Source organism: Advenella sp. EE-W14, from assembly GCF_012923605.1.
Classification (GTDB): domain Bacteria; phylum Pseudomonadota; class Gammaproteobacteria; order Burkholderiales; family Burkholderiaceae_B; genus Advenella; species Advenella alkanexedens.
On sequence record NZ_JAAVNG010000012.1, the window covers coordinates 240,085 to 294,991 of the forward strand.

The 54,907-nt window shown below is 49.6% G+C and carries 44 protein-coding genes, 4 tRNA genes, 1 other RNA gene and 1 pseudogene (1 of these 50 cut by a window edge); 15 read left to right on the top strand and 35 right to left on the bottom strand.

The features are described 5' to 3' along the window. Positions 1 to 1,099 carry the 3' portion of a cardiolipin synthase gene (gene cls / locus HCX92_RS12090; RefSeq protein ID WP_169295216.1) on the top strand. It extends 356 nt beyond the left edge of the window, so the window shows 1,099 of its 1,455 coding nt (coding positions 357-1,455); the start codon falls outside the window, past its left edge; it ends in the stop codon at positions 1,097 to 1,099. Positions 1,100 to 1,123: 24 nt separating this feature from the next. Then, entirely contained in the window at positions 1,124 to 2,326 is a 1,203-nt protein-coding gene (locus HCX92_RS12095) for an MFS transporter (RefSeq protein ID WP_169295217.1), read from the top strand. Between the two features lie 180 nt (positions 2,327 to 2,506). Here HCX92_RS12095 and HCX92_RS12100 read toward each other — a convergent pair whose 3' ends face one another. The 10 genes from HCX92_RS12100 to HCX92_RS12145 form a co-directional block, all read right to left on the bottom strand. Then, the gene (locus HCX92_RS12100; RefSeq protein ID WP_169295218.1) at positions 2,507 to 3,520 is read right to left on the bottom strand and encodes a YadA-like family protein; all 1,014 of its coding nucleotides are present in this window, start codon (positions 3,518 to 3,520) and stop codon (positions 2,507 to 2,509) included. Next, positions 3,505 to 6,501, bottom strand: coding sequence for an ESPR-type extended signal peptide-containing protein (locus HCX92_RS12105; RefSeq protein ID WP_169295219.1), 2,997 nt, complete (start codon positions 6,499 to 6,501; stop codon positions 3,505 to 3,507). The genes HCX92_RS12100 and HCX92_RS12105 overlap by 16 nt, the downstream gene beginning before the upstream one ends. A 386-nt stretch (positions 6,502 to 6,887) precedes the next feature. Next, complete coding sequence (azu, locus tag HCX92_RS12110; protein WP_169295220.1) at positions 6,888 to 7,340, bottom strand: azurin; 453 nt, start codon at positions 7,338 to 7,340, stop codon at positions 6,888 to 6,890. Positions 7,341 to 7,687: 347 nt separating this feature from the next. Continuing rightward, positions 7,688 to 7,772, bottom strand: a tRNA-Leu gene (locus tag HCX92_RS12115). 52 nt (positions 7,773 to 7,824) lie between these two features. Beyond that, positions 7,825 to 8,253, bottom strand: coding sequence for a preprotein translocase subunit SecG (gene secG / locus HCX92_RS12120; RefSeq protein WP_169295221.1), 429 nt, complete (start codon positions 8,251 to 8,253; stop codon positions 7,825 to 7,827). Between the two features lie 21 nt (positions 8,254 to 8,274). Beyond that, entirely contained in the window at positions 8,275 to 9,033 is a 759-nt protein-coding gene (gene tpiA / locus HCX92_RS12125) for a triose-phosphate isomerase (protein WP_169295222.1), read from the bottom strand. 81 nt (positions 9,034 to 9,114) lie between these two features. Further along, a complete protein-coding gene (locus tag HCX92_RS12130) occupies positions 9,115 to 10,098 on the bottom strand; it encodes an NAD(P)H-quinone oxidoreductase (protein ID WP_169295223.1) in 984 nt (327 codons plus the stop codon). A 202-nt stretch (positions 10,099 to 10,300) separates the two neighbouring features. Next, a complete protein-coding gene (locus HCX92_RS12135; RefSeq protein WP_169295224.1) occupies positions 10,301 to 11,725 on the bottom strand; it encodes an aspartate ammonia-lyase in 1,425 nt (474 codons plus the stop codon). A gap of 223 nt (positions 11,726 to 11,948) precedes the next feature. Then, positions 11,949 to 12,038: transfer RNA gene (locus tag HCX92_RS12140), tRNA-Ser, on the bottom strand. An 11-nt stretch (positions 12,039 to 12,049) separates the two neighbouring features. Beyond that, positions 12,050 to 12,137, bottom strand: a tRNA-Leu gene (locus HCX92_RS12145). A 320-nt stretch (positions 12,138 to 12,457) separates the two neighbouring features. On the opposite strand from HCX92_RS12145, the gene HCX92_RS12150 reads away from it, so the two are divergent. The 4 genes from HCX92_RS12150 to HCX92_RS12165 all read left to right on the top strand — a co-directional run bounded on the left by HCX92_RS12150 (position 12,458) and on the right by HCX92_RS12165 (position 14,837). Further along, entirely contained in the window at positions 12,458 to 12,937 is a 480-nt protein-coding gene (locus tag HCX92_RS12150; RefSeq protein ID WP_169295225.1) for a hypothetical protein, read from the top strand. A 36-nt stretch (positions 12,938 to 12,973) separates the two neighbouring features. Then, positions 12,974 to 13,264, top strand: coding sequence for a virulence factor (locus HCX92_RS12155; protein WP_169295226.1), 291 nt, complete (start codon positions 12,974 to 12,976; stop codon positions 13,262 to 13,264). Positions 13,265 to 13,464: 200 nt separating this feature from the next. After that, positions 13,465 to 13,541 (top strand) — tRNA-Pro (locus HCX92_RS12160). 354 nt (positions 13,542 to 13,895) lie between these two features. Continuing rightward, positions 13,896 to 14,837, top strand: a complete 942-nt coding sequence (locus HCX92_RS12165; RefSeq protein ID WP_248290055.1) for a tripartite tricarboxylate transporter substrate binding protein BugD — start codon at positions 13,896 to 13,898, stop codon at positions 14,835 to 14,837. 134 nt (positions 14,838 to 14,971) lie between these two features. Here HCX92_RS12165 and HCX92_RS12170 read toward each other — a convergent pair whose 3' ends face one another. Both HCX92_RS12170 and HCX92_RS12175 read right to left on the bottom strand, forming a co-directional pair. Then, positions 14,972 to 16,540 (bottom strand): bifunctional aminoglycoside phosphotransferase/ATP-binding protein, encoded by a 1,569-nt coding sequence (locus tag HCX92_RS12170; RefSeq protein WP_169295228.1) that lies wholly within the window; start codon positions 16,538 to 16,540, stop codon positions 14,972 to 14,974. Between the two features lie 14 nt (positions 16,541 to 16,554). Then, positions 16,555 to 18,888: a cation-translocating P-type ATPase gene (locus HCX92_RS12175; RefSeq protein ID WP_169295229.1), complete on the bottom strand. Its 2,334-nt coding sequence runs from the start codon at positions 18,886 to 18,888 to the stop codon at positions 16,555 to 16,557. Positions 18,889 to 18,974: 86 nt separating this feature from the next. On the opposite strand from HCX92_RS12175, the gene cadR reads away from it, so the two are divergent. Continuing rightward, positions 18,975 to 19,403 (top strand): Cd(II)/Pb(II)-responsive transcriptional regulator, encoded by a 429-nt coding sequence (cadR, locus tag HCX92_RS12180; protein ID WP_169295230.1) that lies wholly within the window; start codon positions 18,975 to 18,977, stop codon positions 19,401 to 19,403. Between the two features lie 5 nt (positions 19,404 to 19,408). Here the strand turns inward: cadR and pstB are convergent, their stop codons facing one another. Genes pstB through pstC form a run of 3 tightly spaced genes read right to left on the bottom strand, consistent with a single transcriptional unit; the run spans position 19,409 to position 22,086 of the window. Beyond that, positions 19,409 to 20,185 (bottom strand): phosphate ABC transporter ATP-binding protein PstB, encoded by a 777-nt coding sequence (gene pstB, locus HCX92_RS12185; RefSeq protein ID WP_169295231.1) that lies wholly within the window; start codon positions 20,183 to 20,185, stop codon positions 19,409 to 19,411. Positions 20,186 to 20,220: 35 nt separating this feature from the next. Then, on the bottom strand, positions 20,221 to 21,108 hold the full coding sequence (pstA, locus tag HCX92_RS12190; protein ID WP_169295232.1) for a phosphate ABC transporter permease PstA: 888 nt from the start codon (positions 21,106 to 21,108) through the stop codon (positions 20,221 to 20,223). 18 nt (positions 21,109 to 21,126) lie between these two features. Further along, entirely contained in the window at positions 21,127 to 22,086 is a 960-nt protein-coding gene (gene pstC, locus HCX92_RS12195) for a phosphate ABC transporter permease subunit PstC (RefSeq protein ID WP_169295233.1), read from the bottom strand. Between pstC and HCX92_RS12200 the strand changes: the two genes are divergently transcribed. After that, positions 21,971 to 22,219, top strand: a complete 249-nt coding sequence (locus HCX92_RS12200) for a hypothetical protein (protein WP_169295015.1) — start codon at positions 21,971 to 21,973, stop codon at positions 22,217 to 22,219. The two genes, pstC and HCX92_RS12200, sit on opposite strands and share 116 nt — an antisense overlap. Before the next feature lie 24 nt (positions 22,220 to 22,243). Here the strand turns inward: HCX92_RS12200 and pstS are convergent, their stop codons facing one another. Further along, positions 22,244 to 23,290, bottom strand: coding sequence for a phosphate ABC transporter substrate-binding protein PstS (pstS, locus tag HCX92_RS12205; protein WP_169295234.1), 1,047 nt, complete (start codon positions 23,288 to 23,290; stop codon positions 22,244 to 22,246). A 283-nt stretch (positions 23,291 to 23,573) separates the two neighbouring features. Beyond that, entirely contained in the window at positions 23,574 to 25,658 is a 2,085-nt protein-coding gene (gene ppk1 / locus HCX92_RS12210) for a polyphosphate kinase 1 (RefSeq protein ID WP_169295235.1), read from the bottom strand. Positions 25,659 to 25,948: 290 nt separating this feature from the next. Between ppk1 and ppx the strand changes: the two genes are divergently transcribed. Beyond that, entirely contained in the window at positions 25,949 to 27,448 is a 1,500-nt protein-coding gene (ppx, locus tag HCX92_RS12215; protein ID WP_169295236.1) for an exopolyphosphatase, read from the top strand. Between the two features lie 96 nt (positions 27,449 to 27,544). Here the strand turns inward: ppx and HCX92_RS12220 are convergent, their stop codons facing one another. The 5 genes from HCX92_RS12220 to HCX92_RS12240 all read right to left on the bottom strand — a co-directional run bounded on the left by HCX92_RS12220 (position 27,545) and on the right by HCX92_RS12240 (position 33,414). After that, entirely contained in the window at positions 27,545 to 28,309 is a 765-nt protein-coding gene (locus tag HCX92_RS12220; protein WP_169295237.1) for a GNAT family N-acetyltransferase, read from the bottom strand. A gap of 137 nt (positions 28,310 to 28,446) precedes the next feature. After that, positions 28,447 to 29,787 carry a phosphoglucosamine mutase gene (glmM, locus tag HCX92_RS12225; protein WP_169295238.1) on the bottom strand — a complete coding sequence of 447 codons (1,341 nt, stop codon included), beginning with the start codon at positions 29,785 to 29,787 and terminating at the stop codon, positions 28,447 to 28,449. After that, positions 29,784 to 30,632: a dihydropteroate synthase gene (gene folP, locus HCX92_RS12230; protein WP_169295239.1), complete on the bottom strand. Its 849-nt coding sequence runs from the start codon at positions 30,630 to 30,632 to the stop codon at positions 29,784 to 29,786. Before folP ends, glmM begins: the two co-directional genes overlap by 4 nt. An 18-nt stretch (positions 30,633 to 30,650) precedes the next feature. Next, entirely contained in the window at positions 30,651 to 32,552 is a 1,902-nt protein-coding gene (gene ftsH / locus HCX92_RS12235; protein ID WP_169295240.1) for an ATP-dependent zinc metalloprotease FtsH, read from the bottom strand. 202 nt (positions 32,553 to 32,754) lie between these two features. Next, the gene (locus HCX92_RS12240) at positions 32,755 to 33,414 is read right to left on the bottom strand and encodes an RlmE family RNA methyltransferase (RefSeq protein ID WP_169295241.1); all 660 of its coding nucleotides are present in this window, start codon (positions 33,412 to 33,414) and stop codon (positions 32,755 to 32,757) included. A gap of 18 nt (positions 33,415 to 33,432) precedes the next feature. On the opposite strand from HCX92_RS12240, the gene HCX92_RS12245 reads away from it, so the two are divergent. Further along, the gene (locus HCX92_RS12245; RefSeq protein ID WP_169295242.1) at positions 33,433 to 34,008 is read left to right on the top strand and encodes a YhbY family RNA-binding protein; all 576 of its coding nucleotides are present in this window, start codon (positions 33,433 to 33,435) and stop codon (positions 34,006 to 34,008) included. 194 nt (positions 34,009 to 34,202) lie between these two features. Here the strand turns inward: HCX92_RS12245 and greA are convergent, their stop codons facing one another. Then, entirely contained in the window at positions 34,203 to 34,679 is a 477-nt protein-coding gene (gene greA / locus HCX92_RS12250) for a transcription elongation factor GreA (RefSeq protein ID WP_169295243.1), read from the bottom strand. A 239-nt stretch (positions 34,680 to 34,918) separates the two neighbouring features. Then, on the bottom strand, positions 34,919 to 36,238 hold the full coding sequence (locus tag HCX92_RS12255; RefSeq protein ID WP_169295244.1) for a solute carrier family 23 protein: 1,320 nt from the start codon (positions 36,236 to 36,238) through the stop codon (positions 34,919 to 34,921). 244 nt (positions 36,239 to 36,482) lie between these two features. Here HCX92_RS12255 and HCX92_RS12260 point away from each other — a divergent pair. The 4 genes and pseudogenes from HCX92_RS12260 to HCX92_RS12280 all read left to right on the top strand — a co-directional run. After that, a pseudogene (locus HCX92_RS12260) lies at positions 36,483 to 36,692 on the top strand (ABC transporter substrate-binding protein); the annotation flags it as partial. A 209-nt stretch (positions 36,693 to 36,901) separates the two neighbouring features. Then, on the top strand, positions 36,902 to 37,528 hold the full coding sequence (locus tag HCX92_RS12270) for a histidine phosphatase family protein (RefSeq protein WP_169295245.1): 627 nt from the start codon (positions 36,902 to 36,904) through the stop codon (positions 37,526 to 37,528). A 69-nt stretch (positions 37,529 to 37,597) separates the two neighbouring features. Beyond that, positions 37,598 to 38,014, top strand: a complete 417-nt coding sequence (locus HCX92_RS12275; RefSeq protein WP_169295246.1) for a YchJ family protein — start codon at positions 37,598 to 37,600, stop codon at positions 38,012 to 38,014. A gap of 26 nt (positions 38,015 to 38,040) precedes the next feature. Next, the gene (locus tag HCX92_RS12280; protein WP_169295247.1) at positions 38,041 to 38,802 is read left to right on the top strand and encodes an SDR family oxidoreductase; all 762 of its coding nucleotides are present in this window, start codon (positions 38,041 to 38,043) and stop codon (positions 38,800 to 38,802) included. A 121-nt stretch (positions 38,803 to 38,923) separates the two neighbouring features. Here the strand turns inward: HCX92_RS12280 and bfr are convergent, their stop codons facing one another. The 4 genes from bfr to HCX92_RS12300 all read right to left on the bottom strand — a co-directional run bounded on the left by bfr (position 38,924) and on the right by HCX92_RS12300 (position 44,728). After that, entirely contained in the window at positions 38,924 to 39,388 is a 465-nt protein-coding gene (gene bfr, locus HCX92_RS12285) for a bacterioferritin (protein ID WP_169295248.1), read from the bottom strand. 140 nt (positions 39,389 to 39,528) lie between these two features. Next, positions 39,529 to 42,771 (bottom strand): carbamoyl-phosphate synthase large subunit, encoded by a 3,243-nt coding sequence (carB, locus tag HCX92_RS12290; protein ID WP_169295249.1) that lies wholly within the window; start codon positions 42,769 to 42,771, stop codon positions 39,529 to 39,531. Between the two features lie 6 nt (positions 42,772 to 42,777). Then, on the bottom strand, positions 42,778 to 43,935 hold the full coding sequence (carA, locus tag HCX92_RS12295; RefSeq protein ID WP_169295250.1) for a glutamine-hydrolyzing carbamoyl-phosphate synthase small subunit: 1,158 nt from the start codon (positions 43,933 to 43,935) through the stop codon (positions 42,778 to 42,780). Positions 43,936 to 44,050: 115 nt separating this feature from the next. Further along, the gene (locus HCX92_RS12300) at positions 44,051 to 44,728 is read right to left on the bottom strand and encodes a hypothetical protein (RefSeq protein WP_169295251.1); all 678 of its coding nucleotides are present in this window, start codon (positions 44,726 to 44,728) and stop codon (positions 44,051 to 44,053) included. 562 nt (positions 44,729 to 45,290) lie between these two features. Here HCX92_RS12300 and tal point away from each other — a divergent pair. Next, positions 45,291 to 46,247, top strand: coding sequence for a transaldolase (gene tal, locus HCX92_RS12305; protein WP_169295252.1), 957 nt, complete (start codon positions 45,291 to 45,293; stop codon positions 46,245 to 46,247). Positions 46,248 to 46,286: 39 nt separating this feature from the next. On the opposite strand, the gene recR is transcribed toward tal, so the two are convergent. The 7 genes from recR to HCX92_RS12340 form a co-directional block, all read right to left on the bottom strand. Next, positions 46,287 to 46,895, bottom strand: a complete 609-nt coding sequence (gene recR / locus HCX92_RS12310; protein ID WP_169295253.1) for a recombination mediator RecR — start codon at positions 46,893 to 46,895, stop codon at positions 46,287 to 46,289. Further along, a complete protein-coding gene (locus HCX92_RS12315; protein WP_169295254.1) occupies positions 46,895 to 47,221 on the bottom strand; it encodes a YbaB/EbfC family nucleoid-associated protein in 327 nt (108 codons plus the stop codon). The genes recR and HCX92_RS12315 overlap by 1 nt, the downstream gene beginning before the upstream one ends. A gap of 77 nt (positions 47,222 to 47,298) precedes the next feature. After that, positions 47,299 to 49,218: a DNA polymerase III subunit gamma/tau gene (gene dnaX / locus HCX92_RS12320; protein ID WP_169295255.1), complete on the bottom strand. Its 1,920-nt coding sequence runs from the start codon at positions 49,216 to 49,218 to the stop codon at positions 47,299 to 47,301. Between the two features lie 74 nt (positions 49,219 to 49,292). Further along, positions 49,293 to 49,390, bottom strand: an RNA gene (ffs, locus tag HCX92_RS12325) — signal recognition particle sRNA small type. A 72-nt stretch (positions 49,391 to 49,462) separates the two neighbouring features. After that, the gene (locus tag HCX92_RS12330; protein ID WP_169295256.1) at positions 49,463 to 50,095 is read right to left on the bottom strand and encodes a YadA-like family protein; all 633 of its coding nucleotides are present in this window, start codon (positions 50,093 to 50,095) and stop codon (positions 49,463 to 49,465) included. A 157-nt stretch (positions 50,096 to 50,252) separates the two neighbouring features. Then, positions 50,253 to 53,759 (bottom strand): exodeoxyribonuclease V subunit beta, encoded by a 3,507-nt coding sequence (locus HCX92_RS12335; RefSeq protein ID WP_169295273.1) that lies wholly within the window; start codon positions 53,757 to 53,759, stop codon positions 50,253 to 50,255. 4 nt (positions 53,760 to 53,763) lie between these two features. Further along, positions 53,764 to 54,907, bottom strand: a 1,144-nt coding sequence (locus tag HCX92_RS12340; protein ID WP_211182386.1) for a PD-(D/E)XK nuclease family protein, incomplete at its 5' end; no start/stop codon positions are given.

Genomic DNA, 54,907 nt, shown 5'->3' on the forward strand with positions numbered 1-54,907 from the left:
CAATAACGACATTACCCCGCTGCCGGGAGGAGACGAGGCGTATCCAGCCATGATCGCCGCTATTGACAGCGCCACCAAAACCATCGCCATGCAAAGCTATATTTTTGACAATGACGTAATTGGCAAACGCATTGTACAGGCCCTGGTGCGAGCCCACCAAAGAGGCGTCACCGTCAAGGTCTTGATTGATGCCATTGGCGCCAAATACTCCAGGCCATCCATTATTAGTCTGTTCAAAAACACCGGCATTGATGTCGCCCTGTTTGAGGCACATTTCTTTACCTTCAAAATGCCCTATTCCAACTTGCGCTGTCACCGCAAGATCCTGGTCATAGACGGCCAGCTTGCCTTTAGCGGCGGCATGAACATCAGAGAAAGCTTCACCTCTGAAATATGCCAGGGCGCCCCCATGAAAGACGTTCATTTTCAAATACGGGGCCCGCTGGTCTTTCAGCTGTTACTGGTGTTTTTTCATGACTGGTCATTTACCACCCAGGAAAAACTCAAACCCGACCTCTGGATACTTACCCCTGAAACCCTGCCCGAATCGAACATTGCCGCCCGCTGCATCACTTCAGGACCCGATAACGACATTACCAGCACCCATCGACTCATCCAGGCGGCCTGTGCAGTGGCACAAAAACATATTCGCATCCAGTCCCCTTACTTCCTTCCTGACCAGGTCTTGCTGGGCGCCCTGAATACAGCCGCACGCAGAGGCATTCGGGTTGATATATTAATTCCGGGTAACAACAACCTGTACCTGGTTAACTGCGCCATGATGGCCCAGCTCGACCAGGTACTGGACGCGGGTTGCCATGTCTGGCGCAGCAACGGCCCTTTTGACCATTCCAAGCTATTCACGGTAGATGATGGCTGGGCCCTGGTGGGCTCCTCAAACTGGGATGCCCGCAGCCTGCGCCTGAATTTTGAAGTGGATATCGAAGTGTATGACCGGCCCTTCAGCACCCGCATTGGCCAACACATAGACAGGGAGATTGAAAAGGCTATCCCTATAACCCGGGAAACGTTAAAATCAATGAGCTTTATCAAACAGCTCAGAAACAAAATCATCTGGCTGGCCTCCCCCTACCTTTAAATTGAAAATAAAATATCAATAAAAATGAGCACAATCGCTGACAACAAAAAAGCCTGGCTGGTACTTGTACTGACAATTACCATCCAGTCCCTGGGTTCTATGGTTTTGCTGATTCCGCCAGTTTTAATTCCGGTCCTCAGCACCGATCTCGATATTTCCACCAGTAACCTGGGCCTGTATATTGCCTGCGCTTACCTGACCGCCATGACCATGAGCGTTTGTACCGGCATGCTGCTCACCATAACCGGCCCCATCCGCTTAAGCATACTGTGCATTGCCTCTTGTGCCATCGGGATGCTGCTTTTCCTGCTGCTCCCCTCCTTACCCACCCTGCTGCTGATGGGCGCTTTTATTGGTGCCGGCTATGGACCCATTACACCATGCAGCTCGCAAATCCTAATTAAAAACACCCCCAAACACCGGCTTAACCTGATTTTTTCCATCAAGCAAACCGGGGTGCCTTTAGGGGGTGTCCTGGCGGCCTTATTGATACCGGCCCTGCTGGAAGTGATGAGCTGGCATTCAGCCATGCTGGTTATTTTGCTGGCACTCATCGTGTTTGTGTGCATTGCCCTGTTTACCCCCAAAGACTGGGAGCCTGAAAATACGGTGATGACCACTTCCTTCAAGACCGAATTCATCAATGCCCTGAAAACCGTTTTTCGTACTCCCGCTTTACGCACGCTGGCCCTGTCTTCATTTTGCTTTTCCATCTGTCAGCTCACCTTAATGACTTATGCCATTACTTTCCTGAATAAAGAGCTGGGTTTTGCGCTGGTCATTGCCGGCATGCTGCTGTCCTTTTCACAGGTATCCAGCGTCATTGGCCGGATTTTCTGGGGCTGGCTGGCCGACCGTTTCTTTTCTCCGTGGAGCATGCTGGTCTTCCTTGCCCTGGGCATGATTACCGCTTCATTGGCAGTCTACTCCATTACCCCCGATACCAGCACCTTGTTCATTGCCCTGTTTTTTATTTTATACGGTGCCATGGGTATTGGCTGGAATGGCGTTTACCTGACCGAAGTGGCCCGCAAATCACCCGAAGGCAAATCGGGCTCCATCACGGGCGTTACACTTTCCATGACATACCTGGGCGTAGTAGTTGGCCCACCACTAATTGGCCTGATCTCTGAATCCATGGGCAGTTACGCCTATGGCTTTTTATTCCTGCTGATACCGCTTGGCATTGCGCTGTTATTGTTATTGGGTACGCGCAAGGCGTTTTAGGGAAAAACGCGCCAAACCCGCCCTATTTTTTAATCGACAACATTTATCCCAAGCGGAAAAAAACCGGTTCATACTTGAAAAACGCATGAACCGGTTTTTGTTACGGGCTTGCATATTAACAGCAAGCCCTTGGGCATTCCTGGCAAGCCGGATTAAACCACACCCGGCCTTACCAAAGGTTTACCACAAGTAGGTAACGCTGGCACCGCCACCGGCACCGCCACGGCCTGAACCGCTAACCGCACCTTTAAGCAGCCACTTTCCGTTCTCGGAGACGGTAGAAAGACCCACCGCATAGCCGGCCTCACCACGCCATGTACCGCCACCGACTGAGAACGCGCTTTGACCCGGCTGATAAGCCTGACCAAGCGTTGCGACCGCAGTCGCTGCTGCCGCACCGGCATCGGCACGTTTTTCGGCACGACGGATATCACCCTTCAAGGAATTGGTGGCGCCAGCAATCATCTCCTGGGCCTGCTGGACGTTAACGGCATCGGTCGGGCCTTTACCAGCCGCCACCCCACTAATTACACGAGCCTCACCGTTGCTGTTGGCAAAGTTGACTTCCGTACCATCGGTATTGCCACCTACGGAAATAACCCGGCTGCCTGGGTCCTGACGCACCAAACCAACTGACGTGTTGTTATTGATTTGATCCTGCAAACTGGCGACTGAGGTATTCAGACTTGTCAAGGCACCGCCGACATTATCAAAGGTTACCGCTTTTTTGCTGCCATCCTGCTGAATTTCCTGCAGTGCATAAAGCGGATTAACGAATGTGCCATCATCATTGGCTTTTGCTCCACCACCCAACGCACTGGCTGTAAATTGACTGCTGGCTTTCACCTGCTGATTGGTCGCATGCAATTGCTTGCCTGTTACGGCATCTGAACTGGTGGCGGAAAGCTCACCATCAGCAATACCCGTCAGTTTTCTGACTCCGGCAGTACCGGTAAAGTCAACAGACGAACCCGCAACTTCGCTACCTACGGTAATCTTGTCTGCCGCTGAATCAAACTTGACAATACCCGCGGCGCCATTTTTAATATCGGTAATGTCGCCTTCAATCGTAGTAACACGACCGTCCAGATTGGTGATATCACCTTTAATGTTAGTGATATCACCCTCAATCGTGGTAATACGGTTTGTATTGGAAGTAACACGACCGTCCAGGTTAGTCAGCGCACCACCCACATTATCAAATGAGGCACCACCGATGTCATAGACTGGTCCTGTAACGACGCCATTCGTATCAATCGATGCCCCCCCCCCAAAGCTGTCAGCGCATCGGCAACCGCAACATTAGTGGTATTCAATTGATCGCCCGTTACAGCCTCGGAACTGCCTGCCGCCACGTTGCCATTGGCAATACCTGTCAGCTTGCGTACGCCAGCAGTACCGGCAAAATTGACCTCTGTTCCATCAGTGTCACCACCTACCGTAATAACGCGTGTGGTGGCGTTCTGCTTAACAATACCTAGCGTACCATTTGTAATATTGGTGATATCTGTCTGTATATTAGATATATCACCTTTAATCGTCGTGATTTCTGTTGTATTGGAAGCAACACGACCATCAAGATTGGTCAGCGCATCTTCCACACCGGTAACGGTAACTTTGGTTCCACTATCGGTACCATCATCAAGCTCGTACTCTGGTGCGCTCACAGCACCGGTTGTCGGGTCTACCGTTGAACCACCGCCCAATGCATCGGCCACAGATTTGCTGCTGGTAAACAGCTGGTCACCGGTTATGGCATCGGTGCTGCCTGCCGCTACGCTGCCATTGGCAACACCGGTCAGTTTGCGTACGCCATCCGTACCGGTAAAGTCAACAATCGTACCACCTGTCGCCACACCCACCGTAATCGGTGCTGTGCCATTCGCCTGTTGAACCAAACCGGAAGTACCATTCATCAGGTTGGTGATATTAGTGGTATTGCTATCAACACGAGTGTCCAGATTCAGTAACGCATCACCCACACTAGTCTGGGTACCTGCAATGAAATCATAGCCGACGTTGGTCAGGTTACCATCAACATCAACCACCGCATTGCCACCCAATGCAGCAGCCAGGTCAGAAGTGGAACGATACAGCTGGGCCCCATTAATGGCTTCGGTACTGCTTGCACTTACCTCACCATCCTTAAGATTGCTAATGGTTGTGCCACCCGCACCCGCCAGATTAATGGCAGTTTTAGTTGCATCAGTATAGGTTACGGCATTGGCCGTCAAATCACCCAAATCGTTGGTAATATCGGTAATATCGCCTTCTATATTGGTAATACGGCCTGTATTGGACGTTACACGACCATCCAGGTTGCCCAGGGCACCGCCTACGTTATCGAAGCTTGTTGTCACGCCCGTGTTGGTGCCATCATCCAGCACATATGAAGGGGCGGTCACAGTACCGCTGACAGGATCCACCTGTGCACCACCCCCTAGGGCGGCCAGGGTTGAATCAAGATTTGCATTGGTCGCAGCCAGCTCAGTATTGGTGTTAAACAACTGGTTACCGGTTACGGCATCGGTACTGGTTGCAGACAGCTCACCATCTTTCAATCCAGTCAACGTACGCACGCCATCTGTACCGGTAAAGTCAACAACCGTACCGTCAGTTTCACTGCCTACCGTAATGTTGCGTGTGGTGGCATCCTGCTTAACAATACCGGTCTCACCATTAATGATGGAGGTAATATCGCCCTCAATATTGGTAATGCTTGTTTCATTGGCAGCCACACGACCAGCCAGATTACCCAGTGCACCACCCACATTATCAAATGCCGGCAAGGTTGCATCAACGGCATAGCTCGGCGCTGAGATGGTGCCATCGGCATTGACCGCTGCACCACCACCTAAAGCAGTTGCAATAGACTGGTTACCCGCATAAAGCTGAGCCCCATTAATGGCGTCGCTGCTGGTTGCATTCACGGCACCGGCTTGCACATTGGTAATGGTTGTCCCGGTTGCACCACCCAAGGTAACCATGGACTTGTCAGCGCCATCATACTGGACCGCATTATCACTTAATGTGGCAATACTCTGATTGGTTGCATTCAATTGCTTGCCGGTGACCGCATCGGTACTGGTTGCAGACAGCTCACCGTCAGCAATTCCCGTCAATTTACGAGTTTGTGCTGCTATGTTAGTAAAATCTACCACGGTACCCGCGCTATCCTTACCTACCGTAATGGGCGCCAGATTATCAGCCTGCTGAACCAAACCCAGACCTGTTGAGATGGCTAATTGATGTAATTGACCACCGTTAATGGCATCGGTGCTGCCAGCAGCAACAGTACCATCAGCCACGTTAGTGATTTTACGCTCATTTCCAACAGAACCTACAGAAACGGTATTGGCGACTGTGGCAACGGAACCATTGCCCAGCGCTACCGAGTTCGTCGCATTGGCTTGGGCTCCGGCACCAAGGGCTGTTGAGCCTTCGCCTGTGGCTTGTGCGCCAGTACCAAGGGCTGTTGCATTTAAATTGGAAGACAAGGCATCAGCGCCCACTGCAACAGAACCTTCTCCATACGCTTTTGCCGCCTCCCCAAAAGCGATTGCTTTTGATTGAGTGGCTTCAGAATAATTACCAAATGCGATTGAAGTGAAATCTGCTGCTGATGACACAGCGGCAGCACCGGCAGCATCAGAGCCCAAACCGGATATTTTGTTACCGCCGATGGCGATACCGGCTGGGTCAGTTAAATTTAAGGAGTCGGCTGTAAGATTACAATCATCATTTGGAGCAACCACCTGGCCATTCTCATTTAGCACATCAAGTCTGATGGGATCGCCATTAGCGGCACTTGCAAGAATCCCAGTCAGATCAAGCGAAAGAGGCCCCGGAACAATAGCCGACACCAGCGGCAAGGCTCCTAAAATAGTTGAAATAGGGCCTAGCAACCCATTTACAGTGGTTTCTATAGGAGTAACAACAGGAACCAGCACCTCACCCACAATGTCAGTAACCACACTTCGTGGCAAACTGACGCCTGCACAAGCACTTACCAACTGCGCCTGCGCAGACCCCATCGCTCCAAACCCCAAAGCGGCAGACAACGCTGTTGCAGCCAGTACTTTATTTCCTTTTTTGCCCTTGTTTTTTGTGTTTTCAGAAACCGCTACATAGGTTCCTGTTTGTTCATTAAAAATGCTTTTGTAAATCCTGTTCATCCTCAAATCCTTTTTAATACCAGACAGATACGAGTCTTCGCTGCCTTAGCTGACCATTCCCATCAATCATATAAAAAAAAATGAAGGACTTGCATTAAATTACTTTTATGGCTATTCCTGATGTTTTGTAAAATAAAAAAAACTCATTACAAATCAATTAGTTACGAATTTTTCTAATTTTAATGATAATCATTGACTTTTCATTTCCTTACAATAATGATTGATTACTGTCTTATATAAACAACTCCTTGAATCTTAAATTTTTCTTTTGGTGAATTATCAAAATAAAAAGCCTGAATTTCAATATTGAAATTCAGGCTTTGACCATTTCCAAAAAGCCCCGCTTTCCCGGCAGGACTTTTAAAGATCATTGATTGGGCTAGAAATTAGTCAACCAGTTTAACGTCACCTTTCATAATGGCAGAATGGCCAGGGAAAGAGCAGAAAAAGGTGTAATCGGTATCAGCCACCAGATCTTTCACAGGGAAAGTAACGCTTGTGGATTCACCGCCACCAATCAGTTTGGTGTGGGCTACAATACGCTCATCGCCTTCTTTGACATAATCTTTGGCCGCACCCGCTGCAATGCCGTCGGTAGCAACCGCTTGCATGTCTTCAGTTTTGGTAATAACAACGTTATGACCCATGGCAGCCGCAGGCAATTTACCTACGTGCTTCATGTTAATGGTAAATTCTTCGCATGTTTTACTAATGGAAATTTCTTTCGTGTTGAATTGCATGGCATCGTTCGATTCGATGTCTACAACACACTCGGCTGCCAATACAGGGGTTGCAGCAACAGACAGAACAGCAGCAAGCGCCAATTTTTTGAAAGACATATATTTCTCCTGTGAATAAAACTTTTATACTTTCGTATCATACGATAAGTAATAAGCTAATGTTCAATATTAAACACTATTTTTGATTAATAGTTGAGTAAAATAGTAATAATTTTTGATAAAAATCAAGGGAATACCCTAGGATTTTTTAGCATGAGTGTAGATTGGTACTATACTGGCCGGTTGCGAATTATTTATTAACAACTCAAACAAATTGCATTAGTTAGATCAATCTTAGTTAGATCAATCTTAGCTCGATCCATCAAAAATAGATTCCGCCTAAAACAAAAAACCCTCACTCTTAAGAGTAAGGGTTTGCATTTTTGCTGATTCAGTTTTAAACCGAATGGTGCTCATGGCGAGACTCGAACTCGCACAGCTTTCGCCACTACCCCCTCAAGATAGCGTGTCTACCAATTCCACCACATGAGCATAAAACGTGTTCTGGAAAGCATTAAATTATAACGCATTTTCCAGAAAATTGTTATTGTTGCGTACTTTCTGCTGTTTTTTCAGACTCCGGCACCAATTCTGTTGGTGTTTCTACAACAGTTTCAGCGGGGGCAGCCGGAACTGCAATATCAGCAGCAGGAGCCACTGGCAAGGCAGGATTCTGTGGTTGAAAACCTTCCATTAAACCACTGCTTGTTTGACTTGTCGCTGAATCGGGCGATGAATTGCCCAAATAAGCAAGACCTGCGGTGGCCGCAAAAAACAGCACAGCCACCCATTTGGTTAAGCGCGAAAAAAAGTTTGCCGCACCGGTGGCCCCAAACAAACTGCCTGCGGAACCACTTCCAAAGGAAGAGCCCATATCGGCGCCTTTGCCCTGCTGCAGCAACACGAGCACAATGACGCTTAACGCAGCAATCACCTGTACTACGGTTAGCAATGGATATAAATATGAAGGCATAAAAGTAAAACTCCAAAAATATTAAGCAGTAGCAATATTCAAAAATTCTTCGGCAACCAAGGCGGCACCACCCACCAATGCACCATCAATGTCGCTCATGGCAAACAGACTGGCCGCATTGGCAGCCTTGACACTGCCACCATACAGAACCTGGACATTTCCGGCACCCACCGTGTTTAACTGGGCACGGATATAAGCATGCACTTCCTGAGCCTGCTCAGGTGAAGCGGTAAGACCGGTACCAATTGCCCAGACCGGCTCATAGGCAATAACCATTTTATTGACCGCCTGCTCACCCAGAGCAAGCACCGGAGCCAGCTGCGCCTGAATGACCGCCAGGGTTTTTTCCTGTTCACGATCCTGCAGGGTTTCACCCACACAAACCACAGGTGTAATATTGTGAGCCAAGGCAGCCTGCGCTTTCAAGGCCACCTGTTCGCTGGTTTCCCCATGCAGGGCACGACGCTCGGAATGACCCACCAGTACCCAGGTACAATTGAAGTCATTCAGCATGGTCGCAGACACTTCACCGGTAAATGCACCGGACTCCTGCAGGCTGACATCTTGTGCACCCCAGGATACCGGGCTATCGGCCAATGCCTGCGATACCTGCCCCAGATAGGGAAAAGAAGGACAAACAGCAATTGTACAGTTAACAGGCGCTGTGGCATTTTCCACACCTTCACGAATGCCTTTCAAAAGCACTTCATTGGCAGCCAGGCTGCCATTCATTTTCCAGTTCCCAATAACCAGTCGCTGACGCGTTTTTGCTGTTGTCATAGTTAAGTCCGGCTTGTGTAAATATATACGGGTTAAATTTAATTAACCCAGTATTCTAACCCGTATATGGCCGATTTGTCTTTAATTTTCAAAAGTCAAAATAATTTTACCAATCTGCTCCCCCGCATCCATCATCGTGTGCGCCTCTACGACTTTTTCGAAGGGAAAGGTGGCATGAATAACGGGCTTGATTTTGCCTGCTTCAAGCAATGGCCATACATGTTTTTGCAAAGACCGGGCAATTTCTGTTTTAAACGCAGGCGAACGTGGTCGCAGGGTTGAACCGGTAATGGTAAGGCGACGACGCATTAACTGATTGGTATCAATCGTTGCCTTGCTGCCCCCCAATTGGGCAATAATCACAATGCGGCCGTCATCGGCCAGACTATTGATATTGCGATTGACATATTCACCAGACACCATATCCAGAATGACGTTAACACCCTTGCCGTTGGTAAGGGCTTTGATTTCCTCAACAAAATCCTGGGTTTTATAGTTAATACCCTTGTTGGCACCCAATGCCTCAACCGCCTTGACACGTTCATCGCTACCCACGGTCGCATAAACGGTATTGCCAAAAGCTCGCGCCAATTGAATCGCGGTTGTACCGATACCGCTGGCACCACCATGCACCAGCAAGGCTTCATCTTTAGCCAGGGCACCGCGATCAAACACGTTGGTCCAGACCGTAAAGTACGTTTCGGGCAAACCGGCCGCTTCTATATCGCTTAAACCCTTGGGAATAGGCAGACAGTTGCCAGCAGGGGCCGCACAGTATTCGGCATAACCACCACCAGGCGTAAGGGCACACACCCTGTCACCAATTTTAAGATCAGTTCCGGAAACATCGCCTTCCACAATAACACCCGCCACTTCCAGGCCGGGCAAATCAGAAGCATCCGCCGGTGGAGGATAAGAACCTTTGCGCTGGAACACATCCGGGCGATTAATGCCTGCGGCACTTACTTTAATCAAAACCTCACCGGCTTTTAGCACCGGTTTCTCACGTTCCACCACAGTCAGTACTTCGGGCCCACCCGGCTGTGAGATTTCAATTGCTTTCATTGTCTTCTTCCTTTTTATATAAGATCAGGGTAATCAAGCGCTCTATTCTAGCAGGCTCAGGCAGACACAAGGTGTTTGGACAAGACTTTAGGCACACACCAAATCCCCAAAAAATGCACAGACCATAAAAAACACGATGAACATTAAAAAGGGAGCTGTGATCAGCCCCCTCCTTGATGATGCCTTATGAATTGACCAGCATTTAGACTGAAACGCTTTCCAGTCGTGGCGCAATCATATTTTCAGGACGCAAAATATCGGCCAGTACCTTTTCATCAAGCAGGTTTTCCTCTTTGACCAACTCAAGCACACCACGTCCTGTTTCCAGCGCTTTTTTAGCAATGCGCGTTGAGTTTGCATAGCCAATAAACGGATTCAGGGCAGTTACCAGGCCAATTGAATTTTCGGCCAAAGCACTGCAATGTGCCTCATTGGCAGTAATACCATCAATACACAATTCCCGCAGCATATCCATCGCGCGCGACAACAGGCCAATGGAGTCAAACATCTTGTAAGCAATCAGGGGCTCCATCACGTTCAACTGAAGTTGTCCGGCTTCGGAGGCCATGGTGACGGCAACATCATTACCGATAATTTCGAAAGCAATCTGATTGACCGCTTCTGGAATGACCGGATTCACCTTGCCGGGCATGATGGAACTGCCTGGTTGACGGGCGGGCAGATTGATTTCATTAATACCAGTGCGAGGACCACTGGAAAGCAAACGCAAGTCATTACAGATTTTGGACAGTTTGACTGCAGTGCGCTTAAGCATGCCAGACAGCAGCACAAAGTCACCCATATCGTAAGTGGCTGCCACCAGATCAAAAGACGACTTCATGGGCTGACCGCTGATTTCAGCCAATTGCTTAACCACCAACTGCTGGTAACGGGGATCGGTATTAATGCCTGTACCAATGGCGGTACCACCCAAATTAACCGCTGTTAACAAATTGGCCGCCACTGAGCGCAACAAGGGCAGATCATCCGCCAAAGTGGAAGCGAAAGCCTTGAATTCCTGTCCCAGTGTCATGGGAACCGCATCCTGAAGCTGGGTCCTGCCCATTTTAAGGATATGCTCGAATTCATTGGCCTTGGCAACAAATGAGGCTGCGAGCTTATCGAGACTGACCAACAAAGACTCATGACTGAACAACAAACCGAGACGAATGGCGGTTGGGTAAGTGTCATTGGTGGATTGAGACATGTTCACGTCATTATTGGGATCCAGATACTGGTACTCACCCTTGGCATGATTCATTGACTCAAGACCGATATTGGCAATCACTTCATTGGCATTCATATTGGTGGAAGTACCTGCTCCACCCTGGATCATATCCACCACAAACTGGTCATGAAACTCGCCCGCGACAATTCGTTGACAGGCTTTTTTGATAGCCTCGCATTTTTCCCCGGAAAGATAACCCAGTTCGCAATTGGCTTGCGCGGTTGCCTGTTTAACCATGGCAAAGGCATTGATGAAATCAGGATAGTGAGACAATGGAATACCGGAAAGCTTGAAGTTTTCAATTGCTCTTAATGTTTGGACACCATAATAAACATCATCAGGAACCTCTTTCGTTCCCAATAAATCTTTCTCTATACGGTACGACTTATTAGTTGACATATTAAATAGAAATACACAAAAAACGACTTACGTCGCGTTAATAAAAAAAAAGAAGATGGTCCATACTAACAAATTTGATACTGCACGGACACCCAAACACAAAAAACGCTCCCCCTCCTGACGGGCAATCTTTGTATTGACCTGCTTACATCTACATTGCATCTCTGCTTGCAAAAAGCAATAAAAAACCCCGGACCATTGCTGAATCCGGGGTTTTGCATACTGGCGGAAGCTGTGAGATTCGAACTCACGGAGGGCGCAAACCCTCGCCGGTTTTCAAGACCGGTGCATTCAACCGCTCTGCCAAGCTTCCTTTTTTCTCTCTGGTGCACTCGGCCGGAATCGAACCGGCACGGGCGCAATGCCCGAGAGATTTTAAGTCTCTTGTGTCTACCTATTTCACCACGAGTGCGACACACTTAAGAAAGAAGAAATATAGCATGACAATTTAAACCCTGTCTATACAGTACGATTAAAATCATATTTTCCTGTGAAAATCATGACATTTTTACAACAACATTAAAAACACCCTATAAAATCCGTTACAAAACCATTGAAACACAAACAATAAAGCCCTTTTTATTTCAATCGGTTCCAAATAGACCGATTTTTAATGATTACTTTCATTTGGGTGGCCTTAAGAAACAAATTCGAAATGGGCATTGCCTGATAATGAGTTTATAGTGCTGTACGGTAAAGTTTCAGCTCACTTACCTTTGCGTGAGGTTCAACATGAAAAAAATTCTTGCGGTATTGGCTCTGACCATTGGCCTTGCCGGCTGCGTTATTGATGATGGCTATGGTTATTATGATGATTACTATAGCCCGGGGTACAGCAACGGGTACGGGTATGGTTACGCCAACTCTTACACCACGGTCAATAACTACCGCTATTATGACAATAACCGCCGTCGCTGGGTAACGCGCAACCATGCTGATCAGAAACGATACTGGGACAATAATCGGAAACACACCGATCGCAATAACTGGAATCGCAGACCCGATCGTGACCGCCACGATGCAAAACCAAACACACCTTCCCGTGAATGGAGAAAAAACAGCAACCAAAACAATCGCCGCATTGAACAACACCAGAACACCAGTCGCCGCCCCGATTTCAACAGGATTGAGAGGTCGCGCTTACTCCCACCAGCTGAAAGAAACTTTGAAAATCGCTCTGAGTCGCGTCGCCGGGACAACAACAGTCGCTAACAATAAAGCCAAATTCCAATACTGACAGGAGTATCCATGAAAAAACTATTACTGCCCTTTTTTGCTGCTGCCACTTTAGGCATGGGAACAGCTGCCAATGCACAAATTAATGTTGACATTGGAATAGGATTACCTGGAGTCGTTGTAGAAAGGCCGCATCGCCATTACGCTCCCCCACCGGTAGTTTATGTAGAACGCCCCCGCCATATCCGTCCAAGATCTGTTTATTATTACGATGATCACCCAAGACACAGCCGCAAATACCACAAGAAACACTTCAAAAAACACGGACACCCACACCACAGGCATTACCGTGGCAGGGATTAATGCCTGGCATTAGCCCGTTAGTACCATGGCTATTAACGGGTCTGTTCACCTCCCCCATGGACGGGGAAAGCAAGTCCGCTGATCTGTCCTCATGTTGTTTTTTTACATTTTTTATAACATTTTCATTTCATGACTTGCAAAAATAGATATTTTTATGTCATAATTCTTTCTTCGCTGCTTAACACAGTAAAGAAACAAGTCGGGGCATAGCGCAGCCTGGTAGCGCATCTGGTTTGGGACCAGAGGGTCGTAGGTTCGAATCCTACTGTCCCGACCATAAATTCCCAAGAATATCAAAAATCAGCCGCTTGACAGTTATTGAACTGAAGCGGATTTTTTGCGTCCAGTCCTTCAGTCCATTTACTCTGTTGCCTGACACCCACACGCATTCTGATATATATCAAATTGTTTTTAGAATAAAAATCCCCAATCCTTTTTCTTCCCTTAAACATATATACATTTATTTACCAAAGAAATAAACTTAAACACGTTAAGCGATTGCGCAATCTGCATGTGCTTTTGCCTGTATAAAAATAAAAATCCAAAAACACACGATTTATTTTTATTTTCTACTTCAAGGATAGTAACAATGTTGCATTTAAAGAAAACCGTGCTGGCCGCTGGTCTTGCAATGGGTTTTCTGGGCTTTAATACCCAGGCAGAAGAAAGCAAATACCCTGAACGACCCGTCAATATGGTCATCCCTTTTACAGCGGGCGGCCCTACCGATAATGTCGCGCGCTCTTTGGCTGAAGCCATGCGTACCCAGCTTGGGGAAACGGTTGTTGTTGAAAACAAGGCTGGCGCAGGTGGCACCATCGGCACAACTCATGTCGCCCACCAAAAGCCAAACGGTTACAATATTTTGCTCATGCATATCGGGTTTTCAACCGCCCCATCCCTATATAAAAACCTGGGTTACGATCCCGTCAAAAGCTTTGAGCCCATTGGCATGATTGTCGATGTCCCCATGACCATTATTGCCCGCGAAGATTTTCCGGCCAATAACATGAAAGAACTGGTTGAATATGTCAAGGCACACAAAGACGAAGTTACCCTGGCCAATGCCGGTGTTGGTGCTGCCAGCCATCTATGTGGCACCATGTTGATGTCTGCCCTTGATGTAGACCTGCTAACCATTCCCTATAAAGGCGCTGCCCCAGCCATGAACGATCTGCTGGGCAAACAGGTAGACTTGCTGTGTGACCAAACCACCAACACATCACAACAAATCCTGGGCAAAAAAGTTAAAGCTTATGCCATTACCAGTGCAGAACGCTCTCCTACCCTGCCCGATCTGCCAACCATGCAGGAAGAAGGCTTCAAGGATTTTCAGGTAGGTATCTGGCACGCATTGTGGGCACCGGCCGGTACTCCCAAGCCTGTCCTGGAAAAGCTTGAATCAGCACTGGCTGGTGCTTTAAAAGATCCAAAATTCAAGGAACGCATGGACCAGCTGGGTGCCACCGTACTTGAAAACGATGCCCATCCAGCCGCTTTACAAGCCAAGGTTGAGCAACAAATCCCGGTATGGGCGGAGCTGTTTAAAAAAGCAGGCGTTGAACCACAATAAGCCTGTTAACCGTATTTTTTCAGCCGCTTTTATCACAGGCATGAAAACCAAATAAACATTATGCAGTCACGTAACCGGAGAAAACCAATACGTGACTGTATTTTGTTTTCGGGCTATTCCCGCATACCGCCTGTTTACCTTTCCACCAACAAACCCGCCATCCGTTGTACTTTCCGCCTTAAATCTTCCAGCGAACCATCATTGACCACACTGAATGAAAGCGCTTCCCAACCCGCTGATACCGGCTCAAACCTGTCCGCCTGTGCATGCAATACCTCTACAGTGGCGTCCGATGGGTCTTTACCTTCCTGCGCTCTTTGAACAATACGGTTTTGCATGATGCGCTCGGGTGCCTCGCAGCTGATCAGCCTGAATGGCACATCCAAGCAGTTGGCAAGATCCTGAAACAAGCCCCGGTCGGACTGCCGCAAAAAAACAGCATCAACAACCACAACAAATCCGGCCTGCAACAGTTTTTCAGCAAGCTCAAGCAGGCGTGCGTATACCCGCTGGCTGGTCTCGGGCGCATAAAGGACGTCTTTATTCACATCCTGGCCACTTTTCAACGCTTTCCTGAACAGGCGCTTACGTTCAGTATCGGAGCGCAAGCGAATACCACCCATCTGGTCAGCCAGCATTTGCGCCACGGTAGACTTGCCCGAACCACTTAAGCCATACACCAGTACCAGGGCCCGCTGCGTTGCGCAAGACACGAAATGCCTGGCCAAGCGCCAGTATTGACTGAATTTTTCGTTCTTGCCTTGCATTAAGGCAATTTTGGCCCTGACCAAAGCCCGGTAGGCCGCATATTCTGGCAAAAGCCGTACCCCTTCATAGTCTCCACTTTCTTCCAGATAAGTATTCAGCAGGCGCGAGGCCAGCTCGGGCAAGCGATTGGCCAGCAAATCCATATATGCAAAGGCCAAATCATTCATGACATCGATATTGCTTAAACTGTCGTCAAACTCAAGCGCATCAAAGGCCATGACCCGGTCTTGCCAAAGCACAATATTCCCCAGATGCAAATCACCGTGGCAGGGCCTGAAAAAGCCTTGTTCAATTCGCTGCCTGCGCCATGGAAGGTGGCATTCAAACGTTGCCTTCAAGTCTTCCCTGAAACTCGTCCACTCCGCTGCTTCCGGCATGGTTGAAAAAAGCGGATGGGACTTGATTTCATCAAAACTTTCAAGCAGCCAGTCTAATGTGCTTTTTCCATTGGCCACCGTACCAGGCAGACGTGGCAAAGATTCATGAAAACAGGCCAAATGCCGCGCCAGTGTTTCCACCAGTGGGAACGTCAGTCTTCCTTCACGCGCCATCACGGCAAATTCCTGGCGGCTGTCAAAACGGCGCATTTTCACCAGCCAGTCGATCACACCTTCCTGACCGTCAATATCCGGAGCCTGCGGACTACCTGTTACCGGCAAAACAGCCAGATATAACTCTGGCGCCGTGCGCTGGTTGATGGCCAATTCTTTCAGGCAGTAATGATGCCGGTTTTCCAGCGTGGAAAAATCCAGAAACGGCAACTTAAGCGGTTTTTTCAGTTTATAGGCAAACTCACCAGCCAGAATAATGGTTGAAATATGGGTTTGCGTAACCACAACCTGCGCCCCTGTCTGCGCTTGAAGTTTTTGACGCAATCCTTCGACCATCAGCGCATGCCTGTCCAAGCTATCATCCTGTTGCTGCAAATCCGTCATGTCTGACATCCATTTTAATAAGAAGGCTTGAAAGACAAGAGTCTAAGCCCGTTTAAAACCACCAGCAGACTGGCACCCATATCGGCAAAAACTGCCATCCACATAGTCCCCATTCCGCCCAAGGTTAACAGCAAGAACACCAGTTTAATACCCAGCGCCCAAACAATATTTTGCACCAACACCCGATATGTCACACGGGATAATTCAATAAAGCACGGTATTTTACGCAAATCATCATCCATCAGCGCAACATCGGCCGTTTCAATGGCCGTATCCGTGCCCATGGCTCCCATGGCAAAACCGATCTCGGCCCGTGCCAGGGCGGGTGCATCATTGATCCCATCTCCCACCATACCCACCATGCCTGATTTTTGCAATTCAGCAATTACATCCAGCTTGTTTTCCGGCATTTGCTGTCCAAGCGCACGATCTATACCTACCTGGCGGGCGATGGTTTGCACGGTTTGCGAATTGTCGCCTGACAACATGATTGTTTTAACGCCCTGCTCATGCAGTCGCTGAATGGCTTGCCGACTATCGGGCCTGACCGTATCCGCCACCGCAAAGACGGCCATTACCCGGTTCTGGCAACACAGCAAGACAACTGTTTTACCCTGGCTTTCAAAAGTATGTACGGCTTGTATTACCGAGGCATTAAGCAAACCCTGTTCAAGCGCACGCCGTGGGCTTTCAAGCATATATCCCACACCATTAATGACACCTTGCACACCCCGGCCAGGCAAAGCCTGAAAACCCTCAACCGGATAGGCCAGCACACCGTCTTTGCGGGCAGCCTGCGCGACCGCCATGGATACCGGATGATCGGACAGGCCTGCCAGACTGGCGGCTATTCTTCGCGCTTCCGTTTCGTCCAGACTGGCCTTCTCCTGACCCACACGCCCTCCCGAAACCTGCGTAACCGCCAACTTTTCAGGCATCAGCATCATGTCGGTTTGCACCGGCTTGCCTTGTGTGAGGGTTCCTGTTTTATCCAGCGCCAGCCAACGCAGTTTCCGGCCTTTTTCCAGATAGGCAGCCCCCTTAACCAGCACACCATGTCGGGCCGCAGCGGTTAAACCACTTACCAGGGTAACCGGTGTTGAAATAACCAGGGCGCAGGGACAGGCAATCACCAACAACACCAGTGCCATATAGATGGCATCAAGCCAGGCGGTTCCCAGGACAAAGGGCATAAAAACGGCCACCAACAAGGCCAGCAGACAAACCGCAGGCGTATAATATTTGGCAAACTGGTCCACAAACCGTTGCAAGGGTGCTTTGCTTGCCTGGGCCTGTTCCACTACCCGTATAATCCGGGCCAAGGTACTGTTTTCAGCCAAAGTACCCACCCTGAACTCGAGCAGACCACTTTGATTGATGGTACCGGCATACAGCTCATCACCCTGCCGCTTGTCAACAGGCATGCTTTCACCCGTAATGGGCGCCTGATCCACCGTGGAATACCCCTTGACAACCGTTCCGTCAAGCGGAATCCGCTCTCCCGGACGGACCTGCACAAGCGTCCCGGTTCCTACCTGCCCAACCGGCAATTCCTGCCAGCCTTTATCCGCCAGATAAACCCAGGCGGTTTGCGGCACCATTTGCAACAGACCGCTCACGGCATGACGGGCACGATCCAGTGACCTGGCTTCCAGCAACTCGGCGATACTGAACAGCACCATCACCATGGCAGCTTCGGGCCATTGCCCGATCAACAATGCACAGCTGACCGCAATCGTCATGAGTGCATTGATGTTTAACTGCCAGTTGCACAAGGCAATAACACCCTTGCGGTAAGTGCCCAGACCCGATAAAAATACGGCCAGCACCGCCAGCAAGGCAGAAAATAGCCATGGCCCTTCTACCCAATGAATGACTTCTGAAGAAATGGCCAAAATGGCGGCCACAGGCAGTTTCCAGCCAAACGGAAAGCGGCTTTTCCGCATGCTGTTTTTGCCAGCCACTACATCCGTTTCGGCAGTCTCTGGCTCGAAGCCCAAGGATTTAATCGCCTCAAGAATTGCATCCAGGGCCTGAGGTTGATGCACGACCAACAATTCACGCTGCATCAAATTAAAGCTCATGGTCATGACCCCCGCAGTATTCTCAAGCCGGCTCCTTATGAGCCGCTCTTCGGTTGGACAATCCATTTGCATGATACGAATGGGGGTATGCACGGCATTACCCACCACCTGCCGGGAGGGCAAATCCCTGAACCCCTCTTTGGATTCATGATGAGCATGACCAGACTTATGATCGTGCCCGTGCCCGTGCTCGTGCTCATGAACATGTTCATGTTCATGTTCATGTTCATGCTTATTATTATGTTGCTGGCAACAGCCTGCCATAACGTACTCCACTTATCCGGTTATTCATTTATAATGATTAAACACCTTGTAGCAACTACAAGGTCAAGTGTTTTCAGGAGTCAGCAATGAAAATAGGTGAATTGGCCAGTTTGCTCAACTGCAAAACGGAAACTATTCGGTATTACGAGAAAGAAGGCTTGTTACCCAAACCCGAGCGTAATGCCAGCAATTATCGTCACTATGGTGAGGCACATGTTAAACGCTTGCGGTTTATCCGCAATTGTCGCTCACTGGATATGACACATGACGAGATTCGCACTCTGCTAATGGTGCAGGATGTAAGCAATGGCAACTGCGCCTGCTTTAGCCAGGTGATCGAAGAACACCTGGGACATGTGGATGCCCGTATTCAGGAGCTATTGCACCTGAAAGAGCAACTGATTGACTTGAGAAAGCAATGTGAAACCGCGCAGGCGGTGGAAAACTGTGGCATTTTCAGGCAGCTTTCCACGATGGAAAGCACCGAACCACCTACACGCCATTCACATTTATAGCAACATTAACCGAAACGGCCGGTAATGTAATCTTCAGTTTCCTTGCGCTGTGGTTTAACAAAGATTTTCTCTGTCTCACCAAACTCCATCAGCTCGCCCAGGTACATATAGGCAGTGTAGTCGGAACAACGGGCTGCCTGCTGCATGTTATGGGTCACGATGGCAACGGTATAGTCTTTTTTCAACTCGGTAATCAATTCCTCGATTTTTACGGTTGAAATAGGATCAAGTGCCGAACAAGGCTCATCAAGCAATAACACCTCGGGTTTGATGGCCACACCACGTGCAATACACAAGCGCTGTTGCTGACCACCCGACAAGCCGTTACCACTTTGACCGAGCTTGTCTTTCACTTCATTCCACAAAGCCGATTTAGTCAAGGCCCATTCAACCCGCTCGTCCATTTCAGCCTTACTGAGTTTTTCAAACAACTTGACACCAAAAGCGATGTTGTCATAAATACTCATGGGAAACGGCGTAGGTTTTTGGAAAACCATCCCCACTTTTGCACGAATCAATGAAATATCGGTATTGGTGGTAAGCAGGTTTTCACCATCAAGGTTGATCTCACCTTCTGCACGCTGCCCTGGATACAATTCGAACATGCGGTTGAAGGTACGCAACAGGGTAGACTTGCCACAGCCCGAAGGACCAATGAAAGCAGTTACCTTGTTACGGGCAATACGCATGTTTACGTCTTTGATCGCGTGAAAACCACCATAATAAAAATTCAGGTTTTTAACTTCGATCTTTGTCTCATCGACTGGAACCAAATTTTCCATTTCAATTTCCTAAAATCTGTATATCGATAATCTGTTTACTTACGGAACAAACTGCGAGCCAGGATATTCAGGCCCAATACCAGCAGGGTAATCAGGGTTGCTCCTGCCCAGGCCAGCTCGTTCCAGTCTTTAAAGGGACTGGCCGCGTATTGATAAATAACCACTGGCAGGTTGGCCATTGGTGCATTCATGTTCCAGCTCATGAACTGGTTGGACAATGCGGTAAACAGCAAGGGAGCCGTTTCACCCATAATGCGGGCCACTGCCAGCAAAATGCCGGTAATAATGCCTGAGCGCGCAGCACGGTAACAAATCATGGTCACAATACGCCATTTGGGGCAACCCAACGCAGCAGCGGCTTCACGCAGGCTGTTTGGCACCAGCAAAAGCATGTTGTCGGTGGTGCGCACAACGACCGGAATAACCAGAATGGATAAGGCCAGCGCTCCTGCCCAACCGGAGTAATGACCCACATTGGACACATACAAGGAGTAAATGAACAAACCGATAATAATGGAAGGGGCTGATAGCAGGACATCGTTCAGGAAACGGGTAGCCGGTGCCAACCAGCCACGGCTGCCATATTCGGCCAGATAGGTGCCTGCCATGATGCCAATAGGCGTGCCAATAATGGTGCCCACCGCCGACATAAGCACGGAACCAAGTATGGCGTTGGCCAAGCCTCCCGAATCACCCGGTCCGGGGGTGATTTCGGTAAACAGGGTAAAGGATAAGGATGCACCACCTTTAAGCAGCAAGGTAAGAATAATCCAGAAAAGCCAGAACAAGCCGAAAACCAGTGTAATGGAAGACAGCGTTAACATGACTTTATTGATTTTGCTACGTTTTCTATACAGGGCGTTATCGTTGTTAAGCAACGACTTCACAGGCACAGATGCATTCAATGTAGATTGTGTATTCATTTTTTGTATCCGGTACGCTTAGGATTTCTTGCCTTCACCCCTGGCTGCACGAGCGAGCAATAAGCGGGAAAGTGCCAAAACAATGGTCGTAATAAGGAACAGGATAAGACCCAGTTCGATCAAGGCTGATTTTTGCAAACCACCTGCCTCGTTGAATTCGTTCGCAATGGCAGAGGCAATAGAGTTTGCCGGAGAGAAAATACTGTCAGGCAAGCGGAAAGCATTACCAATGACAAAAGTAACTGCCATGGTTTCACCCAATGCACGCCCAAGGCCAAGCATAATACCACCAATGACACCGCTGCGGGTATAAGGCAAGACGACTTTCCACATGACTTCCCAGGTTGAAGCGCCCAACCCGTAAGCAGACTCTTTAAGCATGGCTGGCACCACCTCGAACACGTCACGCATGACCGAGGCAATGTAGGGAATGATCATAATGGATAAAATGAGACCGGCGGTGAACAGGCCAATACCAAAAGGAGGGCCCGAAAAAAAGCCGCCAATGACAGGAATATTGCCAAGTACGGCAATCATGCCGGGCTGAATGTATTCCTGGAAAATAGGCACAAAAACAAACAAGCCCCACATGCCATAAATAATGGAGGGAATCGCTGCCAGCATTTCTACGGCAACACCCAATGGCCTGCGCAACCAGGCCGGGGCCAGTTCAGTCAGGAACATGGCGATACCAAAAGAAACGGGAACCGCAATAACCAGTGCAATAAAGGCGGTTATCACCGTACCTAAAATAGGTACAACAGCGCCATATACATCATTGACAGGGTCCCAGTCATTTATGGTAAAAAATGACATACCATAGGCGGCAATGGTTTCACGACTTCCATAAACCAGGGAAACCATGATGGCTGCAAGCAAAATAAAGACGAAGAAGGCGAAAAACCTGGCTGTACCTTTGAACAAACCATCTGCAAGTGCATTTTTACTTGTCGGGTTTGGTGGGATATCTTTTTTCATGGCTGAATCAGCAGTTTTAATATTAGAAGAAACGGAAGGGGTTATTGTAGCGCTCATTCTCGACTCTACTTTTGAATTTTGCAAAAAACATGGCGGTTTTTTAATAACCGCCATGTTTTTCAAACAAGGTTAGCCAATTAATTGAACAGCCCGTTGTTTATTTCCAAACTGCTTCACCGCCAGTTGTTTTGATTTCAGATGCCCATGCATCACGAACCTGGCTGGTAACTGCTTCTGGCAGCGGTACGTAGTCCAGCTCGGCGGCTGTTTTAGCACCATTTTTAAATGCCCAGTCAAAGAATGACAGCACTGCTTTTGTTTGCTCGGGTTTTTCAGCAACTTTATGCACCAGGATGAAAGTAGCTGCAGTAACAGGCCAGGATTCTGCACCGGGTTCGTTAGTTAACACAACACCCATACCTGGGGCACCTTTCCAGTCAGCATTGGCGGCAGCTGCTGCGAATGCTTTTTGTTCTGGCTGAACGAATTTACCGTCCTTGTTTTGCAATTGTGTCCAAGACAGGTTGTTTTGTTTTGCGTAAGCATACTCTACATAACCAACCGAATTTTTCAATTGACCTACGTAAGCAGCAACGCCTTCGTTACCTTTACCGCCCTGACCTACTGGCCATTTAACGGCCTTGCCTTCACCTACTTTTTCTTTCCATTCAGCAGAAACTTTAGACAGGTAGTTGGTCCAACCGAAGGTGGTGCCTGAACCGTCTGAGCGGTGAACAACAACGATGTCGGCGCTTGGCAGTTTAAGATCGGCGTTCAGGGCAACGATAGCAGGATCGTTCCATTTTTTGATTTTACCCAGGAAAATGTCGGCCAGTACAGAACCGGACAGTTTCAGTTCACCGGGTTTGATACCTTCGATATTAACAACAGGCACTGTGCCGCCAATAACAGCAGGAAATTGCAGCAGATTGTTTTCTGACAGTTTGTCAGCTTTCATTGGGTCGTCGGAAGCACCGAAATCAACGGTTTTAGCAATAATTTGCTGTTGACCACCACCCGAACCAATTGACTGGTAGTTGATTTTATTACCAGTTTCTGCTGCGTATTCAGATGCCCATTTTGCATAAATAGGATATGGGAAAGAAGCACCTGCACCAGTTACTGTACTGGCGGCCTGTACTGAAAAAGCAGCAGTGCCTAAGGCGACTGCCAATGTAACGCGTTTAAATGCATGCTTCAACATTGTTTTTCCTTTCGAGAAAAGTGGAAATGGATTTTTATACCAATGACGACATAGTAAATCCCAAATATGACATGATTGTGACAGTTCTTGCATATTCGCTTGCGACTTGTCTAGACCACAACCTCCAAAAACCCTAATTAATCAATAAATTAAAAGAAAGATGTTGATTTTTTACATCAGACAAAAAACGTGAACAAATGTCAACAAGCTTTAGGCCTCCTGAATTTGCCCACGTTTTCAAAGCCAGGCCCGGCTGGTGCCTGGTGATGACCGGGGGAAAGAATTATTTACCCAGCAATCCCATTAAATGATTTTGCAAATTAAATGGTTGGCGACGGTTTCTGACACGCTGGTAATTGCCGTCGGGTTGCTGCTCCCAAGCCAGTACATTGTCTTTAAGGGCATAAGTGAATGACTCGGCAATAACCCGTTTTTTCAGTGCGGGATTTAACACAGGGAATCCGACTTCCACACGACGGAAAAAGTTGCGCTCCATCCAGTCAGCCGAAGAGAGATAGACCTGTTCTTTACCATTGTCATAAAAATAAAATACCCGGGAGTGCTCAAGGAAGCGCCCTACAATGGATCGCACGCGAATATTTTCAGACATACCGGCAACCCCGGCACGCAAGGCACACACCCCACGCACAATCAAGTCAATTTCCACTCCGGCCTGACTTGCCTCATAAAGGGCATTAATCACCTGGATATCCAGCAGGGAATTCATTTTGGCCATAATACGGGCCTTTTTACCCTGACGTGCGTTTTCTGCTTCATTATTAATCAGCGTTAGCATTTTGCCATGCAGGGTAAAAGGAGACTGCAGTAACAATTTCAGTGGACGCCTGGCCCCCAAACCGGTTAACAGGGAGAATATCTTATCCATATCCTCGGTAATTTCCCGGTTGGCGGTTAGCATGCCAAAGTCGGTATACAGACGGGCTGTACGCGGATGGTAATTACCGGTACCCAGGTGACCATAGCGCACAATGCGGCGCCCTTCCCTTCTTAACACCAATGCCATTTTTGCATGGGTTTTATGACCAACCACCCCATAAACCACATGCGCACCAACCTCTTCAAGTTTAGCGGCCCAATTGATATTGGTTTGTTCATCAAAGCGAGCCATCAGTTCTACCACTACAGTAACTTCCTTGCCCGACTTGGCAGCCATAACCAGCAAACGCATCAATTCAGAGTCTTCACCGGTACGGTAAATGGTTTGCTTGATCGCGACCACGGCCGGGTCTATGGCTGCCGCCGTCAGAAAATCGATGACCGGATCAAAAGATTGGTATGGATGATGCAACAGCAGATCTTCTTTGGCGATCGCACTGAACATATGCTCAGGATGATCTTCCATTTTATCAAAGGGTGATGGAATTTTTGCCCTGTAACCTGGAAACACCAAATCGGTTCCCGCATCAATATCACACAACGGCATGATGCGGGTCAGGTTAACCGAGCCCGCAGTACGGTATGTGTCAAGTGGCGTCAGCGCAAACTCGGATTGCAGGAAAACTTCCAGCTCTTCAGGGGTATCCTCGGCAATCTCCAATCGAACCGCGGCACCAAAGTTGCGCTGGGACAACTCTCCCTGCAAAGCCTGCCGTAAATCGGTTACCTCATCTTCATCGACATAAAGGTCGCTGTTGCGGGTTACCCGCCATTGATACAGTCCCTTGACTTCCAATCCTGGAAACAGATCTCCGACAAACATCTGCATCAGACTGGACAGCAAAGTGTGTCCGTGTTTTTGGCCACACACTTCTTCGGGAATTTTTAACAGCCGCGGCAAGGCACGCGGTGCCTGAACAATGGCAATGGAAGAAGTGCGTCCAAACGCATCAACACCCGATAGTGAAACGATAAAGTTAAGGCTTTTGTTATAGACCCGGGGAAATGGATGGGATGGATCAAGCCCGATGGGCGTCAATAAAGGCATCACATCCTCCAGGAACACCTCACGGGCCCAGGCCATCATGCTTTCGGTGTACTCCTGGGGCTTGAAAATATAAACCCCTTTCTCACGCAAGGCTGGCAAGATACTTTGATTTAATAAGGAATACTGCCGTTTGACCAGCTCATGCACATCTTTTTGCACCAACTCAAATGCCTCACTGGGTGTGTAACCATCATCACCAATCACCCGTGGATTTCGTCGCTCCTGCTCTTTAAGGCTGGCAATCCGGATCTCAAAAAACTCATCCAGATTGGAACTGACAATACATATATATCGCAAGCGCTCTAGCAGTGGCGTATTTTCGTTTTCAGCCATTCCCAATACCCTGGCGTTAAACTTGAGTAAAGACAACTCCCGGTTCAGCAAATTGGGGGGTGACACATCTTCCTGGTTATTCTCGATCATGATTACCTTACAAATGATTTAATTTTTTATTTGTTGCTTATACACTATATAAATTACCATTTAATGACAATGTCATATAAGCGCTTTTTTTCATTAATTTAATTATTTCTGTCTCATTGGCACACACTCACTTTACGCAAATCACATAACCCTCCAATTATGTTTGCCCCACTTACTCAGTTAAAATTTCTGCAAATGTCGCTTAAATTTTTCGGCATTTATTCTTTTATACAAAACACACATTTATTTTTACTAAAATAGCGCAACTAAACACCTAAGACAGCAAACGCATGGATCAAAATAACTTATTAGCTGCCGTTGACCTGGGCTCCAACAGTTTCCGGCTTTCTATCGGACGCATTGTGCAGCGTGAAGGTATTTCACAAATCTATGCACAGGACAGACTGAAAGAAACGGTTCGCCTGGCAGCTGGCCTTGATGAGAACATGATTCTTAGTGAAGAAGCGATTGCAAGGGCGATTGCCGTGCTGGAACGGTTTGGCGACCGAATAGAAAACTTTCCTCCCGACCGCGTTCGTGTAGTGGCCACCAATACTTTTAGGGTTGCCCGCAATATCAAGGAATTCCTGCCTCGCGCTGAAGCTGCATTAGGTTACCCGATTGAAGTGGTTGCCGGTCATGAAGAAGCCCGACTGGTTTTTTCGGGTGTGGCCCATGAACTGCCACCATCAGACGAAAAACGCCTCGTGATCGATATTGGCGGAGGCTCAACAGAATTCATTATTGGTCAAAACCTTGAACCCAAACTCATGCAATCTTTAAGCATGGGCTGCGTCAGCTTCACCAAAGCCTATTTTCCAGAAGGCGTAGTGACAGCTGAAGGTTTTGCCCATGCAGAAATTGCTGCCCGCAAAGAGCTGGAGGCCATCTCCAAACAATTCCAAAGAATGGGTTGGGCCGAAGCTTATGGCTCTTCCGGCACCGCAAAGGCCTTAGTGGCCACCCTGGAAGAATCCGGCTTCTCGGAAAAAGGCATCACCCTTGATGGCATGCAAAAACTCAAGAAAGTCTTGATTCGCTACGGTTCTGCCAAAGCCCCCGAACTGAAAGGTCTTAAAATTGATCGTATGGAAGTGTTGCCCGCAGGACTGTCCATTATGATATCCGCCTTTAAAGAGCTTAAAATAGAACGCATGCTTCAGGGTGAAGGTGCGCTTCGGGTAGGTGTACTTTACGACATGCTGGGGCGGCAGGCCGCTGTTGACAAACGTGATGAATCGGTCAAGCAGTTTATCCGGCGCTACCATATAGATATCAAACAGGCCACTCGTGTCAAACAGCTCTCCCTGCAGTTTTTTGACCAACTGAAGCTTAATGATCCGCTGGCGGGCGAATTGCGTCAGGCTCTGGGATGGGCCGCCGATTTGCATGAAGTGGGGTTAAGCATTTCACAAAACGCCTATCACAAACACACTGCCTATGTATTGGGCAATGCCGATATGCCGGGTTTTTCCAAAGCTGACCAAAGTGTTCTTTCATTACTAACGCTAGGCCACCAGGGCAAACTGGACAAAATCAACACCTACACCCCCACCAGAAACCAATGGCTTGCCTTGTTATGCTTAAGGCTGGCCACCCTTTTCCTGCGTCGCCGGCAACTGATCAACCCGGAAATTTCAAGACTGGACGTCAATGATAAAACCGTCTCGCTGATTATTTCCAGCAAATGGCTGGCTCAGCATCCATTAACGCAGTACAGCCTTAAGCTGGAAACTTCGGAATGGAAACATGCCGACTCCTGTTTTTCCTTCAAGGTAGTACCGACATAAAGGCCATATTGGCATAAACTAATGGCTGTTTCCAATGCCTGATAAAACAAAGGCCTCACTGGTAAACCAATGAGGCCTTTGCTTTAAAACCCAACATTAATCTATGCCAAAATGCTTACGATAACGCGGATCCATACTTTCAATATCAATAATGATGGGAAAATCTGCCGCATTGAAATTGGGATCCCAGGCAGGCTCACCACAAATACGGGCACCAATTTTTAGATATCCCTTGATCAAGGGAGGAATTTTGACTTCACCGGTAGCCTCAAGTTTGTCCAGTGGATAGGGATTTAACGGCGTTACCCTTGGCAATTCAGGGTGTTTGTCCATATCGGCCTTTGCCGCCCGCCACACCTGGGAAGCCTGCACACCACCATCAGCCAGACTGACACTGGCACAACCCAGCATATAGCGATAGTTTTTTTGATGCATAAACCTGGTCAGCCCTGTCCAAAGCATCATGATGGCAGAACCATTGCGGTAATCGGCATGGGTACAGGAACGACCGCATTCACACAATAAGTGACGGATATGATCCAAGCTGGAAATATCAAACTCGGATTCTGAATAATAACCATTGGCTTCAATGGCTTTTTCGGGTGTCATGACACGGTAAGTTCCCACAACCTGACCGGTTTTTGTATCACACACCATTAAGTGATAACACCATTGGTCATAACGGTCAATATCAACCCCATCAACGGCATCAGGAAAAACAGCGTTCATTTCTTTGGTATAAACATCGAAACGCAATCTTTGCAGCTGCTCCAATTCTTCCGGTGTTGTTGCAAGCCCCAAAACCAATCCAGGTTCATCCTGAGTTGCCGTATCCGCCTCTGTACGCAATAGTTCTTGCATTCGCTTCTTTTCCTACGAAATGATTAACAATGACATCATACCGATTTCATTTGACAAACACTTTTCACAAACACGAAACATAAGGTGTTTGTGAAAAGCATTGTACTGTATTTGTTTTCTGGCGTGATGCGGTTGTTTTAGCAAGACAAATTAACGGCAGCAAGCTGATCAACACAGTGTTTGGCCAAATCGTAACTTTCGGCCTCCACCATCAAACGCAGTTTGGGTTCGGTACCCGAAGCCCTGATCAGGACGCGACCACGGCTGCCGAGCTCTTTTTCCACGGCTTCACGGGCAGCCTGAAGGCCTGTATGCGCCTCCCATTTGACACCTTTGGCCAACGGCACATTAATCATGACCTGCGGATACATTTTCAGATCGGAAATCCATTCAGACAGTGTTTTTCCACTGCGAACCAAACCTTTAAGCACCTGCAAACCGGCAATAATACCATCACCCGTTGTGTGATGATCCAGACACAACAAGTGTCCAGAGCCCTCACCACCATAGAGCCAGCCATTTTTCTTCAAGGCTTCCAGCACATAACGGTCCCCTACTTTGGCACGCTCAAACGGGATCCCCAAGGCAGCCATTTGTTTTTCAAAACCATAATTGGTCATCAGTGTGCCGGCAACACCCTTGACCTGCCCCTGGGAAAGACGTTCCAGAATAATGGCATACAACAGCTCATCACCATTATAAATACGTCCATCGGCATCAACCATCTGAATCCGGTCTGCATCACCATCAAGGGCAATACCATAATCAGCACCACGGGCACAAACCGTTGCAGCCAGTTTGTCGGGATACAGGGCGCCCACATCCTGGTTAATATTGAAACCATCAGGATGACAGCCGATCTCAATCACCTCGGCACCCAGCTCACGAAAAACATATGGCGCAATGTTGTAGGCGGCACCATGTGCACCATCCACCACGATTTTCAGACCTTTCAAGTCCAGTTCATTGGGGAACGTGCTTTTACAAAATTCAATATAACGCCCTGCCGCATCATCAATCCGCCTTGCGCGGCCAATACTTTCCGAGTGTACGCAACCAATGGGCTCATCAATGGCCCGTTCAATTTCCTCTTCCACCTCATCGGGCAATTTGGTGCCCTGACCGGAAAAGAACTTAATCCCGTTATCATCATAAGGATTATGCGAGGCACTGATCACCACCCCGGCCGTCAATCGCAAGGCACGAGTTAAGTAAGCGACCGCAGGCGTGGGAATGGGACCTGCCAGAAAAACATCAATACCTGCCGCACTCAGACCCGCTTCCAGGGCGGATTCGAGCATATAGCCGGAAACACGGGTATCTTTTCCGATCAAGACAATGGGGCGTCCGCCTCCCTGATGGTTCTTGGACAGAACACGTCCTGCCGCATACCCCAATCGCAAAGCAAATGCGGCATTAATCAGTTCTCCACCCACTTCACCCCGAATTCCATCGGTTCCAAAATATTTACGGCTCATTCATTAGCTCCAAATTCAACGGCATTCCATACAGCCAAGGCGTCGCGCGTCTGGGCCACATCATGCACCCTGACTACCACTGCCCCCCGGGCCACACCTGCCAGCGCTGCGGCAATACTTCCTGACAGACGATCATTTACCGGCTTATGGGTAACAGCGCCAATCATTGTTTTTCGGGAAACCCCCACCAGTATGGGCGCTTTCAATTCATTCAGGTCAGCCATTTCCCGTAGCAGCTGAAAATTCTGTGCGGCTGTTTTACCAAAACCAAAACCCGGATCGATCATAATTCTACGAGGATCAATCCCGCTTTGCAGCATAATTTTCATTCTGTCCTGTAAAAAAGCAGCCACTTCACGAGTAATGTTATTGCCGTAATCAGGCGGATTGACTTGCATGGTTTTAGGCTCACCGTGCATATGCATGATGCAAATTCCGCAATGTGGAAATTCGCTAACGACCTCAAGGGCACCTGGCTGCCTTAATGCATAAATATCATTGATTAAATCAACCCCCGACTGCAAGGCTGCCTTCATCACCTCGGGTTTGAAAGTGTCAATGGATAAAGGTACACCACAATTGCGCAGCACCTCTATAACGGGAATGACCCTGTTCAGCTCTTCCTGTATGCTTACCGGCTCGGAACCGGGACGCGTGGACTCACCACCGATATCCAGGATATCCGCACCTTGCTCGACCAGTCCCAGGGCATGATCAATGGCCGCATTAGTTGAAAAATGATGTGAACCGTCCGAAAAGGAATCGGGCGTGATATTCACTATCCCCATAATTAAAGGGCGCTCGAACCCAAGTTCAAAGCGCCCGCAAAGGAATGTACTATTCATTCAGTAAAAATATTATTATTACACGGCAGTTGCCGGACTATCGCTGTCTTTACCTTTGGGAGCCGCGCCTGTTGGCGGAGGCATATCCACAGAATCATGCGGTGCATCAGGCTCTTTGGGTGGACGGGGTGCACGACCTTGAATGATGTCTTCGATCTGGTCTGCATCAATGGTTTCCCACTCAAGCAGCGCTTTGGCCATAGCATGCATCTTATCGGCATTTTCTTCGATAATTTTACGTGCAACGGCATATTGCTCATCGATAATCAAACGAATTTCAGTATCCACCTTCTGCATGGTGGATTCTGACATATGCGTGGTTTTTGTCACACTGCGACCCAGGAAGACTTCATTTTCGTTCTCGGCATAAACCATAGGCCCCAAAGAGTCGGTCATGCCATAACGGGTGACGATATCACGCGCAATCGCGGTTGCCCTTTCAAAGTCATTGGAAGCACCGGTGGTCATTTGATTCATGAATACTTCTTCGGCAATCCGGCCACCAAACAGAACCGCGATGGTATTGAGCAACCGCTCTTTATCCATGCTGTAGCGATCACCCTCGGGCAGCTGCATGGTAACACCCAGCGCACGGCCACGAGGAATGATGGTAACCTTGTGAACCGGGTCTGTTTTGGGCAACATGCGTGCCACAATGGCGTGACCGGCTTCGTGATAGGCCGTGTTCTTGCGTTCTTCTTCGGGCATGACAATGGAACGGCGCTCGGCACCCATAATGATTTTGTCTTTGGCTTTTTCAAAGTCGATCATATCGACAGTACGGCCATTGCGACGTGCCGCAAACAGCGCGGCCTCGTTAACCAGGTTGGCCAGGTCTGCACCTGAAAACCCGGGTGTACCACGAGCCAGAATGGAAGCCACCACATTAGGTGCCAAAGGCACTTTACGCATGTGAACCTTAAGAATTTGTTCACGACCACGCACATCGGGCAGGTTAACCACCACCTGACGGTCAAATCGACCAGGGCGCAGCAAAGCGGGATCCAGAACATCGGGACGGTTGGTGGCAGCAATCACAATCACGCTTTGACCGGACTCGAAACCATCCATTTCAACCAGCATCTGGTTGAGTGTTTGCTCGCGCTCATCGTTACCACCGCCCACACCGGCACCACGCTGACGACCCACTGCATCGATCTCGTCAATGAAGATAATGCACGGCGCGTGTTTTTTGGCATTTTCAAACATGTCACGAACACGGGAAGCACCCACACCCACGAACATTTCAACAAAATCGGAACCTGAAATGGTGAAGAACGGCACTTTTGCCTCGCCTGCAATGGCTTTGGCCAGCAGGGTTTTACCGGTTCCCGGAGGACCCACCATTAACACGCCACGGGGGATACGACCACCCAGACGCTGAAAACGGGAAGGGTCACGCAGGAAATCGACCAGTTCCTTCACATCTTCCTTGGCCTCATCGCAACCAGCCACATCGGCAAAGGTAATGGGGTTACTGCTTTCATCAAGCATACGGGCGCGGGATTTACCAAAACTGAAGGCACCGCCCTTGCCACCGCCCTGCATTTGGCGCATGAAAAAGAACCAGACCCCAATCAGCAATAACATGGGGAACCAGGAAATAATGGCGCTTAACAGAAAAGAAGGTTGCTCTGGTGGTTTGGCGGTTACTTTAACACCGTCACGCACCAGGTCGCCTACCATCCAGAGGTCTCCTGGAGAGGTTAGCGAATAGGGACGACCACCGCTTGGGGTCACGTGAATGGTATCACCCTGGATTTCCACGCTGGAAATCTTACCCTGCTTGGCGTCATTGATGAACTGGGTATAACTGACGCCATCGTTATTACGCACGGGCGCATCATACTGCTTGAACACCGTAAACAGCACCAAGGCAACAATGGCCCACATGGCGAATTTAGAAAAAGAATTATTCAAAGATCAGCTCTCCCGCATGAAATTTAGAGCTGCAATTTTTATGACTCATAAAAACTACAAAAAAACTAAGATTGCACCTGTTTACATTCTATATCATAGAAATAAAAAAGATGGAATTAGTGCATATTTCGAATGAATTAAAATGTATCGAAATATACATGAAAGATTTAAATTGGGACAAAACCGGAAATTGCAAGCCTGCTTAATCCTGAGGATCTTGCTCCCGAAGCTTCTTCAGACCCCGGGCAACCAGAAAAGTTTCCGATGATTTGTCACGCGAAGCCTTTGGTTTGCGCTCCACCACTCTTTTGAAATGCTGCTTGAACATTTCAACAATTTGTGAAAACCCGCTACCATGAAACGCCTTGACAATAAGCGCACCATCGGGCTTGAGATGATCAAGGGCAAAATCCATAGCCAGCTCGCATACATGCTGGATACGCGCTGAATCGGCCGAGCTCACACCTGAAAGGTTGGGCGCCATATCCGAGATGACCAGATCCACCTGCTGATTGCCCACCTGCTCATGCAAGCGTGCCAGAACCTCATCCTCACGAAAATCGCCTTGCAAAAATTCCACCCCAGCAATCGGTTCCATGGGTAAAATATCAAGTGCAATAACCCGGCCGTCCATTATGCCGCCCGGCCCAACCAATCTTTCGCGTGCAACTTGCGACCAACTTCCCGGAGCAGAGCCCAAGTCGACTATAATATCACCCCGACGCATGAGCTTTTCTGAATCCAGGATCTCGATCAGCTTGAATGCAGCACGTGCCCGGTAACCTTTTTGCTGAGCCATTTTCACATATGGATCATTAATGTGCTGATGGATCCACTCTTTTGAGAATTTCTTTTTGGCCATTGCCGTATTTCCTAACTTATGCCTATACTCGAATTAACATCTAAAGAACGCAGCGCCTTACGCTCTGCCGCCCACCCACTCAAACCGGTTGTCCTGATTGGCGATAACGGACTGACCGATGCAGTCCTGAAAGAAATCGACACCAGCCTGACAGTTCATGGCCTGATCAAAGTCCGCGTCGCAGGAGACGACCGGCAAGCTCGCATTGATATGCTGAATCAGATTTGCGACACACTTTCCTGTGCCAATATTCATCATTTGGGCAAAACGCTTATTCTATATCGTCACGGCTCGGCCAACCGTGCTTTTGAGGAAAACGACAAAGAACCCCAACAGGCCAGCTATCGTAAACCTTCCGAACCTTATACACCCAAAAAACTGGCCGCCGCTGGCAAAAGTATCAAAGACAAGCGCCGTAAAACCGTCATCAAGAGTAATGACGCTCTGGCTTCCGACAACTCTAGACCTGCTCGCAAGCCCGTGGCAAAACCATCAGCCAGTCGCCCTGCCCATAATATTCCGCGTCGTGCCGGCAGTGCCCTGTCCCTGCGTGCCGGACGCCGCAACAGTACAACACGCCGCGGCACCCGCTAAGATCATTCTTGCTGGCAGAAACTGCCAGCAATGATTACCGCCCTATCCCCGGACAGGGATCACTTCATTGACAATTGCCAGCATTCAAGCTGGCTTTTTTTGACGCCCGAAAAACAAAAATGCCAGCTCTTTAATTTAAGCGTGGCATGCAATTTCATGCTAGGCAAGCACAAAATCCTGAAACAACGATTTGTTTAATTATATGCGATCTCGATGATTTCGAACTCTTTCTCGCCGGCGGGCACATTCACCATGACCACATCACCTTCCGATTTGCCAATCAGCGCACGGGCAACCGGGCTGGAAACGGAAATCAGGTTCTGGCGAATATCGGCCTCGAGATCACCCACAATCTGGTAAGTCACCGTTTCACTGGAACCCAGATCTTCGATAGTCACCGTTGCACCAAAAACAATACGATCATCCACTTCCAATGTAGCCGGGTCAATGATATGCGCATTGGCCAAAGTGCCTTCAAGTTCCTTGATACGGCCTTCGATAAAACCCTGGCGCTCACGTGCGGCATCATACTCGGCATTTTCAGACAAATCTCCCTGAGCGCGCGCCTCGGAGATTGCTTCAATGACATTGGGACGTTCGATGGTTTTCAAGCGGTGCAATTCTTCTTCTAAGCGCTTTGCACCACGCGCCGTTAATGGAATAGCTGCCATAATTTCACACACTCATAAAAAACTAAACGCCCCGCATTATTTTTAAATAAATACAGAGCGTTACAAATAAACACGCGTCTTTTTAAAAGACAAAAAATTTCCCCGGTTCACTCTGAACCGGGGAACTAACCACAATTGTGCTTAAATTTGATTAAAATTGCAAGTCATTTAATTAAAAGACATTTTTCTGTCGTCAAAAAACACGAACAAACGTCTACTCCGCTTTAACACCAGAAAAATCAATGCTTGCTTGCACGACAATTCAAGAGCGCATAAAGCAAAATGGCACCAAAAGTAGCCGTACCAATACCATTGAGCTCCAGAACCCCCATGGAAACTTTAAAATCTCCAGCGCCCAGAATCATGGTTACCGCCGCCACAATCAGGTTTTTATTGTCACTGAAATCAACCTGGTTAACCACCCAGATGCGGGCACCGGCAATAACGATAAGCCCAAAAACCACCACTGCAACACCACCCAGCACAGGGGCCGGAATGCTGTGAATCAGGGCCCCAAACTTGGGGGAAAAGCCCAGCAAGATGGCAAACAAGGCGGCAACCACAAACACGATGGTCGAATAAATGCGGGTCACGGCCATCACGCCGATATTTTCGGCATAGGTAGTAACGCCTGTTCCGCCCACCGAACCTGACAGCATCGTCGCAACCCCATCCCCGACAAAAGCACGGCCCAGATACTGATCAAGATCCTGACCGGTCATGGCACTGACTGCCCGGATATGTCCCAGGTTTTCAGCCACCAGAATGACCGCCACCGGCACAATCACGGAAATGGCTGAAAGATTGAATTGAGGAGTGGCCAGGGAAGGCAAGCCAAACCATGCCGCATTCTGGATCGCGATAAAATCAATCGGCTGGCCCAGGCCCATGACATTGGCAAAAACCCAATACAGCACACTGGCCAAAACAAGCCCCACCAGAATCAGCAGGCGCTGTATGGTGCCTGAGGTAAAAACCGCAATAATGCCCACACATAGAATCGTCATAATCGACATGGCCGCTTCAAAATTACTGCCACTCCCCATGGCTCCCTTGGCCGCAATGGGTGCCAGATTCAAGCCAATCACGGCAACAATTGCGCCAGTGACAACCGGTGGCATCAGTTTTTCTATCCAGGCCGATCCATTGCCCCTTGAATTGGCATACCAAACGATAAGACCGATCAGGGTATAGACCGCACCGCAGGCAATGATGGCTCCCAAGGCCACCCCGATATTAAGGTTGGGGCCAGAACCGGAATACCCGGTAACCGCCACGACGCCGCCGATGAAAGCAAAGCTGGAGCCCAGATAACTGGGTACTCTTCCTCCGACAAAGAGGAAAAAAATCAGGGTGCCAATACCCGACATCAAAATCGCCAGATTGGCATCAAAGCCCATCAATAATGGTGCCAGTACTGTTGAGCCGAACATGGCCACAACGTGCTGCACCCCCATGGCAACGGTTTGTCCTGCCGGCAAGTATTCATCAGGGGCAACCACCTGCCCGGGCTCAAGTTCGTCAACCTTGCGCCAGATTGGAAAATAGGATCCAGACATTTCTTTCCCTTTAAAATTGTTTTACATAAATGCTGGAAGGAAAGTGTACGTCCTGAATGGCTTTGCTGGCAAGTAAATATAACAGGAAAACCAGGGGCAACCACTATTGGACAATTTAGTCAATCAATCGTATTGTGACATGGATATTGCCAGTCATATACCAAAAGCGATATTCCAACCACCAGGAGACAAAACCATGAAAGCCAAACTGAAACAAGGGCTCAAATGTGCCGTTTTAACCCTGATGCTCACCAGCGCCCCCAGCGCTTTTGCCGGTACCGTGACCATCATCACCTCTTTTCCCTAGGAACTTACCCAAGCCTATAAAAACGCTTTTGAAAAAGCCAACCCTGACATCAAACTTGAAATATTAAATAAAAACACCGTTTCAGGAATTGCCTATGTCCGAGAAACCCCGGAAGGTCAACGCCCCGAAGTTTTCTGGGCGAGTTCACGCGCTATCAAATCACCTCAGGCAATACCCGGATTACCGCCGACCAGACCCATTTCTCGGGCCAGGTGAAATTGAAGACCGGCCAGGCGGTTGCACTTGCCCTACCCCCGTCACAAATACGCTTATTGCCAACGTCCACCACCCGTATCGCCTAAAGTAATACAATAGAGCATTATTGAATTGAACAGGCAAATTGCTTTAAGAAACCCATGTCACATACTGATATCTGGATTATCCGTCATGGAGAAACCGACTGGAACAGCGAACGCCGTTTGCAGGGCTGGCGAGATATTCCACTGAATGAGGCCGGCCTGGCTCAGGCAGAAAACCTGTGCAGGCACCTTAACCGGGATTTCTTTCCGGTTTTACCCCATCATATCTACACCAGCGACCTGCAGCGTGCCTATCATACCGCGCTGCCTTATGCGCGTGCCAACAATCTTGACATTACCACCCTGCCCGGCCTGCGTGAACGCAACTATGGCATTCTGGAAGGCAAACACTGGTCCGTCCTGAAAGAATACAACGCCATCCGTGAAGAAAACCTGGCCATCGAACTTAACCAGAAAGAACACCAGGCTGAATCCCTGCAAACATTCTACGATCGAATCAGAAACACCCTGCTTGACCTGGCAAGGCAACACCTGAACGAAACACTGCTTGTCATTTCCCATGGTGGTGCCATTGACATGATGTGGCGGGCGGCCCATCAACTGCCTCCCAATGCCCCCCGTGAATTTACGCAACGCAATACATCCATTAACCGTTTGCAAATTTCCCCTGAAAACAAATGGTCGGTCATATCGTGGGCCGATGCCAGTCATCTTGACCAATGACTCATCAAAAACCAACCATCCACCCCTAACCCTATTTCCGGCCATGCCCAGGAATCAAGGAGCGCAGTCATGAGTAAAAAGAAAGATAAAAACACTGAAAAAGCAGTCTGCCCCTGCGGGGGCCATCAGGAAAAAAAACCATTTGCAGAATGCTGTGAGCCTTATCTCCTGGGTCAGGAACAAGCCCCGGATGCAGAGCGTCTGATGCGATCACGCTATTCTGCCTACGTACACAGCAATGAGCATTACCTGCTGAATACCTGGCACCCGAGCACGCGACCAACCGCCCTTGATCTGGAAACGGCACCACCACAATGGCTGGGCCTGACCGTACATGAATTCCATGAGATTGATGCCGACCATCAAGAAGTGTCTTTCACCGCCAAATACAAGCAAAACGGGAAAGCCTTTAAAATGCATGAAAACAGCCGTTTCGTGAAAGAAGATGGCAAATGGTTTTATTTTGATGGCGATGTGGTGGAATAAAAAGCGGCTTCCCGAAGGATAACAAGATGCGTATTTTCATAACAGGCGCCAGCAGCGGGCTTGGCAAAGCCCTGGCAACCGCTTATGCCAAACAAGGCGCCAGCCTGGGACTGCTTGGACGCAATACAGGTGCACTGGAAGAACTGGCGGCCAGCCTGCCCGGACAACACCGGGTTTATGCCCTGGATATTTTAAACAGAAGCGCCCTGCATGAGGCCGCCCGCGATTTTCTGGCGCAAGGACCGGTTGATATCGTGATTGCCTGTGCCGGTATCAGCATTGGCACCTTGACCGAATATGAAGAAGACTTCGTCCAATTCCAGAAGGTGATCAACACCAACCTGCTGGCCATGGTCGCCACCTTTGAGCCGTTCATCAAATCCATGAAAGCACGGGACAGCGGCACGCTGGTGGGCATCAGCAGCGTGGCCGGTGTACGCGGCTTGCCGGGCTCCAGCGCCTATTCTGCCTCCAAGGCGGCTACTACCACCTATCTGGAAAGCCTGCGGGTTGACTTGCACAATACCCGCCTTAAAGTAGTCACCATCGCGCCCGGGTTTATCGATACCCCCATGACGCAACACAATCCGTATAAAATGCCCTTCCTGATGCAGCCCGAGGACTTTGCCGATGCAGCTCTGAAGGCCATCGATAAAGGCTGCAGCTATACCGTTATTCCCTGGCAAATGGGAGTCGTGGCCAAACTGCTCAAATGGATCCCAAACCCGGTTTATGATTATTTTGCCTTCAAGTCGGGCAGAAAACCCAGAAACGGCTCACTGTCCTGATGGCATCACAAACCAAAAGGACTGACCCCGGATTCGTCACCGATTCAGTCCTTATTCAACCCGATTTTGCCTGGGCACCAATGCACGCGTGGTTTATGGTTTATGGCTTCAGATAAAATCATTACAACTGCGATTGCAGGTAATTTTCCAGCCCCACATGCCTGATTAAATTCAGCTGCTGCTCCAGCCAGTGGGCATGATCCTGCTCGGTATCATCAAGCTGTTTCAGCAACAAATCACGTGATACATAATCACCATGCTGCTCACACAGTGCCATGCCTTTTTTCAGGTTTTCACGCACCTCATATTCGGTGTCCAAATCATGCTGCAACATTTCAGGCACGTCTTTACCCACGTTGATTTTGGCGGGAACCATATCCGGTGTTCCCTCGAGCATAAGAATACGACGAATCAGATCATCTGCATGACCGGTTTCATCTTCCATTTCATGACCAATACGGGCGGCCAGTTTGGTATAGCCCCACTCATCATACATGCGGGAATGAATAAAATATTGATCGCGGGCGGCCAATTCACCAGTGAGCAATTGATTTAAAAATGCAACTACTTCGTGATGTCCTTTCATGATAATAAATTCCTTTTTATGAAGGTGGTGAATAGATTATAACCAGTTTAAAAAAATGCCCGCACAAGGCGGGCATTTTTTTAATGTCTGGCAACAGGCGTAAAGAAAAAAACCGTTACGCCCCTTGCCCTGCAGCAAGATTATGCCGCGTTGATGGAAGCATGCAATGATTGCAGGGAATACACTTTCATACCCTGTGAGTCACGCAAATACTGCATACCTTCAACTGCGGCACGGGCACCTGCAATCGTAGTGAAGAAAGTAACCCGGGCAGCCAAAGCCTGGGTACGGATGGTACGGGAGTCCTGAATGGCGTTACGACGCTCTTCAACCGTATTGATCACCATGGCGATTTCACCGTTTTTAATCATGTCAACAATATGTGGACGACCTTCGGTGACTTTATTAACCGCCAATACCGGCAGACCCGCCTCTTCCAGCGCAGCAGCCGTGCCACGGGTGGCAACAAGCTTAAAGCCCAGATCGTGCAAGCCCTTGGCAATATCAACCGCCTTGGCCTTGTCCTGGTCTTTGACACTGATAAAGACCGTACCACTTTCTGGCAAAATAACACCGGCAGCCAGCTGGGATTTAACAAAGGCCTCGCCAAAGGTTTCGCCAACCCCCATGACCTCACCGGTGGACTTCATTTCAGGGCCGAGAATGGTGTCAACACCCGGGAATTTGACGAAGGGGAATACCGCTTCTTTGACCGAGTAGTAAGAAGGCGTGATTTCCTTGCCGATACCCTGCTCAGCCAGGGTTTTACCTGCCATGACACGCGCCGCGATTTTGGCCAGTTGCAAGCCGGTAACCTTGGAAACATAAGGAACCGTACGTGAAGCACGTGGATTGACTTCCAGCACATAAACATCACCGTTCTGAATGGCAAACTGCACATTCATCAAGCCCTTGACGTTCAGTGCCTTGGCCATCAAGCCGGTTTGACGCTTGATTTCCTCGATGACCTCGGCGGACAGGGAATACGGTGGCAAGCTGCATGCGGAGTCACCAGAGTGAACACCCGCCTGTTCGATATGCTCCATGACGCCGCCGATAAACACGGTTTCACCATCAGCCAGACAGTCCACATCAACTTCGGTCGCATTGTTCAGGAAGCGATCCAAAAGCACTGGAGAGTCGTTGCTGACTTTAACCGCTTCACGCATATAGCGCTCGAGGTCAGTTTGTTCGTGAACAATTTCCATGGCGCGGCCACCCAGCACATAGCTTGGACGAACCACCAGCGGATAACCGATTTCAGCGGCATGGGCAATGGCTTCAGCTTCTGTACGCGCAGTACGGTTTGGTGGCTGACGCAGACCCAGTTTTTGCAACAGTTTCTGGAAACGCTCACGATCTTCAGCCACATCGATGGATTCGGGGCTGGTACCAATAATAGGCACCCCATTGGCTTCAAGGGCACGGGCCAGTTTCAGCGGCGTTTGGCCACCGTACTGAACAATCATGCCTTCAGGTTTTTCAAGATGGACGATTTCAAGAACGTCTTCAAGCGTTAATGGCTCGAAATACAGACGATCGGAAGTGTCATAATCGGTAGAAACGGTTTCAGGGTTGCAGTTGATCATGATGGTTTCGTAACCATCTTCACGCAATGACAAGGAAGCATGCACACAGCAGTAATCAAACTCGATACCCTGGCCAATACGGTTGGGACCACCACCGAGCACGATGATTTTTTTCTTGTCGGTGGGTTCTGCTTCGCATTCTTCCTCGTAGGTGGAATACATATATGCGGTTTTGGTGGCAAACTCTGCGGCGCAGGTATCAACGCGCTTGTAAACCGGACGAACACCCAACTGATGACGCACCTTACGTACTTCAGACTCTGAAACGTCAAGCAGGAAAGCCAGGCGACGATCTGAAAAACCACGACGCTTGAGTTGACGCATCACGTTTTCATCAAGATCGGCCAGTGTTTTTTGCTCAAGCGCCAATTCGATTTCCACGATTTCCTGGATTTGATGCAGGAACCAGGGGTCAATCTTGGTTAAAGCATGCACCTCATCAAGGGTGAAACCCTGGGCAAATGCATCGCCCACGTACCAGATACGCTCGGGGCCGGGTTCTGCCAATTCAACCTGCAGTTTTTCACGGTCCAGGGTTTTCTGGTTCAGGCCATCAACACCCACTTCCAGGCCACGCAGGGCTTTCTGGAAAGACTCCTGGAAAGTACGGCCCATGGCCATGACTTCACCCACGGATTTCATTTGAGTCGTCAGGTGAGAATCGGCCTGGGGGAATTTTTCGAAAGCAAACCGCGGGATTTTGGTAACCACATAATCGATGGTTGGCTCGAAAGAAGCCGGTGTTGTACCACCCGTAATTTCGTTTTGCAGCTCATCAAGTGTATAACCAACCGCCAGGCGGGCAGCGACTTTGGCAATCGGGAAACCGGTTGCCTTGGAAGCCAGCGCTGAAGAGCGAGACACGCGCGGGTTCATTTCAATCACAATCATACGACCGTTATCGGGATTGACCGCAAACTGCACGTTGGAACCACCGGTATCCACACCAATTTCACGCAACACCGCGATGGAGGCGTTACGCATGATTTGGTATTCTTTGTCTGTCATGGTTTGGGCAGGTGCCACGGTGATGGAGTCACCGGTATGCACGCCCATGGGATCCAGGTTCTCGATAGAGCAAATGATGATACAGTTGTCCGCCTTGTCGCGCACCACTTCCATTTCAAACTCTTTCCAACCCAGCAGGGATTCTTCAATCAGCAATTCTTTGGTGGGAGAAGCCTCCAGGCCACGACGGCAGATAATCTCGAACTCTTCGGGATTATAGGCAATACCGCCACCGCTACCACCCAGTGTAAAGCTGGGGCGAATGACCACTGGAAAACCGGCCGTACCGATTTCTGCGGCAATGTTTTTTTGTACTTCCCAGGCTTCTTCCATGCTGTGAGCCACACCGGACTTGGCAGACTCAAGACCGATGGATTCCATGGCCTGTTTGAATTTAAGACGGTCTTCGGCCTTTTCAATCGCGTGCTCGTTAGCACCAATGAGTTCTACGTTATGCTTGGCCAAAACACCGTTATGAGCCAGATCCAGCGCACAGTTAAGTGCGGTTTGACCACCCATGGTGGGCAACAGGGCATCCGGCTTTTCAGCTTCGATGATTTTTTCCACAGACTGCCATGTGATGGGCTCGATATAGGTGACATCGGCCGTTTCAGGGTCTGTCATGATGGTGGCGGGATTACTGTTAACCAGAATGGTACGGTAACCCTCTGCCTTCAGGGCTTTACAGGCCTGGGCACCCGAGTAGTCAAACTCACATGCCTGGCCAATAATGATGGGGCCTGCCCCAATAATAAGAATGCTTTTTATGTCGGTACGCTTTGGCATAATACTCTACTTTTGCTGTGCCATTTGGCTGATGAATTTATCGAACAGGACAATAATGTCATGAGGGCCGGGGCTGGCTTCAGGGTGCCCCTGGAAGCAGAAGGCGGGACGATCGGTCAGTTCGAAACCTTGCAAGGTGCCGTCAAACAGTGATACGTGGGTAACACGTGCATTGGCTGGCAAAGTGCCGGCATCTACTGCAAAACCGTGGTTTTGGGAGGTAATGTAAACACGACCGGTTTGTACGTCCTTGACAGGATGATTGTCACCATGATGGCCTGTTTTCATTTTCAGGGTTTGGGCACCAATAGCCTGCGCCAGGATTTGCTGCCCAAGACAAATGCCAAACAGCGGAATTTTTTTATCGAGAAGGGTTTTAACAGCTTCGACCGCATAACCGCAAGCACTTGGATCTCCTGGGCCATTAGCCAGGAAAATGCCATCAGGATTAAGGGCCAGAACTTCTTCTGCAGATGTTGTGGCAGGCACCACCGTTAAGCGGCAACCCTTATCGGCCAGAATGCGCAAAATATTTGACTTCACGCCAAAATCATAGGCAACCACATGGTAGCTGGACTGGTTGGGCCGGGTATAACCCTTGCCCAATTGCCAGGTGCCTTCAGACCAGTTCTCGATTTGCTGGCGGCTGACCTGACTGGCCAGATCCTGGCCTTGCATACCCTTGTAACCACGCGCCAGTTCAAGTGCTTTTTCCACATCATCACCAACCAGGATACACGCACCCTGCGCACCTTTTTCACGCAACAGGCGCGTGATTTTACGGGTATCCACCTCTGAAATGGCCACGATGCCATTTTCTTTGAGATATTCAGGCAGTGACTGGGTGGCACGGAAATTTGAAATACGATCCGGGCAATTGCGGATAACCATACCAGCAGCATGTGTCTTGAAAGATTCAACATCTTCCTTGTTAACACCCGTATTACCAATATGCGGGTAGGTGAAGCTGACAATTTGCTGGGAATAACTGGGATCGGTCAGGATTTCCTGAAAACCAGTCATTGAGGTGTTGAAAACCAGTTCGGCTACGGTATGTCCGTTGGCGCCAATGGAAATGCCTTTAAATACAGTACCATCGGCCAAAGCCAGAATTGCGGTAGGGAATTCTGTGTTTTCCCCGAAAATATGTGACGGCAGCGTCATAAAACCCCAAGTTCTAAAATCAATAAGTAAACCTTGTTATTATACTGTTTTATTGATTTTCAATTAGAAATTTTACGTTTTTCTCACGAAAAAAAACGTTATTTTCTTTAATTTTCTAGGGTATCTGCACATCAAAAGCCAATGCCTCTCTTGAGGCATCTACATTAACCGTGAAAGCGAGCTTTTCCTGATAGAGGTCTTCGCCATACTCAAAGAAAGTGACCCGTATGCCATCGGACAGTTTTTTCTGGCTATGAAGCGTGGGATAGGTATAGCGGCTATTGGGCAATATGTACAGCTCACCCAGTAACTGACTGGACATGATGGGCACCCAGGCCTTGGAATTGGCGGCATTTTCAATAATCCAGGTAGGGCCTTCCGGCTTACCGGTTTTACATTTCACCAAAACCAGCGCCTTACCGGAAACCTTGATGTTTACCGTATGAAAATCAAGCGCATCGAAAGTGGAACTGTGACACCACTCGTATTGTCCCTGCAAGGGCAACACCAGTTCCCGCAGGGAAAGACGCGGATGCGACAATAATTCGGACTTTACCGGAACACGATCACTTTCCCGGTAAATGACGGTACGGTCCAGGTTGGTTTGCGCCCACTCGATCATGCGCGGCAGGCGCTCAGCCAGGCAGGCCACCGTTTGACACAAAGCCAAACCGTTATTACGGGTTTTGATTAATCGACTGATTAAGACAGGACGGTCGGTTTGTGCCTGCAGGGCCGAACTGAGATAAAGCCATTCGAATAAACCGATGGCCACCTGTGTGTTTTCACACATGCTGGCCGGCCATTTTTTTTATTTTCACGTAACAGCTCAACACCACTTTGCCCAAACCTGCTTTTTATTACCGACTCGGGAATGCAGGGATTCAGGGAGATTTCCTGAGCGGCGGACGACAAACCAACGCCCACCTTTAAAAGGGAGCGATCAAATTGCGCATATACCGCGTCCACGGAAAAGAGCAGGCCAAAAAACACCATAAATAGCCTACCCAGCTTAAGTAGCATTTACTTACAACCTTTTAATTAAATTGAACTGTTCCACAATGAAATCATATCAAGCTATCTACAAATAGACAGCCGATGTTACTATTTACCTATAATTATATTACCCAGAGTGTAAAAAAATACTACCAAAACCCATGCTTGACAAGTAATTATTTGAAGAGGCAAAAGCCTACAATTAATATGCCACCCTGTCAAACCTGAAACATATAAACGACATGACTGCACCCGGATTTTAATCCTGATTCAAAATCAGGCTATATTGTTGTATGGAATCTGAACAATAACTTCCACTATCGTTGCCATTATAATTTCTATTCTGGATACAAATATATATGAGTAATCAATTAGATGAACTGCGTAAATTCACAACTGTCGTTGCCGACACCGGAGACTTCCAAAGCATGCGTGAGCACCGTCCCACCGATGCCACCACCAACCCGTCTCTTATTCTGAAAGCCATTCAGAAAGACGCGTACCGCCCCCTGCTGGAGCAAACCATCCAGGATCATCCCAATGCCAGCACCCCAGAAACCCTGGATCACTTACTGGTAAGATTTGGCAAACAAATACTGGAGATTGTTCCGGGACGGGTTTCCACCGAAGTGGATGCCCGCCTTTCATTTGATACCCAGGCCACCATCGAGCGTGCCCGCCACCTGATTGCGCTTTACGAAAAAGAAGGCATTTCGCGTGATCGCATTCTGATCAAAATCGCCTCCACCTGGGAGGGCATCAATGCGGCACGCACCTTACAAAAAGAAGGCATCAAGTGCAATATGACTCTTCTTTTCTCGATGGCCCAGGCAGTCGCCTGCGCGGATGCCAAGGTGCAACTGATTTCACCCTTTGTAGGCCGTATTTACGATTGGTACAAAAGGAATGCGGGCAGCCAGTGGAATGAAGAAGCCAATGCCGGCATAAATGATCCGGGCGTCCAGTCGGTAACCCGTATTTACAATTATTTCAAGAAACACGATATCAAAACCGAAATCATGGGCGCCAGCTTCCGGAACAAGGGGCAAATTATTGCCCTGGCCGGCTGCGACCTGTTAACCATCAGCCCCGAATTGCTGGCAAACCTGGCACAAAGCCAGGAAGTGGTTCAGCCTGTACTGAATGCCAAGGAAGCCGGCCAGTTGGATATTGCCCCCATCAAAGCCAATGAGGTGGCCTTCCGTTTCATGCTGAACGAAGATGCCATGGGTACTGAAAAACTGGCCGAAGGCATTCGCGCTTTCGTGGCCGACTCGATCAAGCTTGACCGGATTATTGAACAGGCCCGCGCCTAAGTATTATTCGTGTACTTTTCTACCTTGCCGGGCACTCATTCAAGAGCTTCGACGCTCGATGAAAGCCCAGGCAATGGTGCCAGCATCAACGTATTCAAGCTCGCTGCCAGTGGGAATACCACGGGCAATTCTTGACACCTTCAGCCCCCTGCTTTTAAGCATTTCCGCCAGGTAATGGGCCGTGGTTTCGCCCTCGGCCGTAAAATTGGTGGCCAGGATAACCTCTTGCACCTTGCCATCACTGACACGCTCGAGTAATTTATCAAAACCCAGATCATCGGGCCCCACCCCTTCCAGGGGTTTGAGGCTTCCCATCAGCACAAAATACAGGCCACGGTAACCATGGCTGGCCTCTATCATGTTCTGGTCTGCCGGGGTTTCCACAATGCAAAGCAGACTGTCATCACGCTTGGGATTAAGACAGGTTTCACATATCTCATCCTGGGAAAACGAATGACAGCGTTTGCAGTGTCTTAAATGATTCACCGCATGCGACAGGGCAAAAGACAGCTGCTGCGCCCCTTTACGGTCGTGTTGCAGCAAATGGTACGCCATGCGCCGGGCACTTTTGACACCAACACCGGGCAATCTGCGCAAGGCATCCACCAGCGCAGATAGCGGCTCCGGTTCAGGCAAATGATCTTGCATCAGAATGGGAACTTCATTCCCGGTGGCAATGGCAGGCCAGCCGTTACGGAAGACATTTTTTCCTGGGCAGTGCTTTCAGCCTTGCGCAGGGCATCATTGAAAGCGGCCGCCACCAAATCTTCCAGCATGTCTTTTTCGTCTTCCAGCAAGGAAGGATCAATAACCACCCGTTTTACATCATTACGGCATGTCATGGTTACCTTGACCAGGCCACCACCGGAAGAGCCTTCAACCGTGATATCTGCCAGCGCTTCCTGGGCTTTTTTCATGTTGTCTTGCATTTGCTGGGCTTGCTTCATCAAGCCAGCCAATTGATTTTTCATCATGATGAATGATTTCCTGCTTCATTAATTAATGGGATCAGCCCGTATTTTAGTAGATTAAACCATAAAGATCATGATGATCAGCACGGTTTAATACTTTCGGGAACCACCTGGGCGTCAAACTCTTCAATCAGGGCATTAATAAACTCGCTTTCCCGCACGCCCTGCTCGGCCTTTTCCTGGCGGGCAGCCTGCTCGGCACGAATAGAGGCGTAAGCGGTTTCCTCTACATTTTCGGCATATTCAAACGAAACCTTTACCACCTGCCCGAAATATTCACTCAACACCGTATTCAATTTTGCTTTGGCACCCAGCTCGTTGGTGTTTTTCACCGGGATACGCAAGCGGATTTCATTCTCTTTCACGCCCAGCCATTCACTTTGCTTGGCAAACTCGGCCGCCACACCGCTTAAGGCCAACTCTTGCGACAAAACCGTCCAGTCATAAGGCGTCATTTGCTGAAGATTCCGCTCGGGCAACTGGCCCTGATGGCTGGGTATCCAGGTAGCATCTTCCTGTTCAACCGGAAAAGACGCCATCTCGGGATCGGCCAGATCCATATCAGGGTCCGGGGGTATTGCCTGCGTAAAAGCCGCTTCATCATCAGGCTCGGACGCTGCCAGCATTTCCCACTCTGCCGGGATGTCTTCCCAGGCAGGAACAAAATCGTCAGCCGTTTTTTTTTCAGCCGTTTTCACCTTGTCATTATCATTGGCAGCGGTCTTCGCAACGGACGCCGCAACATCTGAAGCCGCCTCGTTGGAGGGAGCGTCTGAAGCCCCCTCTTGACTTGCTGGCATTGTGACTGTGGCAGGCTTTTCAGCGACAGACTTTTCAGTGGCCTGCTGCCCGGGTGACGGCATGGGTAATGCCATGGGTGACGACATGGCTGGCGCAGGCAAAGCAGCCATATCGACCGTGCTGACCAATGACAGCATTCTTAAACCGGTCATGACAAAACCGGCATATTCATCGGGTGCCAAAGACAACTCGTTACGGCCATGCACGGCAATACTGTAAAACAGCTGCAGGGTATCCGGATGAAACGCCCTGGCCAATGTCTGCATATCTTCATGCAAAGGGTCATCCGCCATGAGCGTGCCCGGCAAGCGCTGCTCTATCGCGATGCGCGAGAGCAAAACAGCCAGATCGGCCAGCGCACCTGAATAAGAAAACCCCCGCATCGACAACTCATTGGCCGTATCCATCACACCCTGTGCCGAACCCTGCAATAAAGCCTGCAAAAATCGCACCAGATATTTCTGGTCGATGGTGCCCAGCATTTCGCGAACGGCAGCATCGGTAATATTGGAAGAACTATAGGCGATGGCCTGATCAGTCAAGGACAGGGCATCACGCATGGAGCCGGCAGCCGCCTGGGCAATAAGACGCAAGCCACCCAGGTCAAAACGCACGTCTTCCTGCTCAAGGACATTTTGCAAATGCCCGACAATCGCCTCGGGTGGCATTTGTTTTAAATTGAATTGCAGGCAACGGGACAATACCGTAACGGGAATTTTTTGTGGATCGGTGGTGGCAAGTATAAACTTGACATGCGGCGGGGGCTCTTCAAGCGTTTTTAGCATGGCGTTAAACGCATGCCCCGTTAACATATGGACCTCGTCGATCATGTAGATCTTGAAACGACCGGCACTGGGCGCATACACGGCCTGTTCAAGCAACTGCGTCATTTCCTCAACGCGCCGGTTGGAGGCCGCGTCAAACTCAAGGTAGTCCACAAAACGGCCTTCGTCTATTTCAACGCAGGCACGACATTGACCGCAAGGCGTGGCGGTAATACCGGTTTCACAATTAAGGGACTTGGCAAGAATGCGTGACAGCGTGGTTTTACCCACCCCGCGAGTACCTGTAAACAGCCAGGCATGATGCAGACGCTGGGTATTAAGCGCATTGCTTAACGCCCTTACCACGTGCTCTTGGCCGACAAGGGTTTCGAAGGATCGGGGACGCCACTTACGGGCAAGAACAAGGTAGCTCATGAAATGATTGTAGCCCAGAAATGCAAACGTCACCCTGACGGTGACGACTGTTTTACTGAATATTTTTGTAGATGAGGGGTGAGCCTTACTCCGGCACTGAATCTAAACGGTTATGGCTGCTTCGTTCCCGACCTGACCAGTTTCGCCGCCGACCCATGCGAAGGGGCCCACCGAAAAGCATTGTAACAGCTTTCTGGATTATTACAATACAAAAATGCCAGCCGCCCCCAAACCAGATGAAAATTTAACGCCAGCGATAGCCTACGCCCACACCCGCACCAACGTCTCCACCTGAAGACCCCACCACAGAACCATTGAGCAACCACTTGCCGTTGTCAGTTGCGGCAGAGACACCAACGGCATAACCGGACTCACCCGACCAGGTACCGCCACCGACACCCACCACTTTTTCACCCGGCAAAACGGCCTGTGGCAAATTGGCTGCGGCAATCGCGGCAGCCGTACCTTCATCAGCCTTACGTTCGGTTTGACGGATCTTGCGATTGACATCATTAAACATTTCCGTAGCTTGACCCAGGTTTACGGCATCGGTGGGCCGACTGCCCGCAGCCACTCCGGAAACCATGCGAGGACCTTCGCTACCCGCCATGGACACTTCTTTTCCATTGGCTTGCTCACCTACGGAAATCGTACGGGTTTGATTATTTTGAGTGACCGCTACGGGTGAAGAATCAGGCACGGCCTCATAAACAGCCTGCATGGCTGCCATAATGGGACTAACCGCCTGCGCCACAGCAGGAACACTGCCCAAAACGGCAACCGCTGCCACCCCACAAACCATCCAATTGCGCAACACCGTGCTTTTGTTTTTTTCTGACTCTGTTTTTTTACATGCGGCATGAATAATCGGATTCATTGGTTCTCCAAAACTAAAAATTTAGTAAACAAAATTAACTGACAAGCATTATTCCCTTTTTTATAAAAAATGTTTTATATAAACCAAGACACTAACAACTTATTACATAATTACAACCAGGCAGAACAAAGAATAATCGCTTAACCGACCGGGCCTCTTACAAGGTCAGCCAACGGTTACCATCCAGCGCATAAATAACTGCCCGGGCAGGGCGTCCGTCCAACGCTGTCAAGCACTCACAATACTCCTGGAGCTGTTTACGGTACGTTTGCCGCAGGCGGTTTTCAAACACCTCATCAGACTCATGCTCATGTTTCAGTGCCGTTTTGTAATCAACCACCAACCAGCCATCGGGGCCGGAAACCGCCACGTCCACAATCAGCACCTTGCCATTGACATCCACCAGCTCCCATTCCTGACGGGCATTGGGCTGTTGCAGCAGCCATTGCCCTTTATCATGAGCCAGGCAATTCAGCAATAAAGATTGCACTCGTCCGGTTGCCTCACGGGCCTGTTGGGGACGCAGGCCTTCCTGGAGCAACTGACGCACAATAATATTTTCAGCCGACTGGATCCGCCCGGGTGTCCAGCCTTGTAATTGATCCTGCCCCATACGGGCCAGCCAGGCATGCACGACCGTACCGACATGCGCCTCATCACGCTCTTCAAAATGCCAGGCGCCCCCCTCATGGAAGGTCAGGTCTGTTGGTTTTTGGGGCTTTCCGGCTTGCGGGTGCAGGGTCTGCATCATGGCACCGGTAAAACGGGTTAGCGGTGGCCCCACCACCTCATATTGGCCATCTTCACCGCCCTGCCCGTTCTTGGCCTGTGACACAGGCAGATAAGGGGGTTTAACCGTAAAGAAAGTATCCATTAAAGGCTGCAACCGTGAAAACAGCGTGCTGGATGCGGCATTGAGCACTTCCCCGTCCCTGACCTGCAAGACCGCCACCAAATGCAGTCGTTGACACGCCCGTGTAGCGGCCACGTATAACAGGCGGTCAAGTTCATACTGGGTACGTTTTTTCTCACGCCCGGCCAGATAGACCGAAATCGGATCTTTTTCCTCGGATGCCCTGGGCTTGATAGGCCCCAGCAACAGGTGCCCCTCGGACTGTTCAAACCGAAGCAAGGGATCAGGGTTATTGCGTGGAACCCTGTTCAGGCCATACAAAATAACTTCCTGAAACTCCAGTCCCTTGGATTTATGCATGGTCATGATGGTCACCGCATTTTGCTCGTGAGAGGAAGCAGCATACAGGCGCTCAAGTTCACGATCAAGATCGGCAGGATTCAGGCCCCCATACGGAGCAAGGTTATCCAGCAAGCGCAGCACCGTCTGCACATCGTCGTGCTCACTTTCATGGTCATAAAAAACAAACCCGCCCAAAGCGCGCCAGACAGATTCCACATGCGCGGAAAAAGTAATCACATCATGTTCAAAAGGCCGATCAAGCAAGGCACGGGCCACGGGTAGTACACGAGCCCGCTCAGCATCCGATAAATCCAGCTCCCTGGCAAGCTCCGGATCATGACCGGAACCTGTCTCGGCCAGCATCTGCGCCAGCAACTGTGGCACGGGCATTTTCTGCTGCTCACCAAACAGGGTATCCAAGGTATTCAGGGTCAGTCCGCATAAAGGCGAACGCAGCAGTGAAAGCCAGGCCACACGGTCGGCCGGGTGCGACAGGGCTCGAATCAGCTGTACCAGATCAATCACCACCTGACGGTCTTTAAGCGGCTGAAAATCCACGGCCCGCACGGGAATACCTTCCAGAATCAGCCGGTGCATCAACTCATTCAGATGGGTACGTGCCCGCACCAGAATGGCCACAGGATCTTTTTTACCCGCATGTGTTTGCAAAGCCGTCCTGACCAATTCAATCACCCTGTCCTGAGCCGCTGTCTCTGCCATTTTCCGGCTTATTTCAATCGGTAACGGTTCTTCATCAGAGGCGGCCGCTTGCGGCAGGGTATGGGGCTCGAGCAAATGGGCGGGAATATGGCTACCATAATAAAACGGATGCATCAACACCGCCTCGGACTCGCCTGCCTCATTAAAAGCCACGGATGGCGTATATTTAATGGCCCCCAGAACGGGATTATCCCTGGCCGGAAATATCCGGGCAAAAGTTTGGTTCACCCACTCCACCACCCTCTGGCGGGAACGGAAATTTTCCGTCAACTTCAATACCGTCAGTGGCAAATCATTAATGCTTTCACGGGCCACTTTCAGAAACAGGCCCACTTCGGCTTTCCTGAAACGGTAGATCGATTGCATCGGGTCACCCACCAGAAACAGGGTGCGGCCTTCGTTGGCCAGCCAGCCTGACGTCAACTTGCGAATCAGGTCAATCTGCACCTGACTGGTATCCTGGAATTCATCGATCAGGATATGTTTGATCACGGCATCCAGCGACAGCAGCAATTCGGCCGGATTATCCACCGACCCCAAGGCTTGCCCTGCCCGCCAGGCGATTTCAATAAAATCCACTTCGCCTTCACTGGCAAACACCTGCTCAAGCTGTTGTGCAGCCAGTTTAAGACATTCCAGCAAATTGCCAATAATATGAATTTGCTGCGGTGTCATCAAGACATCAGGCAAATCGGTCAAATCATGCAGGGCTTGCGCCCACTCTTCCGAGTCAGTCCGTTGTGACTCCAGCCAGGCTTGCATGGCCTCCTTGTGCGCTGTCTTGGGGGGAAAGCCTTCGTTCTTGGTCAGGCGGCTGCGCAACTGCCCTTTGCCCGTCAGCAACAGGCGGGCCAGCGCCTTCCAACGACCAATATCCGTGAAATAAGGTGACAGGGGGCTCCCATCCCAATCAAGCAACGGGTAATCATCATAATGACCGGCAGCCGGGTCGGCCAGGGTGCTGGCCGCCATGCGTGCGATGGGAGCCAAAGTGTCGGCCCAGCCCATAGGCATCAGCCCACTGACCCTGGCAATGTCTTCATCCATGGCCTGCGCAAGGGATTCCATCACCGCCTGCATGGCACCTGCCGGATCATTCACCACCTGCAGCCACTGATCCCTGAACCCCAGCATATCCACCAGCAAGGCTTCGGCAGGCTGTAAATCCACATCCAGATGCGCCACCAATGCCTGTACACATTCGGTGCTGTCAATCAGGGCCAGTGTTTTACGTGCCGCCTTGCCATACAGGGTCCGGGCATCTTCGGTCACCGAAGGCATACCCCCCATACCCGACAACCAGGGCATGGATCTCACCAGCGAAGCACAAAAAGAGTCAATCGTTTTAATGCTCAGACGTGCCGGATGCGCCAGCAAATTCCAGCCCTTTTCCTGATCGCGCTGCAAGGCTGCCCGGGCCAGCTGCCAGCTTTTTTTCTGATGCGCCGATTCCGGCTCTTCTTGCTGCAAACCCAAAGCCAGTTTTTTCAACACCCGCGCATGCATTTCCGAGGCCGCCTTGCGGGTAAAGGTAATGGCCAGGATTTCCTCGGGCCGGTTCACCGTGGCCAGCAAGGCCAGGATCCGGTCTGTCAACAATTCTGTCTTGCCGGAACCGGCCGGTGCCTGGATCAGAAACGACTCGTCGGGTTTGATGGCCCGGGCACGGGCCCGATGATCACTGGGCAAACGCGTTGCCGACGGATTGGGCGAATACGCCTGAACCTGTAAGGATTGATCTGCTGCCATCGTTTCACTCATCTTCACTTTCCTGCGCCAGCCTTAAAAAGGGTTTGACATCACAATATTCCAAATCGCTTTCCCGCCAGGCCCGGTTGATGGCCTTCCCGGCAGAAAAATCCTCTGCCAATCGCGCCATGACCGTTTGCCAGCGTTGCAGCAAATCATCCCAGGATACGGCTGGCTCCCAACTGCTGCGATCATCCAGGGCATCAACGCCCAGGTCTTCATTGGCAATACCCTTGAGTTCGATCTGACGCGCATTCAAACGGGCAAACAGCAAGCCGGCCACCGGATTGCCCTTGCCCGCCCCCATAACCGCGGCATAAAAAGGCAGCTGCAAATTAACGGGCACCTCTCGTGACCAATCCTGTTTGAAAGCCGGCGTACTGCCTGACTTATAATCAATAATCACCTGCTGGCCATCGGCCAGGGTATCCACCCGGTCCATGCGTAATGACAGCCTGACCTGCGCATGCTGCCACTTCACATCCTGCTCGAGCTGTTGCACGACAAACGGTTCACGCCTGAGCTCGATCTGCAAAAAATCCATCACAATCCGACGGGCGCGGTCTTTTTCCATTTGCACAACAGCAGCATAATCATGCTTGAGTTCCTGATCGGCAGCCAATTCCACGCACTCATTCACAAAACCCTCAAGCGAGCCGTCTTCAAACTTTTCAACCAGCCGTTCCCAGTCTTGCAACATGCCCCACACCAGCTCCATGACTTTATGCAGAAAAACACCCCGCACCCGCTGGCTGACCGCCTGCGGATAATCCTTCAACTCACGCGCCCCCAAACGGTAACGGGCAAACGCCCACAGCGGGTTGCGTGCCTGGGTTTCCAGCACATCCATGCCACCACTAACGGAGCGCTTGCCCGAAAGCGCAGGCGCCTGGTGATCGGATAAAACCTCAATATCACGACGGGGTTCTTCGCCTTTTGCACTGACACATAAAGTTTCAGCCTCAAATAATGGAATATTTTCCAATAATGATGAGGCCCTGAGTTCTTTTTCACCCTCCATCAGGGGCCAGCTTAAACGGACTTGAGGCGCACATTGCCGCAAGGCATGAAACAGCTCATCTGCCCAGGCTTTTTCCCGCTCAGGCGTGGCGCGTGGTGCATTGACCCTGCGCAGCGCGTTGACCGGC

What these genes read in the sequence shown, in the direction of transcription:
- ppx (WP_169295236.1), top strand. Translation starts at nt 25,949, where the DNA reads ATGGATCAAAATAACTTATTAGCTGCCGTTGACCTGGGCTCCAACAGT.
- folP (WP_169295239.1), bottom strand. Translation starts at nt 30,632, where the DNA reads ATGAATAGTACATTCCTTTGCGGGCGCTTTGAACTTGGGTTCGAGCGC.
- recR (WP_169295253.1), bottom strand. Translation starts at nt 46,895, where the DNA reads ATGCAAGATCATTTGCCTGAACCGGAGCCGCTATCTGCGCTGGTGGAT.
- dnaX (WP_169295255.1), bottom strand. Translation starts at nt 49,218, where the DNA reads ATGAGCTACCTTGTTCTTGCCCGTAAGTGGCGTCCCCGATCCTTCGAA.
- HCX92_RS12300 (WP_169295251.1), bottom strand. Translation starts at nt 44,728, where the DNA reads ATGTGTGAAAACACACAGGTGGCCATCGGTTTATTCGAATGGCTTTAT.
- HCX92_RS12175 (WP_169295229.1), bottom strand. Translation starts at nt 18,888, where the DNA reads ATGGCAGGCTGTTGCCAGCAACATAATAATAAGCATGAACATGAACAT.
- secG (WP_169295221.1), bottom strand. Translation starts at nt 8,253, where the DNA reads ATGCCTTCATATTTATATCCATTGCTAACCGTAGTACAGGTGATTGCT.
- HCX92_RS12245 (WP_169295242.1), top strand. Translation starts at nt 33,433, where the DNA reads ATGCCTATACTCGAATTAACATCTAAAGAACGCAGCGCCTTACGCTCT.
- HCX92_RS12155 (WP_169295226.1), top strand. Translation starts at nt 12,974, where the DNA reads ATGAAAAAACTATTACTGCCCTTTTTTGCTGCTGCCACTTTAGGCATG.
- pstS (WP_169295234.1), bottom strand. Translation starts at nt 23,290, where the DNA reads ATGTTGAAGCATGCATTTAAACGCGTTACATTGGCAGTCGCCTTAGGC.
- HCX92_RS12200 (WP_169295015.1), top strand. Translation starts at nt 21,971, where the DNA reads ATGATGGCTGCAAGCAAAATAAAGACGAAGAAGGCGAAAAACCTGGCT.
- HCX92_RS12130 (WP_169295223.1), bottom strand. Translation starts at nt 10,098, where the DNA reads ATGAAAGCAATTGAAATCTCACAGCCGGGTGGGCCCGAAGTACTGACT.
- HCX92_RS12165 (WP_248290055.1), top strand. Translation starts at nt 13,896, where the DNA reads ATGGGTTTTCTGGGCTTTAATACCCAGGCAGAAGAAAGCAAATACCCT.
- HCX92_RS12255 (WP_169295244.1), bottom strand. Translation starts at nt 36,238, where the DNA reads ATGTCTGGATCCTATTTTCCAATCTGGCGCAAGGTTGACGAACTTGAG.
- HCX92_RS12220 (WP_169295237.1), bottom strand. Translation starts at nt 28,309, where the DNA reads ATGCAAGAACTATTGCGTACAGAGGCGGATACGGCAACTCAGGATGAA.
- pstA (WP_169295232.1), bottom strand. Translation starts at nt 21,108, where the DNA reads ATGAATACACAATCTACATTGAATGCATCTGTGCCTGTGAAGTCGTTG.
- tpiA (WP_169295222.1), bottom strand. Translation starts at nt 9,033, where the DNA reads ATGACAACAGCAAAAACGCGTCAGCGACTGGTTATTGGGAACTGGAAA.
- ppk1 (WP_169295235.1), bottom strand. Translation starts at nt 25,658, where the DNA reads ATGATCGAGAATAACCAGGAAGATGTGTCACCCCCCAATTTGCTGAAC.
- HCX92_RS12135 (WP_169295224.1), bottom strand. Translation starts at nt 11,725, where the DNA reads ATGTCAACTAATAAGTCGTACCGTATAGAGAAAGATTTATTGGGAACG.
- HCX92_RS12330 (WP_169295256.1), bottom strand. Translation starts at nt 50,095, where the DNA reads ATGAATCCGATTATTCATGCCGCATGTAAAAAAACAGAGTCAGAAAAA.
- HCX92_RS12270 (WP_169295245.1), top strand. Translation starts at nt 36,902, where the DNA reads ATGTCACATACTGATATCTGGATTATCCGTCATGGAGAAACCGACTGG.
- azu (WP_169295220.1), bottom strand. Translation starts at nt 7,340, where the DNA reads ATGTCTTTCAAAAAATTGGCGCTTGCTGCTGTTCTGTCTGTTGCTGCA.
- greA (WP_169295243.1), bottom strand. Translation starts at nt 34,679, where the DNA reads ATGGCAGCTATTCCATTAACGGCGCGTGGTGCAAAGCGCTTAGAAGAA.
- HCX92_RS12170 (WP_169295228.1), bottom strand. Translation starts at nt 16,540, where the DNA reads ATGACGGATTTGCAGCAACAGGATGATAGCTTGGACAGGCATGCGCTG.
- HCX92_RS12280 (WP_169295247.1), top strand. Translation starts at nt 38,041, where the DNA reads ATGCGTATTTTCATAACAGGCGCCAGCAGCGGGCTTGGCAAAGCCCTG.
- HCX92_RS12095 (WP_169295217.1), top strand. Translation starts at nt 1,124, where the DNA reads ATGAGCACAATCGCTGACAACAAAAAAGCCTGGCTGGTACTTGTACTG.
- HCX92_RS12240 (WP_169295241.1), bottom strand. Translation starts at nt 33,414, where the DNA reads ATGGCCAAAAAGAAATTCTCAAAAGAGTGGATCCATCAGCACATTAAT.
- pstB (WP_169295231.1), bottom strand. Translation starts at nt 20,185, where the DNA reads ATGGAAAATTTGGTTCCAGTCGATGAGACAAAGATCGAAGTTAAAAAC.
- HCX92_RS12315 (WP_169295254.1), bottom strand. Translation starts at nt 47,221, where the DNA reads ATGATGAAAAATCAATTGGCTGGCTTGATGAAGCAAGCCCAGCAAATG.
- pstC (WP_169295233.1), bottom strand. Translation starts at nt 22,086, where the DNA reads ATGAAAAAAGATATCCCACCAAACCCGACAAGTAAAAATGCACTTGCA.
- carB (WP_169295249.1), bottom strand. Translation starts at nt 42,771, where the DNA reads ATGCCAAAGCGTACCGACATAAAAAGCATTCTTATTATTGGGGCAGGC.
- bfr (WP_169295248.1), bottom strand. Translation starts at nt 39,388, where the DNA reads ATGAAAGGACATCACGAAGTAGTTGCATTTTTAAATCAATTGCTCACT.
- HCX92_RS12105 (WP_169295219.1), bottom strand. Translation starts at nt 6,501, where the DNA reads ATGAACAGGATTTACAAAAGCATTTTTAATGAACAAACAGGAACCTAT.
- HCX92_RS12150 (WP_169295225.1), top strand. Translation starts at nt 12,458, where the DNA reads ATGAAAAAAATTCTTGCGGTATTGGCTCTGACCATTGGCCTTGCCGGC.
- tal (WP_169295252.1), top strand. Translation starts at nt 45,291, where the DNA reads ATGAGTAATCAATTAGATGAACTGCGTAAATTCACAACTGTCGTTGCC.
- HCX92_RS12335 (WP_169295273.1), bottom strand. Translation starts at nt 53,759, where the DNA reads ATGGCAGCAGATCAATCCTTACAGGTTCAGGCGTATTCGCCCAATCCG.
- carA (WP_169295250.1), bottom strand. Translation starts at nt 43,935, where the DNA reads ATGACGCTGCCGTCACATATTTTCGGGGAAAACACAGAATTCCCTACC.
- HCX92_RS12275 (WP_169295246.1), top strand. Translation starts at nt 37,598, where the DNA reads ATGAGTAAAAAGAAAGATAAAAACACTGAAAAAGCAGTCTGCCCCTGC.
- glmM (WP_169295238.1), bottom strand. Translation starts at nt 29,787, where the DNA reads ATGAGCCGTAAATATTTTGGAACCGATGGAATTCGGGGTGAAGTGGGT.
- cadR (WP_169295230.1), top strand. Translation starts at nt 18,975, where the DNA reads ATGAAAATAGGTGAATTGGCCAGTTTGCTCAACTGCAAAACGGAAACT.